The organism is Streptomyces violens (assembly GCF_000717745.1).
Taxonomy (GTDB): domain Bacteria; phylum Actinomycetota; class Actinomycetes; order Streptomycetales; family Streptomycetaceae; genus Streptomyces; species Streptomyces violens.
Map to the genome: position 1 here is coordinate 287,403 of NZ_JOBH01000007.1, position 56,209 is coordinate 343,611.

47 protein-coding genes (1 of these 47 running past the window's edge) are annotated in these 56,209 nt (G+C 71.8%); 18 read left to right on the forward strand and 29 right to left on the reverse strand.

From position 1 onward, the window contains the following. The 3 genes from IF04_RS0115920 to IF04_RS0115930 all read right to left on the reverse strand — a co-directional run. A protein-coding gene (locus tag IF04_RS0115920) for a sugar ABC transporter permease (protein ID WP_030256901.1) crosses the window boundary here: on the reverse strand, positions 1–767 show its 5' portion. The gene continues 64 nt to the left of window position 1, outside the view; 767 of the gene's 831 nt are visible here — the first part of the coding sequence; its start codon is at positions 765–767; its stop codon lies beyond the left edge, outside the window. A 2-nt stretch (positions 768–769) separates the two neighbouring features. Further along, positions 770–1,648, reverse strand: coding sequence for a carbohydrate ABC transporter permease (locus IF04_RS0115925; protein ID WP_051831285.1), 879 nt, complete (start codon positions 1,646–1,648; stop codon positions 770–772). A gap of 98 nt (positions 1,649–1,746) precedes the next feature. After that, positions 1,747–3,012: an extracellular solute-binding protein gene (locus IF04_RS0115930; protein WP_030256908.1), complete on the reverse strand. Its 1,266-nt coding sequence runs from the start codon at positions 3,010–3,012 to the stop codon at positions 1,747–1,749. Positions 3,013–3,243: 231 nt separating this feature from the next. On the opposite strand from IF04_RS0115930, the gene IF04_RS0115935 reads away from it, so the two are divergent. The 3 genes from IF04_RS0115935 to IF04_RS35715 are packed head-to-tail and all read left to right on the forward strand — an operon-like array spanning position 3,244 to position 6,895. Next, positions 3,244–4,878, forward strand: a complete 1,635-nt coding sequence (locus IF04_RS0115935) for a glycoside hydrolase family 13 protein (RefSeq protein ID WP_051831272.1) — start codon at positions 3,244–3,246, stop codon at positions 4,876–4,878. Continuing rightward, on the forward strand, positions 4,859–5,980 hold the full coding sequence (locus tag IF04_RS0115940; protein ID WP_037959591.1) for a LacI family DNA-binding transcriptional regulator: 1,122 nt from the start codon (positions 4,859–4,861) through the stop codon (positions 5,978–5,980). The genes IF04_RS0115935 and IF04_RS0115940 overlap by 20 nt, the downstream gene beginning before the upstream one ends. A gap of 36 nt (positions 5,981–6,016) precedes the next feature. Next, entirely contained in the window at positions 6,017–6,895 is an 879-nt protein-coding gene (locus IF04_RS35715) for a phosphatase PAP2 family protein (protein ID WP_051831273.1), read from the forward strand. Positions 6,896–6,950: 55 nt separating this feature from the next. Here IF04_RS35715 and IF04_RS0115950 read toward each other — a convergent pair whose 3' ends face one another. Next, positions 6,951–8,582, reverse strand: coding sequence for an amidohydrolase (locus IF04_RS0115950; RefSeq protein ID WP_030256919.1), 1,632 nt, complete (start codon positions 8,580–8,582; stop codon positions 6,951–6,953). A 57-nt stretch (positions 8,583–8,639) separates the two neighbouring features. After that, positions 8,640–10,118, reverse strand: a complete 1,479-nt coding sequence (locus IF04_RS0115955) for an APC family permease (RefSeq protein WP_030256923.1) — start codon at positions 10,116–10,118, stop codon at positions 8,640–8,642. A 161-nt stretch (positions 10,119–10,279) separates the two neighbouring features. Between IF04_RS0115955 and IF04_RS0115960 the strand changes: the two genes are divergently transcribed. Next, positions 10,280–10,963 carry a TetR/AcrR family transcriptional regulator gene (locus IF04_RS0115960; protein ID WP_078600353.1) on the forward strand — a complete coding sequence of 228 codons (684 nt, stop codon included), beginning with the start codon at positions 10,280–10,282 and terminating at the stop codon, positions 10,961–10,963. Between the two features lie 6 nt (positions 10,964–10,969). On the opposite strand, the gene IF04_RS0115965 is transcribed toward IF04_RS0115960, so the two are convergent. Together IF04_RS0115965 and glnA are read right to left on the reverse strand one after the other, a co-directional pair. Beyond that, positions 10,970–13,993, reverse strand: coding sequence for a bifunctional [glutamine synthetase] adenylyltransferase/[glutamine synthetase]-adenylyl-L-tyrosine phosphorylase (locus tag IF04_RS0115965; RefSeq protein WP_030256928.1), 3,024 nt, complete (start codon positions 13,991–13,993; stop codon positions 10,970–10,972). Between the two features lie 94 nt (positions 13,994–14,087). Next, complete coding sequence (gene glnA / locus IF04_RS0115970; RefSeq protein WP_030256929.1) at positions 14,088–15,449, reverse strand: type I glutamate--ammonia ligase; 1,362 nt, start codon at positions 15,447–15,449, stop codon at positions 14,088–14,090. Between the two features lie 383 nt (positions 15,450–15,832). Here glnA and IF04_RS0115975 point away from each other — a divergent pair, with 383 nt between their 5' ends. After that, positions 15,833–16,885 carry a trypsin-like serine peptidase gene (locus IF04_RS0115975; RefSeq protein ID WP_030256930.1) on the forward strand — a complete coding sequence of 351 codons (1,053 nt, stop codon included), beginning with the start codon at positions 15,833–15,835 and terminating at the stop codon, positions 16,883–16,885. Between the two features lie 115 nt (positions 16,886–17,000). Next, positions 17,001–18,755 (forward strand): NAD+ synthase, encoded by a 1,755-nt coding sequence (locus IF04_RS0115980; RefSeq protein ID WP_030256931.1) that lies wholly within the window; start codon positions 17,001–17,003, stop codon positions 18,753–18,755. A gap of 201 nt (positions 18,756–18,956) precedes the next feature. On the opposite strand, the gene IF04_RS0115985 is transcribed toward IF04_RS0115980, so the two are convergent. The 4 genes from IF04_RS0115985 to IF04_RS0116000 all read right to left on the reverse strand — a co-directional run bounded on the left by IF04_RS0115985 (position 18,957) and on the right by IF04_RS0116000 (position 24,094). Next, positions 18,957–20,168: an MFS transporter gene (locus IF04_RS0115985; RefSeq protein ID WP_030256932.1), complete on the reverse strand. Its 1,212-nt coding sequence runs from the start codon at positions 20,166–20,168 to the stop codon at positions 18,957–18,959. A gap of 251 nt (positions 20,169–20,419) precedes the next feature. After that, positions 20,420–21,343, reverse strand: coding sequence for an endonuclease/exonuclease/phosphatase family protein (locus IF04_RS0115990; protein ID WP_063829485.1), 924 nt, complete (start codon positions 21,341–21,343; stop codon positions 20,420–20,422). Between the two features lie 371 nt (positions 21,344–21,714). Next, on the reverse strand, positions 21,715–22,416 hold the full coding sequence (locus IF04_RS0115995) for a TetR/AcrR family transcriptional regulator (protein WP_051831274.1): 702 nt from the start codon (positions 22,414–22,416) through the stop codon (positions 21,715–21,717). A gap of 40 nt (positions 22,417–22,456) precedes the next feature. Next, a complete protein-coding gene (locus tag IF04_RS0116000) occupies positions 22,457–24,094 on the reverse strand; it encodes an MFS transporter (RefSeq protein WP_030256937.1) in 1,638 nt (545 codons plus the stop codon). 172 nt (positions 24,095–24,266) lie between these two features. Here IF04_RS0116000 and panB point away from each other — a divergent pair, with 172 nt between their 5' ends. The 3 genes from panB to IF04_RS0116015 all read left to right on the forward strand — a co-directional run bounded on the left by panB (position 24,267) and on the right by IF04_RS0116015 (position 27,197). Next, positions 24,267–25,163 carry a 3-methyl-2-oxobutanoate hydroxymethyltransferase gene (panB, locus tag IF04_RS0116005; protein ID WP_030256944.1) on the forward strand — a complete coding sequence of 299 codons (897 nt, stop codon included), beginning with the start codon at positions 24,267–24,269 and terminating at the stop codon, positions 25,161–25,163. 178 nt (positions 25,164–25,341) lie between these two features. Continuing rightward, positions 25,342–26,370, forward strand: coding sequence for an ATP-binding cassette domain-containing protein (locus tag IF04_RS0116010; protein ID WP_030256948.1), 1,029 nt, complete (start codon positions 25,342–25,344; stop codon positions 26,368–26,370). Beyond that, positions 26,367–27,197 carry an ABC transporter permease gene (locus tag IF04_RS0116015; protein WP_030256951.1) on the forward strand — a complete coding sequence of 277 codons (831 nt, stop codon included), beginning with the start codon at positions 26,367–26,369 and terminating at the stop codon, positions 27,195–27,197. Before IF04_RS0116010 ends, IF04_RS0116015 begins: the two co-directional genes overlap by 4 nt. 55 nt (positions 27,198–27,252) lie before the next feature. Here the strand turns inward: IF04_RS0116015 and IF04_RS0116020 are convergent, their stop codons facing one another. Together IF04_RS0116020 and IF04_RS35720 are read right to left on the reverse strand one after the other, a co-directional pair. Further along, the gene (locus tag IF04_RS0116020; protein ID WP_063829486.1) at positions 27,253–30,681 is read right to left on the reverse strand and encodes an ATP-binding protein; all 3,429 of its coding nucleotides are present in this window, start codon (positions 30,679–30,681) and stop codon (positions 27,253–27,255) included. 84 nt (positions 30,682–30,765) lie between these two features. Next, positions 30,766–31,245 carry a DUF6578 domain-containing protein gene (locus IF04_RS35720; RefSeq protein WP_037959596.1) on the reverse strand — a complete coding sequence of 160 codons (480 nt, stop codon included), beginning with the start codon at positions 31,243–31,245 and terminating at the stop codon, positions 30,766–30,768. A gap of 125 nt (positions 31,246–31,370) precedes the next feature. Here IF04_RS35720 and IF04_RS0116030 point away from each other — a divergent pair, with 125 nt between their 5' ends. Then, positions 31,371–32,159 (forward strand): site-2 protease family protein, encoded by a 789-nt coding sequence (locus IF04_RS0116030; RefSeq protein ID WP_030256959.1) that lies wholly within the window; start codon positions 31,371–31,373, stop codon positions 32,157–32,159. Here IF04_RS0116030 and IF04_RS0116035 read toward each other — a convergent pair. The 7 genes from IF04_RS0116035 to IF04_RS0116065 form a co-directional block, all read right to left on the reverse strand. Further along, the gene (locus tag IF04_RS0116035; protein WP_051831276.1) at positions 32,156–32,398 is read right to left on the reverse strand and encodes a hypothetical protein; all 243 of its coding nucleotides are present in this window, start codon (positions 32,396–32,398) and stop codon (positions 32,156–32,158) included. The two genes, IF04_RS0116030 and IF04_RS0116035, sit on opposite strands and share 4 nt — an antisense overlap. A gap of 85 nt (positions 32,399–32,483) precedes the next feature. After that, positions 32,484–33,224, reverse strand: coding sequence for an NADPH-dependent F420 reductase (gene npdG, locus IF04_RS0116040; RefSeq protein WP_030256966.1), 741 nt, complete (start codon positions 33,222–33,224; stop codon positions 32,484–32,486). A 58-nt stretch (positions 33,225–33,282) separates the two neighbouring features. After that, the gene (locus tag IF04_RS0116045; protein WP_030256969.1) at positions 33,283–34,128 is read right to left on the reverse strand and encodes a carbohydrate ABC transporter permease; all 846 of its coding nucleotides are present in this window, start codon (positions 34,126–34,128) and stop codon (positions 33,283–33,285) included. Continuing rightward, a complete protein-coding gene (locus IF04_RS0116050; RefSeq protein ID WP_030256970.1) occupies positions 34,125–35,042 on the reverse strand; it encodes a carbohydrate ABC transporter permease in 918 nt (305 codons plus the stop codon). The genes IF04_RS0116045 and IF04_RS0116050 overlap by 4 nt, the downstream gene beginning before the upstream one ends. After that, positions 35,039–36,391 carry an ABC transporter substrate-binding protein gene (locus tag IF04_RS0116055; protein WP_030256971.1) on the reverse strand — a complete coding sequence of 451 codons (1,353 nt, stop codon included), beginning with the start codon at positions 36,389–36,391 and terminating at the stop codon, positions 35,039–35,041. Before IF04_RS0116055 ends, IF04_RS0116050 begins: the two co-directional genes overlap by 4 nt. Further along, on the reverse strand, positions 36,388–37,491 hold the full coding sequence (locus IF04_RS0116060; RefSeq protein ID WP_030256972.1) for a sialidase family protein: 1,104 nt from the start codon (positions 37,489–37,491) through the stop codon (positions 36,388–36,390). The genes IF04_RS0116055 and IF04_RS0116060 overlap by 4 nt, the downstream gene beginning before the upstream one ends. A gap of 250 nt (positions 37,492–37,741) precedes the next feature. Continuing rightward, positions 37,742–38,431, reverse strand: coding sequence for a FadR/GntR family transcriptional regulator (locus tag IF04_RS0116065; RefSeq protein WP_030256975.1), 690 nt, complete (start codon positions 38,429–38,431; stop codon positions 37,742–37,744). A 144-nt stretch (positions 38,432–38,575) separates the two neighbouring features. Between IF04_RS0116065 and IF04_RS0116070 the strand changes: the two genes are divergently transcribed. From IF04_RS0116070 to IF04_RS0116090, 5 genes are all read left to right on the forward strand, one after another. Next, positions 38,576–39,535 (forward strand): dihydrodipicolinate synthase family protein, encoded by a 960-nt coding sequence (locus tag IF04_RS0116070; protein ID WP_030256979.1) that lies wholly within the window; start codon positions 38,576–38,578, stop codon positions 39,533–39,535. Continuing rightward, on the forward strand, positions 39,532–41,019 hold the full coding sequence (locus IF04_RS0116075) for a sialate:H+ symport family MFS transporter (protein ID WP_037959606.1): 1,488 nt from the start codon (positions 39,532–39,534) through the stop codon (positions 41,017–41,019). The genes IF04_RS0116070 and IF04_RS0116075 overlap by 4 nt, the downstream gene beginning before the upstream one ends. Positions 41,020–41,117: 98 nt before the next feature. After that, positions 41,118–41,768 carry a hypothetical protein gene (locus IF04_RS0116080; RefSeq protein ID WP_030256987.1) on the forward strand — a complete coding sequence of 217 codons (651 nt, stop codon included), beginning with the start codon at positions 41,118–41,120 and terminating at the stop codon, positions 41,766–41,768. Between the two features lie 74 nt (positions 41,769–41,842). Beyond that, positions 41,843–42,802 (forward strand): small ribosomal subunit Rsm22 family protein, encoded by a 960-nt coding sequence (locus tag IF04_RS0116085; protein ID WP_030256991.1) that lies wholly within the window; start codon positions 41,843–41,845, stop codon positions 42,800–42,802. 152 nt (positions 42,803–42,954) lie between these two features. Further along, a complete protein-coding gene (locus tag IF04_RS0116090; RefSeq protein ID WP_030256994.1) occupies positions 42,955–43,701 on the forward strand; it encodes a bifunctional DNA primase/polymerase in 747 nt (248 codons plus the stop codon). A 24-nt stretch (positions 43,702–43,725) separates the two neighbouring features. Here the strand turns inward: IF04_RS0116090 and IF04_RS36615 are convergent, their stop codons facing one another. From IF04_RS36615 to efeO, 4 genes are read right to left on the reverse strand one after another with little or no spacing between them, the layout of a single operon-like run. After that, entirely contained in the window at positions 43,726–44,661 is a 936-nt protein-coding gene (locus IF04_RS36615) for an SCO2278 family lipoprotein (RefSeq protein ID WP_483855318.1), read from the reverse strand. Beyond that, positions 44,570–45,565: an iron uptake transporter permease EfeU gene (gene efeU, locus IF04_RS0116100; protein ID WP_030257002.1), complete on the reverse strand. Its 996-nt coding sequence runs from the start codon at positions 45,563–45,565 to the stop codon at positions 44,570–44,572. Before efeU ends, IF04_RS36615 begins: the two co-directional genes overlap by 92 nt. Positions 45,566–45,603: 38 nt before the next feature. After that, positions 45,604–46,893, reverse strand: coding sequence for an iron uptake transporter deferrochelatase/peroxidase subunit (gene efeB, locus IF04_RS0116105; RefSeq protein ID WP_030257004.1), 1,290 nt, complete (start codon positions 46,891–46,893; stop codon positions 45,604–45,606). Between the two features lie 10 nt (positions 46,894–46,903). Further along, the gene (gene efeO, locus IF04_RS0116110) at positions 46,904–48,043 is read right to left on the reverse strand and encodes an iron uptake system protein EfeO (protein ID WP_030257006.1); all 1,140 of its coding nucleotides are present in this window, start codon (positions 48,041–48,043) and stop codon (positions 46,904–46,906) included. A 229-nt stretch (positions 48,044–48,272) separates the two neighbouring features. On the opposite strand from efeO, the gene IF04_RS0116115 reads away from it, so the two are divergent. After that, complete coding sequence (locus IF04_RS0116115) at positions 48,273–48,995, forward strand: PhzF family phenazine biosynthesis protein (protein ID WP_030257008.1); 723 nt, start codon at positions 48,273–48,275, stop codon at positions 48,993–48,995. A 3-nt stretch (positions 48,996–48,998) separates the two neighbouring features. On the opposite strand, the gene IF04_RS0116120 is transcribed toward IF04_RS0116115, so the two are convergent. Both IF04_RS0116120 and map read right to left on the reverse strand, forming a co-directional pair. Next, complete coding sequence (locus IF04_RS0116120) at positions 48,999–49,688, reverse strand: biliverdin-producing heme oxygenase (protein ID WP_030257012.1); 690 nt, start codon at positions 49,686–49,688, stop codon at positions 48,999–49,001. Between the two features lie 126 nt (positions 49,689–49,814). Beyond that, positions 49,815–50,672: a type I methionyl aminopeptidase gene (gene map, locus IF04_RS0116125; protein ID WP_030257015.1), complete on the reverse strand. Its 858-nt coding sequence runs from the start codon at positions 50,670–50,672 to the stop codon at positions 49,815–49,817. Between the two features lie 72 nt (positions 50,673–50,744). Between map and IF04_RS0116130 the strand changes: the two genes are divergently transcribed. Continuing rightward, complete coding sequence (locus IF04_RS0116130; protein WP_030257018.1) at positions 50,745–50,966, forward strand: hypothetical protein; 222 nt, start codon at positions 50,745–50,747, stop codon at positions 50,964–50,966. Here IF04_RS0116130 and IF04_RS0116135 read toward each other — a convergent pair. The 3 genes from IF04_RS0116135 to IF04_RS0116145 form a co-directional block, all read right to left on the reverse strand. Beyond that, positions 50,963–52,087 (reverse strand): serine hydrolase domain-containing protein, encoded by a 1,125-nt coding sequence (locus IF04_RS0116135; RefSeq protein ID WP_425428424.1) that lies wholly within the window; start codon positions 52,085–52,087, stop codon positions 50,963–50,965. The two genes, IF04_RS0116130 and IF04_RS0116135, sit on opposite strands and share 4 nt — an antisense overlap. Positions 52,088–52,101: 14 nt before the next feature. Continuing rightward, positions 52,102–53,439, reverse strand: coding sequence for a multidrug effflux MFS transporter (locus tag IF04_RS0116140; RefSeq protein ID WP_037959609.1), 1,338 nt, complete (start codon positions 53,437–53,439; stop codon positions 52,102–52,104). A gap of 87 nt (positions 53,440–53,526) precedes the next feature. Next, on the reverse strand, positions 53,527–55,158 hold the full coding sequence (locus tag IF04_RS0116145) for an alkaline phosphatase D family protein (protein ID WP_030257030.1): 1,632 nt from the start codon (positions 55,156–55,158) through the stop codon (positions 53,527–53,529). Between the two features lie 276 nt (positions 55,159–55,434). Between IF04_RS0116145 and IF04_RS0116150 the strand changes: the two genes are divergently transcribed. After that, positions 55,435–56,196, forward strand: coding sequence for an SDR family oxidoreductase (locus IF04_RS0116150; protein WP_030257033.1), 762 nt, complete (start codon positions 55,435–55,437; stop codon positions 56,194–56,196). Positions 56,197–56,209: the final 13 nt, after the last annotated feature.

Consider the following 56,209-nt stretch of genomic DNA (forward strand, 5'->3'; position numbering starts at 1 on the left):
GCGGCCGCGGGCACGGCGACGATCACGGCCGCGGCAGTCATCGATCCCCAGTCGTTGTTGTACTGGCTGACGAAGGTCTGCAGGCCGCCGGCGAGGGTGAGGTTCTCCTCGCCGGTCATGAAGGCGGACGCGTAGGCGACCTCGGCCCAGGCCGTGACGAAGGTGTAGAAGCCGGTGACGGCGAGGCCGGGGCGGGCGAGCGGCAGGACGAGCCGCCAGAAGGTGCCGAAGGGGTTGAGCCCGTCGACCCGGCCCGACTCGTCGATCTCCACCGGGATCGTGTCGAAGAACCCCTTCATCATCCAGGCGCAGAACGGCACGGCGATGGTGAGGTAGGTGATGACGAGGCCCGTGGGCTGATTGAGCAGGCCCAGGCTCGCCATCAGGTTGTACAGCGGCACGATCAGCACGGCCACCGGGAACATCTGCGTGATCAGCAGCAGCCACATCAGCGGGCGCATCCCGGGGAAGCGGAAGCGGCTGACGGCGTAGCCGGTGGTGGCAGCGAGGAAGACGCCGAGGACGGTGGTCACGCCGACGATCACCACGGAGTTCCCGAACCAGGTCAGGAACGCGGTGTCGGCCAGTACATGGGTGTAGTTGGCGAGCGTGAAGTCGGTGACCGGCTCGGTGGTGAAGGCGTCGTTCTTCGGCTTGAAGGAGGTGACCAGCAGCCACAGCGGCGGAAAGACCGCGACGACGGCGGCGGCAATGAGGGTCGCGTGCAGGCCGGTGGAGGCCAGGGGGCTTCTCTTCTTTTCGCGCATGGTCACCACACCTCGCCCTGCTTGCGCAGGCTGCGCCGGTAGACGACCGCGACGGCCGAGAGCAGCAGCAGGATCAGCACGCCCCAGGCGGCCGATTCGGAGAAGTTGCGCGGGCTGTCGATGAAGGAGAGTCGGTAGGCGTACGTCACGAGGATCTCGGTGGCGTCGCCGGGCCCGCCGCGCGTCAGCAGGAAGATCACCGGGAACATGTTGAAGGTCCAGATCGTGCTGAGCAGGATCACCGTGCTGGAGACGGAGCGCAGGGACGGCACGGTGATGTGGCGGAACCGCTGCCAGGCGCTCGCGCCGTCCATCTCGGCGGCCTCGTAGAGCTCACCGGGGATGGACTGCAGCCCGCCGAGCAGTGCGACGAGCATGAAGGGCACGCCGAGCCAGACGTTGACGGCGATGACGGAGAGCTTGGCCCAGGTCGGGTCGTTGAGCCAGGGGATCGCGTCGATGCCGCCGCCCTGGAGGAGCTTGTTGAGCAGCCCGTGCTTCTCGTTGTAGAGCATCCGCCAGGTGAAGACGGAGATGAAGGCCGGGATCGCCCAGGGCAGGATCAGCGCGAGCCGGTAGAAGGTGCGGCCCTTCAGCTTGCGGTTGAGGAGGTTGGCGAGGACCAGGCCGAGGGTGAAGGTGAGCCCGACGCAGGCGACGGTCCACACCACGGTCCAGCCCAGCCGGCTCCAGAAGACGCTGTCGCTCAGTACGGCCGTGTAGTTGTCCAGCCCGACGAACTCGTATGTCGCCGGGATGTGGTTCATGCCGATGTCGCGGGCGACATTGGCCTCGGTGGCGTCGGTGAGCGAGAGGTACAGGCCGCGGACCAGCGGGTAGCCGATGATGACCACGAGGACGAGCACCACCGGGGCGATCATGGTCCAGGCGTACCAGTGGGTGCTCAGGGCCCGGCGGAGGCGGCCGGGTGGCGCGGCGGGCGCCGCCTTGCCTTGGGTCTTTGTGGGGGCGAGCGTCGTCACTTGTAGTCCTTGAGCAGCTTCCGGTAGGCGTCTCCGGTGTTCTTGGCGGCCTGCTCGGGAGTGGCGCTGCCGGTGAGGACCTTGTTCATCTGGACCTTGATCGGCTCGAAGAGCGAGTTGCCCTCGGCGATCCAGGGGCGCTCGACGGCCTTCTCGACGGCGGGCCGGAAGAACTTGACCATCTCGTTGTCCTTGACGGACGGCACCTCGTAGACCGACTTGCGGGTCGGCAGCAGGCTCAGCTTCTCGGTGGTCTGCTGCTGGACCTTGGCGGAGCTCATGTACTTCACGAACTCGTAAGAGGCGTCGAGGTTGCCGGACCCGGCGTAGACGGAGAGGTTCCAGCCGCCCTGCGGGGAGCCCTGGGCCTTGCTGCCGCCGGGCACGGGCGCGACGCCGAGGTTGCTCTTGTCCTTGAACTCCTTGCCGGCCAGCGCGCCCTCGATGTCCCACGGCCCGTCGACCGCCATCGCGACGTCGCCGTCCTTGAGGGCCTTGAGCTGGTTCTCCTGGCCGTCGGTGGCATCGGTGACGGCGGCCTTGGAATCGACCAGGTCCTTGATCGTCTCGAAGGCCCGGACGCCGGCCGGGTCGTCGATGAGGACCTTCTTGCCCTTCGCCTGGACCATGTCGCCGCCCTCGCCGTAGAGGTAGGGCAGGAACCAGTACGGGTCGTCGCCGCGCAGGTAGAGCGCGGTCGCCCCGGTCTTCGACTTGATCTTCTTGGCGGCGGTCTTCAGCTCGTCGAAGGTCTTGGGGACCCCGACGCCCGCCTCCTTCAGCAGCTTCTTGTTGTAGAAGAGGCCAAGGGTGTCGATGACCTGGGGCGCGGCGTAGGTCTTGCCCTTGAAGCGGGTGCTGCCGGCCGCCTGCTCCAGGAAATCCTCGTTCTTCTCCAGCGCGGGGGTGTTGTCCAGCGGCGCGAGGTAGCCGAGGTTGGCGAAGTCGGCGACCCAGGCGACCTCGGTACGCATCACGTCCGGCGCGCCGGAGTTGCCGCCGGCCGCGTTCTTGAACTTGGCGTTGGCCTCGCCGAAGGAGAGGTTCACGTACTTGACGTCGACCTTGGGGTGCTGCTTCTCGAAGCCCTCGGCGAGCTCCTTGAAGGCCCCCTTCTCGGCGGCGTTGGAGACGTCCCAGTAGGTGACGGTGCCCGACAGCTCACCCCCGCTCTTCTGGTCGCTCCCGCCGTCACCGCCGCAAGCGGTCGCCGTCAGTGCCAGACCCGCGACCAGCGCGGTGGCCGCTATGCCACGTCGCATGTGAACTCCTTCTGGAAAAGCCCGAGATACGTACGAGATACGAACGAGGTACGTAGGAATCCGCCCGAGAGGGCGTCAGGAACGTAACAGCGGCGAAAAGAAACCGAAAGAGCTTGCGGCAAATTTCTGCAAGACCACCGGAAGATGTTGCAGCCCGGTTACCTCGACCCGTCACCCCGGCCCCTGCCGGGGCGTTGATCATCAGTAGCCCGATCGACCGAAGGACGGCCGATGACCGATGAGCTGACCTTTCCCTCGCCCGCCGCACCGCCGGCCCCGGACCGCCCCGGCACGGGCTGGTGGCGCGACGCCGTCATCTATCAGATCTACGTACGCTCCTTCGGGGACGGTGACGGTGACGGCGTCGGGGACCTGCCCGGCGCCCGCGCCCGGCTGCCGTATCTGAAGGAGCTGGGCGCCGACGCCGTCTGGCTGACGCCGTTCTACGCGTCACCGCAGGCCGACGGCGGTTACGACGTCGCCGACCACCGCGCCGTCGACCCGCTCTTCGGCACCCTCGCCGACGCCGAGGCGTTCCTGGACACCGCCCACGAGCTGGGCCTGCGCGTCATCGTGGACATCGTCCCGAACCACACCTCCGACCGGCACCCGTGGTTCCGCGACCCGGACCTGGCCCGCGAGCGGTACGTCTTCCGGCCGGGCCGCGGGACGCACGGCGAGCTGCCGCCCAACGACTGGGAGTCCGTCTTCGGCGGCCCCGCCTGGACCCGCACCGAGCGCGGCGACTGGTACCTCCATCTCTTCGCGCCCGAACAGCCCGACCTGGACTGGGAGCGCCCCGAAGTGCGGGCCGAGTTCGACGCGATCCTGCGGTTCTGGCTGGACCGCGGCGTCGACGGCTTCCGCATCGACGTCGCGCACGGCATGGTCAAGGCGCCGGGGCTGCCCAATGTCGGCCGCCGGCAGCAGGCCCGCCTCATCGGCACCGACGTCCTCCCCTTCTTCGACCAGGACGGCGTGCACGAGATCCACCGCCACTGGCGCCGGCTGCTGGACTCCTACCGTGGCGAGCGGATCGGCGTCGCCGAGGCCTGGGCCCCCGACGCCGGCCGCCTCGCCCGCTACGTACGCCCCGACGAGCTGCACCAGGCGTTCAACTTCCACTTCCTGCAAGCGGACTGGGACGCGGCCGCGCTCCGCCGCGTCATCGACGAGTCGCTGGCCGCCACTTCCCTGGTCGGCGCGCCCACCACCTGGGTGCTCTCCAACCACGACGTGGTCCGCCACACCACCCGGCTCGGCGGCCTCGCGCGCGCCCGCGCCGCCACCCTCCTCATGCTCGCCCTCCCCGGCTCCGCCTACCTCTACCAAGGGGAGGAGCTGGGGCTGCCGGAGGTCACCGAGCTGCCCGACGCGGTCCGCCAGGACCCGGCGTTCTTCCGCGGCGACGGCCAGGACGGCTTCCGCGACGGCTGCCGGGTGCCGCTCCCCTGGTCCGGTACGGAGGCGCCGTACGGCTTCGGGCCCGGCGGGAGCTGGCTGCCGCAGCCGCCGGGCTGGGCGGAGCTGACCGTCGAGGCACAGACCGGCACCCCCGGCTCCACGCTGGAGCTGTACCGTGCCGCGCTCGCCTGGCGCCGCGCGCTGCCCGGCCTCGGCGACGGGCGGATGAGCTGGCTGGACGCGCCGGAGGGGGTACTGGCGCTGCGCCGGCACGGCTTCGTGTGCGTACTGAACACCCGCACCCGGCCGGTGGAGGTGTCGGGCGCGGGCCGCCTGCTGCTCGCAAGCGCGCCGCTGCGCACCGAGGACGGCCGGGTGTGCCTGCCCGGCGAATCCTGCGCGTGGTGGGCAAGCCGGATCCCGACCGGTAAGGTCGGCTTCCATGACCGCGCGCCTGGCTGACATCGCAGTACAGGCGGGTGTCAGCGAGGCCACCGTCAGCCGGGTGCTCAACGGCAAGCCCGGCGTCTCCGCCACCACCCGCCAGTCCGTACTCGCCGCACTGGACGTCCTGGGCTATGAGCGCCCGGTACGCCTGCGGCAGCGCAGCGCCGGGCTGGTCGGGCTCATCACGCCCGAGCTGGAGAACCCGATCTTCCCGGCGTTCGCGCAGGTCATCGGCCAGGCCCTGACCCGCCAGGGGTACACCCCGGTGCTCGCCACGCAGACCCCCGGCGGCTCGACCGAGGACGAGCTGACCGAGATGCTGGTGGACCGCGGCGTGGCCGGCATCATCTTCGTCTCCGGGCTGCACGCCGACACCACGGCGGACATGGGCCGGTACGAGGCGCTGCGCGGCCAGGGCGTGCCGTTCGTCCTGATCAACGGTTACTCGGACAAGGTCCAGGCACCCTTCATCTCCCCGGACGACGGCGTGGCGATCTCCCTCGCGGTCACCCATCTCGCGGCCCTCGGCCACCAGCGGATCGGCCTCGCGCTCGGCCCGCGCCGCTTCGTGCCGGTACAGCGGAAGATCGAGGGGTTTCTGCGCGCCATGCGCGAGCAGCTCGGGATGGCCGCGGACGAGGCGGCGGAGCTGGTGCAGCACTCCCTCTACACGCTCGAAGGCGGGCAGGCCGCGGCCGGCGCTCTGCTGGAGCGCGGCTGCACGGCGGTGATCTGCGCGAGCGACATGATGGCGCTCGGCGCGATCCGGGCGGCCCGGCAGCGCGGCCTGGAGGTGCCCGACGACGTCTCGGTGGTGGGGTACGACGACTCCCCGCTGATCGCGTTCACCGACCCGCCGCTGACCACCATCCGGCAGCCGGTGCAGGCCATGGGCCAGGCGGCGGTTCGGGCCCTGCTGGAGGAGGTCGGCGCCGACCTGCCGGAGAGCCCGTCCGGGACCTCGCGGGCCCCGCTGCGTACGGAGTTCGTCTTCCATCCGGAGCTCGTCGTGCGCGGTTCGACGGCCTCGGCGCGGCGCACGGACCCCGATGGCGGTGGGGGTATAGCCTCCCCCTCCGGGGCGAGAAAGGGTGTCCAGGACCCGACTCCAGGATGATCGGGTCTACCCCGATTTCTGGCAGACTGTCGGGCTATGGGTGATGCCAACGCGAGGATCCTTGACGGCCGGACGAGCGCACCGACACCCCCTCCGCAGCGTTCCGGCCCGCCTCGCGGACGGGCGTCCGCCGCCCGGGCGCACGGCGTGGCAAGACCTCGCCTGTGGTTCGAGATCCTGCTGATCGCGGTCAGCTACTGGACGTACTCCCTGATCCGCAACGCCGTGCCGGAGCAGAAGACGCAGGCGCTGAGAAACGCCGACTGGGTCTGGCGGGCCGAGCACAGCATCGGCATCGCCGTCGAACACACCGTCAATCACGCGATGAACGCCGTGACCTGGCTGATCGTCGCGATGAACTACTACTACGCCACGCTGCACTTCATCGTCACCGTCGGCGTCCTGGTCTGGCTCTACCGCCGGCACCCCGGCCGCTACGCCGCCTCCCGGCTGGTCCTCTTCCTCACCACCGCGGTCGCCCTGCTGGGCTACTACTTCTTCCCCCTCGCGCCGCCCCGCCTGATGCCGGGTGGCCATTTCATCGACACGGTCATGGTGCACGACACCTGGGGCTCGATGGCCTCGGGGAACCTGGCGAGCATGTCGAACCAGTACGCGGCGATGCCCTCGATGCACATCGGCTGGTCGCTGTGGTGCGGCCTCACCCTCGCGCTGCTGGCGCGGCACACGTGGGTACGGGTGCTGGGCGTGCTGTATCCGGTGCTGACCCTGCTGGTGATCGTCTCCACCGCCAACCACTTCTGGCTGGACGCGGTGGGCGGCGTGCTCTGCCTGGCGTTCGCCTTCGCGGTGGCCCGCCTCTGGTACGGCACCACCCTCTCGCGCCTCCCCCGCCTGCCCCGACCGGGCCCGGCCCCGGCGCGTCCGTCGGAACCGAGCCCTTCGGGGGCGTGACAAACAAGCCCGTCCGGCGATTGAGGACAGCCCGGCGGCAGCCGGGCTCAGCGCGTCAGCCCACGCCGCGGTGCACGATGACACCACCAGTCATGGTGAGCGCCACGGGCGCCTCCCCGACCTCGTCCGCCGGCGCGGAAACGGGGTCCACGCCCAGCGCGGTGAGGTCTGCCCGGAAGCCGACCGCGACGCGCCCCGCATACGACTCCTCGCCCACCGCCAGCGCCGCATGCGACGTGAGACCCTCCAGTGCCATCTCCCCCGTCAGCGCCTGCTCGACGGTGACCGGCGCGGTCTCCGGCGAGCCGGCCGGGCGGCGCAGCCGGGCGGTCGCGAGCACGCCGCGCGGGTCGTAGTGCGCGATCGGCCAGTCGGAGCCGAGGACCAGTACGGCGCCCGCGTCCCGCAGATCGCGGCAGCGCCACGCCCGGGCCGCCCGCTCCTCGCCGACCCGCTTGGACCACTCGTCGGTGTGGTCGGCGCGGGTGTAGGCGGTGTGGGTGGGCTGCATCGAGGCGGCGACCCCGAGCGCGGCGAACCGCGGGAGCTGCTCGCTCGGCACGGTCTCGATGTGCTCGATGCGGTGCATCCCGCGCTGCGCCTGGTCGCCCAGCGCCTCGACGGTGTCCAGGACGTGCCGGACGGCCGCGTCCCCGATGGCGTGCGTGGCGGTCCGTACACCGGCCTTCGCGAGGTGGTGCACGGCGCGGGTGTACGCGGCGGGATCCGGCCAGAACGCCTCGGTGCCCTGGCCGTGGCAGTCGGCGTGCTCCAGCCAGGCGGTACCGCCCTCGACCGTGCCGTCCATGAAGAACTTCACGCCGCCCACCCGCCAGTGGCGCCCGGCCCGCTGCTGAAGCTCGATCAGGTGGTCCAGGGCCGCCTTGTCGGCGCCGGGCATGCACCAGGGTGCGATCCGCAGCCGTACCGGCAGTTCGCCGTCGGCCTCGATCCCGGTCAGCACGTCCAGTACGTCCTGGCCCTCCAGGTCCATGACGTGCGCGCCGGTCAGGCCGGTCGCGGCCATCTCGCCCAGCAGGGTGAGCAGCCGGGCGCGCCGCTCGGCGGCGCTGGGGCGCGGCAGCACGGGCAGCATGAGGTCCATCGCGGCATGCTCGACGAGGTACCCGGTGGGCCGGCCGTCCGGGTCGCAGACGATCTCGGCGCGCTGGTCGAAGGCGCGCGGCCCGTCGATGCCGGCGGCGGCCAGCGCGGGGCCCGTGGCCAGCGCGGAGTGTCCGTCGTAGAGGCGGAGGAAGGCGGGCACGCCGCCGAGGGCCGGTTCGATCAGGTCGCGGTGGACGGGCCGGCCGCCGAAGGTGTTGTGGTCCAGGCCGTACCCCATGACCCACTCGCCGCGGCCGGCCGCACGCGCCGCGCCGGCCAGCGCGTCCCGCAGCCCGTCCAGGTCCCGGCAGCCGGAGAGGTCCAGCCCGGTGGCCATCTCGCCGCCCCAGATCGGGTGGCTGTGGCCGTCGACCAGCCCGGGGGTGAGGGTGGCCCCGGCCAGGTCGATCACCTCGGTGTCCGGGCCGCGCCAGTCCCGTACCTCGTGCTCCTCGCCGACGGCGGCGATCCGGCCGTCCTTGACGGCGACGGCGCTCGCCCAGGGACGGGCGGGGTCGAGGGTGCGGACGCGGGCACCGGTCAGGACGGTGTCGGCGGCGGTGCTGCGGGACTCGGACACTGCTTCGGTTCTCCTTGCGAAACGGGTGCGGGGGGGGCGGCGGTACGGCCGTCGTGGTCAGTCGGCGGGCTCGGCGGCGAACTCCGCGTACACCGCGGGGCGGTCGCGGCGGAAGCGCACGGCGATCAGGACGCCGACGGCGAAGGCGGCGGGGACGGTGAGGACGAGGACGGTGTTGGTCGCGAGGGGGGCCGCGGTCATCAGCCCGATCTTGGCGGTGACCAGCCAGAGCGCGCCGGCCATCAGCACGGTGGCGGCGATCGGCGCGATCACCGTGCGCCAGCGGCCCTCCTGGTGCCGGATGCGGCGGAAGAAGAACGGGATGGCGACCGCGGTGATCCCCTGGAGGGTCAACAGGCCCAGCATTCCTGGGGTGTTCATCCACAGCAGCAGTTGCTGGTACGGGTCGGCACCGGCCAGCGCGAAGCCCGCGACGACGAGCAGCGCCAGCACGCTCTGGAGTACTCCGGCGACGTACGGGGAGCGGTGCTTGGGGTGCACCCTGCCGAGCGCCTTGGGCAGCACGCCCTCCTGCGCGAGCGCCAGCCCGTACCGGTTGATCGCGTTGTGGAAGGCCAGCTGCGAGGCGAGGATGCTGGTCACGATGAAGACGTGCATCAGGTCGGCGGCCCAGGCACCGACGTAGTGCGTGGTGGCGGTGAAGAAGAGCCCGGCCGGGTCGGTGGCGACCGCCTTGAGGACCTTCGTACCGCCGAACGCCTGGATGACGACCCAGACGCTGAAGGCGTAGAAGAGGCCGAGGAAGCCGACGGCGATGTAGGTGGCGCGCGGGATGGTGCGGCCGGGGTCGCGGGCCTCGCGGCGGTAGATGGCGGTGGACTCGAAGCCGGTGAAGGCGGCGAAGGCGAAGGCCAGGACCGCGCCGGTGCCGGGGACCAGCACATTGCCGGGCGTGAAGGAGTCCAGTGCCAGGCCCTCGGCTCCGCCGTCCAGCAGCACCCCGCCGGCCAGCAGCACGAGGATGCCGGTCTCGGCGACCAGCAGGACGCCGAGGACCTTGGCGCCGAAGTCGATGGAGCGGTACCCCAGGTACCAGATGACGAAGACGCCGCCGAGCGCGATCGGCGGCCACGGCACGTGGATGCCCCAGAGCGCCTCCAGCGCGTCCTGGGTGCCGGTGGCGAGCAGTCCGTACACGCCGATCTGCATGCCGTTGTACGCGAGCAGCGCCAGCGTGGCGGCGCCGAAGCCGGCCGGACGGCCGAGGCCCCGGGTGATGAACGCGTAGAAGCCGCCGCCGTGCTTCACGTGCCGGGTCATGGCGGTGAAGCCGACCGCGAAGAGGGCGAGGGTGGCGCCGGCGAGGAGGTAGCCGACGGGGGCGCCGATGCCGCCGATGCCGATGGCGAGCGGCGCGACGCCGGCCATGACGGTGAGCGGCGCCGCGGCGGAGACCACGAAGAAGGCGATGTCGGCGACGCCGAGGGTGCCCTTGCGGAGGGCGGGGGCACCCTCGCCGGGTGGTGCGGTGTCGTGCTGTGGCGACCCGTCGCGGGTCCCGGACTCTACGGCCATGCGCTCTTGCCCTTCTGCTGCGGAAGAGGGGTGGGGCGGCCTGAGACGTACACGGGTGGAACGGCAGCATGACCGCGGCGAAAACCTAAAGCCTTTCGGTTTTCGGCAATGTAGTCGCCGCCGTACGATTCGGGAAGACCTCACGGGCAGGAGAAACGAACATGGGGCGGCCGCGGAAGGCCCTGCTTGACCGGGAGCGCATCGGTGCGACGGCGCTCGAACTCGTCGACGAAAAGGGCGACTTCAGCGTGCCGGAGGTGGCTCGCAGGCTCGGCGTGCAGACCGCCTCGGTGTATCACCATGTGGACGGCCGGGCCGGCGTGATCGAACTGTTGCGGGAGCGGGTGACTGACGCGATAGACCCGGCCACGCTGAGCGACGTGCCCTGGGACACCGCCCTGGAGCGCTGGGCGCGCTCCTACCGGGCCGCCTTCGCGGCCCACCCGCGGACGATCCCGATGCTGATGACGTCACCGATCCGCGCACCGCGGGTGCTCGCCCAGTACGAGTTCGTGGCCGGGCTGCTCTCCGAGGCGGGCTTCGCCCCGTCCCTCGTCCTGCCGATCATCACCGGCCTGGACAACATCGTCCTGGGCTCGGCCCTGGACATGTCGGCCCCGGAAACGATGTGGGAGGTCACCGAGGGCACCGAGGCCCCCCGGCTGGCCGCCGCCCAGTCGGCGACGGGCTCTTCCCGCGCAGACCAGGCCTTCGATCTCACTCTGGCGGGCTTCCTGGAGTACTGCAGGGGCTTGCGCCCCGTCAGGGGCGCGGGGAACTGCGCGAGCAACCACAGCGCCGCCGCGGACGGCCACGGCGAGAGCGGGGCAGACGGGAACCCGTAAACGGGCTCAGCCCCCGTAAAACAACTCCTCCACCACACCCCGCGCCCGCCGCGTGATCCGCCGATAATCGTCGAGCATCTCCCCCACATGCCCCTCCTCGTACCCGAGGTAGCGCCCCACCGCGGCCAGCTCCCGGCCGTCGCCCGGGAAGGTATCTCCCGGGCGCCCCCGCACCAGCATCACGGCATTGCGCACCCGCGTCGCCAGCACCCACGCCTCGTCCAGCGTCTGCGCGTCCTCCGCGCCGATCAGCCCGGCCTCCCGCGCCGCGGAAAGCGCCGCGCGGGTCCGGGTCGTCCGCAGCGCCGGCTCCGCGTGGCCGTGCCGCATCTGGAGCAGTTGTACGGTCCACTCCACGTCGCTGAGGCCGCCGCGCCCCAGCTTCGTGTGCATCGTCGGGTCGGCCCCGCGCGGCAGCCGCTCGGACTCCATCCGCGCCTTGAGCCGGCGGATCTCGCGTACCGCGTCCTCGCCCAGCCCCTCGCGCGGATACCGCAGCGGGTCCGCCAGCTCGATGAACCGCCGCCCGACCTCCTCGTCGCCCGCGACCGGCTCGGCGCGCAGCAGCGCCTGTGCCTCCCAAGTCAGCGACCAGCGGCGGTAGTACGCGGCGTAGGAGCCGAGCGAGCGCACCAGCGGGCCGGTCTTCCCCTCGGGGCGCAGGTCCGCGTCGATCATCAACGGCGGGTCGGAGGAGGGCAGTTGGAGCAGCCGGCGCATCTCGTTGGCCACCGCGAACGCGGCCTTGGCGGCCTCCTGCTCGTCGGCGCCCTCGCGCGGCTCGTGGACGAAGAGCACGTCCGCGTCCGAGCCGTAGTTCAGTTCGTGGCCGCCGAAGCGGCCCATGCCGATCACCGCGAAACGGGTCGGCAGGGTGTCGCCCCACTGCTCGCGCACCGCGGCCCGCAGCGCGCCCGCGACCGTCGCGGCGTTCAGGTCGGACAGCGCCGAGCCCACCGCGTCCACGGCCTGCCCGTGGTCCTCCTCGGCGGGGCTGGCCTCCGTGCCGTACGCGCCGATCAGGTCGGCGGCCGCGGTGCGGAACAGCTCGCGGCGGCGCACCCCGCGGGCCGCCGCCACCGCCTGCTCCGCGCCGTCCGCGCGGCCGACCGCGGCCAGCACCTCCTGCTCCAGCGCCGCCCGGCCGCGCGGCTTCAGCCCGTCGGGCGCGCCGAGCAGCGCGACCGCCTCGGGGGCGCGCAGCAGCAGGTCGGGGGCGAGCCGGCCGGCGGACAGCACCCGGGCGAGGTTCTCGGCGGCCGCGCCCTCGTCGCGCAGCAGCCGCAGGTACCAGGGCGTCTTGCCGAGCGCGTCGGAGACCTTGCGGAAGCCCAGCAGCCCGGCGTCCGGGTCGGCGGAGTCGGCGAACCAGCCGAGCAGCACCGGCAGCAGGGTCCGCTGGATGGCGGCCTTGCGGGAGACGCCGGAGGCCAGCGCCTCCAGGTGGCGCAGCGCGCCGACCGGGTCCTCGTAGCCGAGCGCTTCCAGGCGCTGCCCGGCGGCCTTGGCGGAGAGCCGGATCTCGCCCGGTTCCAGGACGGCGACGGCGTCCAGCAGCGGGCGGTAGAACAGCTTCTCGTGGATCCGGCGCACCTCGCGCGCGTGCCACTTCCACTCCTTGCGGAGGGTGTCGACCGGCTCGGTGCGCATGCCGAGCGAGCGGGCGAGCCGCCGCAGGTCCTGCTCGTCCTCGGGCATCAGATGCGTGCGGCGCAGCTTGTAGAGCTGGATGCGGTGTTCGAGGGTGCGCAGGAAGCGGTACGCGGCGTCCAGCGCGGTGGCGTCCTGGCGGCCGACGTAGCCGCCGGCGGCGAGCGCCTTGAGCGCGTCGAGGGTGGTGGCGCTGCGCAGCGTGGCGTCGCTGCGGCCGTGCACCAACTGCAGGAGCTGGACGGCGAATTCGACGTCCCGCAGACCGCCGGGGCCGAGCTTGAGCTCGCGGTCGACCTGCCCCGCCGGGATGTTGGCGACGACCCGGCGGCGCATCTGGCGGACGTCGACGATGAAGTTCTCGCGCTCGGCGGCCTGCCAGACCAGCGGGGTGACGGCGTCGACGTACTCCTGCCCGAGCACGGGGTCGCCGGCCACCGTCCTGGCCTTCAGCAGCGCCTGGAACTCCCAGGTCTTGGCCCAGCGCTGGTAGTACGCGAGGTGGCTGCTCAGCGTCCGGACGAGGGGGCCGTTGCGGCCCTCGGGGCGGAGGTTGGCGTCGACGGGCCAGATCGTGCCCTCGGGGGTGACGTCGGAGCAGACGCGCATCATGCGGGCGGCGAGCCGGGTCGCGGCCTGCAGCGCCGCGGCCTCCTCGACGCCGTCCTTGGGCTCGGCGACGAAGATGACGTCCACGTCGGAGACGTAGTTCAGCTCGTGGCCGCCGCACTTGCCCATGCCGATGACGGCGAGCCGGCTGACGGCCGCGTCCCCGGGCTGCTCCTCGGAGGCGATCTCCAGCGCCGCCCGCAGCGTGGCGGTGGCCAGGTCCGCCAGCTCCGCCGCGGTCTGCGCCACGTCGATCGTGCCGCACACGTCACGCGCCGCGATGCCCAGCAGCGCGCGCCGGTACGCGGCCCGCAGCGCGTCCTCCCGGGACAGCTTCGCGCCCCGCTCGCCCCAGATGCCCTCGGCGAGCGCCTGCTCGAACTCCGGGGTGGTGGGGTGCAGATCGACCGACTCGTAAGTGGCCAGCGACTCCCAGTCCTTGGGGTGCCGTACGAGGTGGTCGCCGAGCGCCTCCGAGGCCCCCAGCACGCCCAGCAGCCGGTCCCGCAGCGGCTTGGCGGTGACCAGCGTGGACAGCAGCCGCTGCCGGTCCTCCTCCGACTGCGCCTCGGCCAGCCGGACCAGGCCCACGAGCGCCTGGTCCGGATCGGCGGTGCCCCCGAGCGCTTCGAGGAGCACCGAGTCGGACCGTACGGAGGACAGTGCGGGGGCGTCCAGCAGCTTCCCGGCAGCCTGCGGATCGGTGAAACCGTGCCGCAGCAGCCGGGTGAACGTGCTGCTCCGCCGTCCCTGCGGAGCGGGAAGTGCCATCGGGCGGGGGCCTCTCGGAGAACCTGCCGGATCGATTTTTCGGATTATTGAGTGTGACGTGCTGCGAGTGTGACGTGCTGAGTGTGTCGTGCCGCTAGAGCACCGGCAGCATCTTGCGCAGCTCGAAGGCGGTGACCTCGGAGCGGTACTCCTCCCACTCCTGCTTCTTGTTGCGCAGGAAGAAGTCGAAGACGTGCTCGCCCAGGGTCTCCGCGAGCAGTTCGCTGCGCTCCATGAGGGAGATGGCCTCGCCGAGGTTCTGCGGGAGCGGCTCGATGCCCATCGCGCGCCGCTCGGCATCCGACAGGGCCCACACGTCGTCGTCGGCGCCCGCGGGGAGTTCGTACCCCTCCTCGATGCCCTTGAGCCCGGCGGCCAGCAGCACCGCGTACGTCAGGTACGGGTTGGCGCCGGAGTCGATGGAGCGCACCTCGACCCGCGTCGAGCCCATCTTGCCGGGCTTGTACATGGGGACGCGGATCAGCGCGGAGCGGTTGTTGTGGCCCCAGCAGATGTACGAGGGGGCCTCGCCGCCGGCGCCCGCCGGGCGGTTGGCGCCGCCCCAGATCCGCTTGTAGGAATTCACCCACTGGTTGGTGATCGCGGAGGTCTCCGCGGCGTGCCGCAGCAGGCCCGCGATGAAGGACCGGCCGACCTTGGAGAGCTGGTACTCGGCGCCCGACTCGTGGAAGGCGTTGCGGTCGCCCTCGAAGAGCGAGAGGTGGGTGTGCATGCCGGAGCCGGGGAACTCCGAGAACGGCTTCGGCATGAAGGTCGCCTGCACGCCCTGCTCCAGCGCGACCTGCTTCATGACCAGCCGGAAGGTCATGATGTTGTCGGCCGTCGACAGCGCGTCGGCGTACCGCAGGTCGATCTCCTGCTGGCCCGGGGCGCCCTCGTGGTGGCTGAACTCCACCGAGATGCCCATCGACTCCAGCATCGTGATCGCCTGGCGCCGGAAGTCCATGCCCACGTTCTGCGGGGTGTGGTCGAAGTAGCCGGAGGAGTCGGCGGGGGTCGGCCGGCCGCCGTCCACCGGCTTGTCCTTGAGCAGGAAGAACTCGATCTCGGGGTGGGTGTAGAAGGTGAACCCGAGGTCGGAGGTCTTGGCCAGGATCCGCTTGAGGACGTAGCGCGGGTCGGCGTAGGACGGGGAGCCGTCCGGCATCAGGATGTCGCAGAACATCCGGGCGGTGCCGGGGGCCTCGGCGCGCCACGGCAGGATCTGGAACGTGCCGGGGTCGGGCTTGGCGATCATGTCGGACTCGTAGACCCGCGCGAAGCCCTCGATGGCCGAACCGTCGAAGCCGATGCCCTCGTCGAAGGCCTGCTCCAGCTCGGCGGGGGCCACCGCGACCGACTTCAGGAAACCGAGCACATCGGTGAACCACAGCCGTACGAAGCGGATGTCGCGCTCCTCCAGCGTGCGGAGCACGAACTCCTGCTGCTTGTCCATGTTCACCAATCCTTGCAGGTCGAACGGCCTGTCCACGCCCATCGCCCTTGACGGGGCGCGGCACGCCAGTATCGCGTGCGGGGGTTACCGTCACATTACGTTGTCACGGCCCCTTCGGGCAGGCCCGGGGGCCGTACGGGGTTTCGCGTTCCCCGGCGGTTCCGGCCAAACCCTTGACGCGCCCCTGACAGCGGTGTCGGGGCGGTGGGACGCTGCCTCTGCACATCGCTGTACGTCCACTCCGCTCCGGGCCGCCGGCCGGCGGTCCGTACGTCGTGGCCCGCGCACCCGCGGGACCACCGCACCAGGGGGTACGCGTGAGACAGACCGTCCAGGGCACCGGCACCGTCCGGCGCCACCGCTCCCGCACGTCCGGCACCGCGATATCCGGTATATCCGGCCGGACGTCCGCCCGTATCACCGCCGCGGCGCTGCTCGCCGCCGGCGCCCTCTGCGCCACGGCGCTGCAGGCCCCCGCGGCCGGCGCCGCCGAACCACCCGGCGCCGCGGCCTCCGCTCCCGCCTCCGCCGACGCCAAGCAGGACGCCAAGAAGGCGGCCGCCTTCTGGACGGCGAAGCGGATGCGCGCCGCGAAGCCGCTCGATCTGCTGTCCGTCGCCCGGAAGAAACTCGACGCCGCGGCCGCCCGCGCGGCGTCCGCCCCGGCCGCCCACGCCTTGCCGCGCGGCAAGGAAGCGGCCGTGCCGCCCACCCTGCCGTCCCTTCCGTCCCTGCCCTCGCCCGGTCTGAAGGCCTTCCCGCAGGCCGGCGGACCGTGGACCGGCGGCGGCAAGGTCACCGCCACCGCAGGCCGGGTCTTCTTCACCTACCAGAACCGCCAGGCGTCCTGCTCCGGCAACGCGGTGACCAGTGACAACCGCAGTACGGTCCTCACCGCGGGGCACTGCGTGAAGCTGGACGGCGCCTGGCACACCAACTGGATCTTCGTACCCGGCTACCACGACGGCCAGGCCCCGCACGGCAAGTGGGCCGCGAGCAAGACCCTCGCCACCCCGCAGTGGACCAAGAGCGAGGACATCAACTACGACGTCGGCGCGGCGGTCGTCCCCCCGCTGAACGGCAAGCACCTCACCGACGCAGTCGGCAGCCAGGGCGTCGCCTTCAACACCGGCTACACCCAGAAGATGTACGCCTTCGGCTACCCGGCGGCGTCCCCCTACGACGGCAGCAAACTCATCTACTGCAGCGGCACCACCATCAAGGACCCGCTGTTCTCCAAGGACCACGGGATGCCCTGCAACATGACCGGCGGCTCCAGCGGCGGGCCGTGGTTCACCAAGTTCGACGAGAAGACCGGCACCGGGCTGCAGTCCTCGGTGAACAGCTTCGGCTACACCTTCCTGCCCAACACGATGTTCGGCCCGTACTTCGGCGAGGACGCGAAGAACCTGTACAACAAGGCGCAGAGCAGCTGAGCCCTGCGCAACGGCGGGGCGGGTCCCGGACCCCGGGATCCGGGGCTCGCCCCCGCAACACCCCCGAAACTCAACCGCCCCACATAACGTCAGTACGACGATTAAACTCCCTCCCGTGCCTCAACTTCGCCTGGCTCTGCATCAGACCGATTTCTGTGTGGGCGACCTCGCCCGGAACGCCGAGACGATCGTGCGCCGCACCCGGGAGGCAGCCGGGCAGGGCGCCCACCTGGCGGCGTTCCCCGAGATGGCGCTGACCGGCTACCCCGTCGAGGACCTCGCGCTGCGGCCCTCCTTCGTCGAGGCGAGCCGCGGCGCCCTGCGCGCCCTGGCCGCCCGGCTGGCCGACGAGGGCCTCGGCGAGACCGCCGTCGTGGTCGGCTACCTGGACCGCTGCGAGCGGGCCCAGCCACGGTACGGACGGCCCGCGGGCGCCCCGCAGAACGCCGCGGCCGTGCTGCACCGCGGCCGGGTGGCCCTCACCTTCGCCAAGCACCACCTCCCCAACTACGGCGTCTTCGACGAATACCGCTACTTCGTACCCGGCGACACGCTCCCCGTCGTCCGGCTGCACGGCGTCGACATCGCCCTCGCCATCTGCGAGGACCTGTGGCAGGACGGCGGCCGGGTGCCCGCCGCCCGTACGGCCGGTGCCGGGCTGCTGCTGTCCGTCAACGCCTCCCCGTACGAGCGGGACAAGGACGACACCCGGCTGGAGCTGGTCCGCAAGCGCGCCCAGGAGGCGGGCTGCACGACGGCGTATCTGGCGATGACCGGCGGCCAGGACGACCTGGTCTTCGACGGCGACTCGATCGTGGTGGACGCGGCCGGCGAGGTGCTCACCCGCGCCCCGCAGTTCACCGAGCAGTGCCTCCTCCTCGACCTGGACCTGCCGGCCGCCGCGCCCGAGCCGCCTTCCGGCAACGTCGACGACGGCCTCCGCGTCGACCACGTCACGCTCTCCGCGGACCCGCTGCCGCCGTACGAGCCGCTGCCGATGCCCGCCCCCGCGCCCCGCCTGGACGCCTCCGAGGAAATCTACGGCGCACTGGTGATGGGCCTGCGGGCGTACATCACCAAGAACAACTTCCGCAGCGTGGTGATCGGCCTCTCCGGCGGCATCGACTCGGCACTGGTAGCCGCCCTGGCCGTCGACGCGCTCGGCCCGGACAACGTCCACGGCGTCTCCATGCCCTCCCGCTACTCCTCCTCCCACTCCAAGGACGACGCCGCCGAACTGGCCCGCCGTACCGGACTGCACTACCGCACGGTCCCCATCGGCCCCATGTTCGACGCGTACATGGGCTCACTGGACCTGACCGGCCTGGCGGAGGAGAACCTCCAGTCCCGTATCCGCGGCACGACGCTGATGGCGATCTCCAACCAGGAGGGCCACCTGGTCCTCGCCCCCGGCAACAAGTCCGAGCTGGCATGCGGCTATTCGACCCTCTACGGCGACTCCGTAGGGGCGTACGGTCCGATCAAGGACGTCTACAAAACGGTCGTCTTCCAGCTCGCGAAGTGGCGCAACCAGGCGGCCGCGGCCCGCGGCGAAACCCCGCCCATCCCGGAGAACTCGATCACCAAGCCCCCCAGCGCGGAGCTCCGCCCCGGCCAGGTCGACACCGACTCCCTCCCCGACTACCCCACCCTCGACGCGATCCTCGACCTCTACGTCGACCGCGACCTGGGACACGCCGAGATCATCGCCCGCGGCTTCGACCCGGAGCTGGTCACCCGCGTCCTCCGCCTGGTCGACACCGCCGAATACAAACGCCGCCAGTACCCCCCGGGCACCAAGACCTCAGCCAAGGGCTTCGGCAAGGACCGCCGCCTCCCGACGACGAACCGGTGGCGGGAGGGCGACTGACGGGACAGCGCGGGCGATTGAGCGAACCGTGCGGGCGGCCGAGTGGGCCGTGCGGGCAGTTGACCGGACCGAGCGGGCGGCCTCGTTGTCAGTGCCGCCCGCTACTGTGTTGAGCAGGGGACCTTTTCGCCCCCCGATGGGGGAAGTGGGGGGCGAAACGGTACGGCTGAGCGTGCGGCTCAGCCGTACCGTGTGTACGGCTCAGCCGGCGTGTGTCCGTTCGTGAGCCGTGGCACCCGCCTCGCTCGTCGCCACGATGCGGGAGCGGGTCGGCGTGCGGTCCATCAGGCCCGCGGTGATGGCGATCGCCAGGCCGACGACCGCCAGGACTGCGCCGACGAGGGTCGGGGAGGTCCAGCCCCAGTGGGCGGCGATCGCTACGCCGCCGAGCCAGGCGCCGCCCGCGTTCGCGAGGTTGAACGCGGAGTGGTTGGAGGCGGAGGCGAGCGTCGGGGCGTGCTCGGCCTTGCGCATGACCAGCATCTGCAGGGGCGTGGTGGTCATGAAGCCGACCGCGCCCAGGACGACGACGGTGGCCAGCGCCGCCCACTTCACGTGCACGGTGAAGTCGAAGACGACGAGCGTGACGGCCAGGGCGCCGAGCGAGCCGTACAGGGTCGGGCGGAGCGCCCGGTCGGTCAGCGGGCCCGCGGCGAGCGCGCCGAGGGTCATGCCGATGCCGAAGAGGGCGAGTACCACCGGGACGGTCGACTCGGTGAAGCCGGTGACCTCGGTCATCATCGACGCGAGGTAGCTGTAGACGGCGAAGACGCCCGCGAAACCGAAGACCGCGGTGAGCAGGCCGAGCAGCACCTGGCGGTTGCCCAGCGCCCGGATCTCCTGCTTGACGCCGCTCTGCTCGTCGCGCGGCACGTGCGGGACGAGCTTGGCCAGCGAGGCCATGGCGAGCAGGCCGATGGCGGCGACGACCAGGAAGGTCGCGCGCCAGCCGAGGTGCTGGCCGAGCAGGGTCGCGGCGGGCACGCCGACGATGTTGGCGACGGTCAGGCCGAGGAACATCGTGGCGACCGCGCGGGCCTGCCGGCCTTCCTTGACCAGCCGGGCGGCAACGACCGCGCCGACGCCGAAGAACGCGCCGTGCGGCAGGCCGGCCAGCAGCCGGCCCGCGATGAGCAGGCCGAAGTTCGGGGCGAGCGCGGACGCGAGGTTGCCGGCCGTGAAGACCGCCATCATCAGCAGCAGCATCCGCTTGCGGGGGATGCGCGAGCCGAGCGCGGTCAGCAGCGGAGCGCCGATGACGACGCCGAGAGCGTAGGCGGAGACGAGGTAGCCGGCGGTGGGCACGCTGGTGCCCAGGTCGTTCGCGACATTGGGCAGCAGGCCCATCATCACGAACTCAGTGGTGCCGATACCGAAGGCCGAGATCGCGAGCGCGAGCAGAGCCAAGGGCATGAGTGACCTTTCAGGATCAAAGGGGAGCGCGCCCGTAGCGGCGCGCGGTGACATGGACAGCCTTAAGTTCTCTACGGGAACAAAGTCTCTCAGGTAATTCATTCCGTCGCGCGAACAGGGCGTTACGGACGGAAGTCCTCGCCCCGTTGAGGGGAAAATGACGGAAACGGCGGTGGCCCGGGTCACAGAAAATGACCCGGGCCACCGCCGTACGCGCTGGTGGTCGCCGTACGCGCTGGAGCTTGTACGCGCTAGATCTTGAAGGACGCCGCCAGCGGGAGGTGGTCGCTGCCGGTCGACGGCAGGCTCCACGCCGAGGTCGGGTCCACGCCCTTGACCATGATCTGGTCGATCCGGGCCATCGGGAACGCGGCGGGCCAGCTGAAGCCGAAGCCGTCACCGGCCGCGCCCTGCGCCGACCGCATCTGCGCGGTGACCGGCGCCAGCGACCGGTCGTTCATCGTGCCGTTCAGATCGCCCAGCAGCACGACCTTGGACAGCGGCTCGTCCGCGATGGCCTCGCCCAGCGCCTCCGCGCTGTTGTCCCGCTGGTTCGCGGTGAACCCGGCCTTGACCTTCACCCGTACCGAGGGCAGGTGCGCCGCGTAGACCGCGACCCGCTGCCCGTCGGGGGCGGTCACCGTGGCGCGCAGCGCCCGCGTCCAGCCCATCTTGATGTCCACCGGGCGGGCGTCGGAGAGGGGGTACTTGCTCCACACGCCGACCGTGCCCTCCACCGTGCGGTACGGGTACTTCGCGGCGAGCGCCTCGCGGTACGCGGGCAGCGCCTGGGCGGTCAGCTCCTCCAGCGCGACCACGTCCGCGCCCGAGTCGGCGACCTTCTTCGCGGTGCCGGCCGGGTCGGGGTTCTCGGCGTTGACGTTGTGCGTGGCGACGGTGAGGTCGCCGCGGGCACCGGACTTGTCCGTGAGCTGCCCGCCGAAGAGGTTGGCCCAGACGACCGCCGGCAGCACCAGCGCGGCCAGCGCGATCGCCGACCTGCGCAGCAGCGCGCCGATGAGCAGCAGCGGGATGCCGATGATGCCCAGCCACGGCAGGAAGGTCTCCAGGAGGCTGCCGAGGTTGCCGATGGAGTTCGGTACGTCGGCGTGCAGGACCATCAGCAGGCCCAGCGCCACGGCCAGTACGGCGAGCACGAGGCCGCGCCGCCACATGCCCTCGCGCCGCCACCGCCCGGTCAGGCGGCCCGTACGGCGGCCGGTCCCGCCGGGGCCCGCGCCCCGCCCCGCCTCCGACATGTACGCCTGCGTCATCCCGATGCCCTCACTGCCGTGCTCGTGCGCCCCGCCTGGCCCCCGACCCTAGGGCCTTGACCATAGGCGATGCGCAGCCTGTGCTGTCCCCCCAGGGGACGAAGCGCGAATGGCCAGGGTTCCGCCGGTGCCCGCGCCGACAGGTGCTGTGACAGAACGGGCATGAATCGCTCATCGAGCGGTCGGAAATGGGCGGCCGGAAGCGGCGGCAAGATCATTCTGCCTGCCGTCCGGGAGCCCCGGCAAACGCCTCACGTACGGATCAGCGGCGCTCACGTACGCGGCCGGACCCCGTCCAGCACCGTGTCGACGATCTCCTCGGCGAGCCCCTCGGGCAGTTCCTTCCACTCGTGCAGCAGCGCCCGGGAGAGCATCGGCGCCACGAAGATGTCGGCGAGGACGTCGATGTCGCAGTCCCCGCGTATCTCGCCGCTCTCGACGCCGCGCCGCAGGACGGCCAGCAGCGCGTCGCGGCGCGCCTGGACGACCGTGTCGTGGTACTCGCGCCAGAGCTCGGGCTGCGCCTTGACCTGGGTGATCACCGTCCGCAGCAGGGCGGAGTTGCGCTTGGCCAGGCCGCGCCGGCGCAGGAACTCCAGCAGCAGTACCAGGTCGTCGCGGACCGACTCCCCGGGCAGCTCGGGGTTCTCCTCCTCCAGCGAGCGCATCACGTCGAGCATCAGGCCGGCCTTGCCGGACCAGCGCCGGTACACCGTGGCCTTGCCGACGCCCGCCTCCCTGGCGATGCGTTCCATCGACAGGTCGGCGAGCGGGACGTCGCGCTCCAGCAGGTCCAGGACGCTTTCGATGATCGTGGACTCCAGCGCTTCGTTGCGCGGCCGCCCGGGCCTGCGGGTGGCCGCGGCACAGGTTCGACTGGCCGCGGCACAGGGGGCCTCGGGCGCGGCGGCCGGCTGCGCCTCGGTCCGCCCCGCCTCATCGGCCGGTGTCCCGCCCCGTTTCGCGCCCGTCACGCCTGGTCCGCCTCTCGTTCCGTACGCCCCGGGGCCGCCGCTACGGCTTCCCCGCGGGAGCAGTCTCTCGCGGCGTCTCCCGACCCTGACCGGCAGCCCGGTCGGCCGACTTCCCCGGCAGGAAGAACCCGACGACCAGCGCGCCGACGACCGCGACCGTGGCGGAGCCGAGCGCGGTGACATGCATGGCGTGCACGAACGCGTCATTGGCCGCGGCTGCCAGCTCCCGCCCCGCGGGCCCCAGCTTCTCCGCGACCCCGAGCGTGGCCTCGATGGACTCGCCCGCCGCGTGCCGCGCGCCCGCCGGCAGACCCGGTACGGAGTTCAGCGTGGCCTGGATGCCGTCGCGGTAGCTCGCGGACAGCAGCGAGCCCAGTACGGCGACCCCCAGCGTGCCGCCGACCTGCCGGAACGTGTTGTTCAGCGCCGAGCCGGAGCCGGCCTTCTCGCGCGGCAGGGACTGCATGATCGAGACCGTGACCGGCGGCATGATGTGCGCCATGCCCGTGCCCTGGAGGAAGAAGAGCACCTCCAGCACCCAGATCGGGGTGTCGGTGTCCATGAGCAGGAAGCCGGACATCGTGACGGCGACCAGCAGCATGCCGACCGTACAGACGACGCGCGCACCGAAGCGGTCGACGACGAGCCGGGCCCGCGGCGCGAAGATCATCTGGGCGGCGGCCAGCGGCAGGATCAGCAGGCCCGCCTGGAGCGGGCTGTAGCCGCGCACGCTCTGGATGTAGAACACCATGAAGAACGTGACGCCCATCAGCGCGAAGAAGACCAGCGCGATCGCGGCCACGGCGGCGGAGAACGCGGGCTTGCGGAAGTAGCTGATGTCGATCGACGGATGATCGATGCGCTTCTCGTACAGAACGAAGCCGACCAGTACGAGCAGCCCGCCGAGGACCGTGCCGAGCACCTGCGGGTCCGTGAAGTCGGCGAGCTGGCCGCCCTTGATGATGCCGTACACGAGGAGCACGAGGCCGACGACGGACAGCAGCACGCCCACCGGGTCCAGCCTGCCGGGCCGGGGGTCCTTGCTGTCCGGGACCAGGAGCACCATCGCGGCCAGCGCGATCAGCACGATCGGCACGTTGACCAGGAAGACCGAGCCCCACCAGAAGTGATCGAGCAGCAGGCCGCCGGCGATCGGGCCGATGGCGATGGCCAGGCCGACGCCGCCGGCCCAGATGCCGATGGCCTTCGGCTGCTCGTCGCGCTCGAAGACGTTCATGAGGATGGCGAGGGTGGCCGGCATGACCAGCGCGCCGCCCAGGCCCATCACGGCGCGGAAGGCGATGAGCTCGCCGGGCGAGCCGGAGACGGCGGCCAGTACGGACCCGAGACCGAAGATCACCAGACCGGTCAGCAGGATCTTCTTCCGGCCCAGCCGGTCGCCGAGCAGGCCGGCGGTGAACAGCAGGCCCGCGAAGACCAGCGTGTACGAGTTGATCGCCCACTCCAGCTGGCTCTGGCTGGCGCCGAGGCCGGTGGGGGCCGGGGTGGCGATCGTCTTCATCGCCACGTTCAGGATGCTGTTGTCCAGGACGACGATCAGCAGGCTGAGCATCAGCACACCGAGGATCGCCCACCGGCGGCGGTGGATGTGCTCGGGGACGGCCGGAGCTGCGGCTATGCCACCCGCGCCGGGCGAGGAATCGGAAGAACGCGCCATACGGACCAGCGTACGCCCTTTTCGATACGGCACCGTTCCGTATTTTAGTTGCAGGTGGCAGCCATCCCTGCCCGCTCCTCTTCCGCCGTCGCGCGCGGGCGTGTCAGCATGGGTGGTGAGTCCGGGGACGCCGTCAGGGCGCCTCGAGATGACCTGAACAGGAGCCGTCGTCATGACGCAGATTTCGCCTGCCCAGACGCAGGACCCGAAGGCCGGCGCCGCACCCGACAAGACAGCAGCTGACAAGTCGCTGTACGGAGGTAAGCGGTCCCGCCGCGTCACCGTGCGCGACATCGCCGCCGCGAAGGCCCGCAGCGACAAGTGGCCCATGCTCACCGCGTACGACGCGATGACCGCCTCCGTCTTCGACGACGCGGGCATCCCCGTCCTGCTCGTCGGCGACTCGATGGGCAACTGCCACCTCGGGTACGAATCGACCGTCCCGGTCACGATGGACGAGATGACGCTGCTGTCCGCCGCTGTCGTGCGTGGCACGGAGCGCGCCCTGATCGTCGCCGACCTGCCCTTCGGCTCGTACCAGGAAGGCCCCGTCCAGGCGCTCCGCAACGCCACTCGGCTGGTCAAGGAGGCCGGCGTGGGCGCGGTGAAGCTGGAGGGCGGCGAGCGCTCGGCGGACCAGATCAAGCTGCTGGTCGACGCCGGCATCCCGGTCATGGCCCACATCGGGCTCACCCCGCAGTCCGTCAACGCCTTCGGCGGCTACCCCGTCCAGGGCCGCGGTGAGGAGGCGGCCCAGCAGCTGCTGCGGGATGCCAAGGCGGTGCAGGACGCGGGCGCGTTCTCGGTGGTACTGGAGGCGGTACCGGCCGGGCTGGCCGCCGAGGTCACCCGCTCGCTGCACATCCCCACCATCGGCATCGGCGCGGGTCTGGAGTGCGACGCGCAGGTCCTGGTCTGGACGGACATGGCCGGCCTGACCAAGGGCCGGGTGCCGCGCTTCGTGAAGCAGTACGCGCAGCTCCGCGAGGCGCTGGGCGGCGCGGCGAAGGCGTTCGCGGAGGATGTGGTGGGCGGCACGTTCCCGGCGGAGGAGCACACCTTCCACTGAGGGCCCTGCGGGCCCGGGTTCATGGGGCGCTGTCGGTGATCCGGCAGCGCCCCACGCATGTCTGCCGACGGGCCGCGGCGGTGGCCTGTCGGCGTTCTGTCGGTGGCCCATCGGTGCCTGACCTGCGCTGTCGGCGCTCTGTCGGGGCGTTGTCAGTGGTGCCTGTCACTGTGGACCCATGACGCAGAAGACACCCTCCGCCGACGGCCGCGCGGCCGTCCAAGTCCGTGGCCTGGTCAAGCACTTCGGCGATGTCAAGGCCGTCGACGGAGTGGACCTGGACGTGCGGGAAGGCACGGTCATGGGCGTGCTCGGGCCGAACGGCGCGGGCAAGACCACGCTCGTGCGCTGCCTTTCCACGCTGCTCGTCCCCGACGCCGGCACGGCGGTCGTGGCCGGGTACGACGTCGTGCGCCAGCCCCGCGCCCTGCGCCGCACGATCGGCCTGACGGGGCAGTACGCCTCCGTCGACGAGAAGCTCTCCGGCCGGGAGAACCTCTACATGATCGGGCGGCTGCTCGACCTCTCCCGCAAGGACGCCCGGGCGCGCGCGGACGAGCTGCTGGAGCGGTTCTCGCTCACCGAGGCCGCCAAGCGCCCCGCGGGCAAGTACTCGGGCGGTATGCGCCGCCGCCTCGACCTGGCCGCGTCGATGATCGGCAAGCCGGCCGTGCTGTATCTGGACGAGCCGACGACCGGCCTCGACCCGCGCACGCGCAACGAGGTCTGGGACGAGGTCAACAACATGGTCCGCGACGGCGCGACGGTGCTGCTGACCACGCAGTACATGGAAGAGGCCGAGCGGCTGGCCGACGAGCTGACCGTCGTCGACCGCGGCCGGGTCATCGCCGAGGGCCGGGTGGAAGAGCTGAAGACCAAGGTCGGCGGGCGCACGCTGCAGATCCGCCCGGCGGTCCGCGGCGAGCTGGACCGGATGGTCGGCGCGATCGCGCAGGCCGGCCTGGACGGCATAGCGGGCGCCACGGCGGACCCCGAGGAAGGCGTGGTGAACGTCCCGATCATCAGCGACGAGCAGCTCACCGCGGTGGTCAACGTCCTCGGCGAGCGCGGCTTCGCGCTCGCCGGTATCAACACCCATCTGCCCAGCCTGGACGAGGTCTTCCTGGCCATCACCGGCCAGAAGACGTCCGAGGCCGACGCGGCCGCCGAGCCGGCGGACGCCCAGTACGAGGAGGTCGCGGCATGAGCGCCGCAACGATCACGGCGCCGGTCGCGAAGCCCGGGGCCGCCGAGGGCCGGATCGGCCTGCGGGCCAATCTGCGCCACATCGGCGCGCTGGTCCGGCGGAACGCCCTGCAGATCAAGCAGGACCCGGAGTCGATGTTCGACGCCCTGCTGATGCCCATCGTCTTCATCCTGCTGTTCGTGTACGTCTTCGGCGGCGCCATCGCCGGCAAGGGCAATCAGCAGCAGTACGTCCAGTATCTGGTCCCCGGCATGATGGCGATGATGGGGATGAACATCGCCATGGCGGTCGGCTCGGGTGTCAACGAGGACTTCCGCAAGGGCGTGATGGACCGCTTCCGCACGATGCCCATCGCGCGCTCCTCGGTCCTGATAGCCAAGATCGTCGTCGAGGTCGGCCGGATGCTGGTCGCCACCGCGATCCTGCTCGGCATGGGCTTCCTGCTCGGCCTGGAGATCAAGGGCTCGCCGCTGGAGTTCGTCGGGGCCATCGCGCTGTCGACCGTCTTCGGCGCCGCCGTGATGTGGATCTTCATCCTGCTGGGCCTGGCCCTGAAGACCCCGCAGGCCGTCCAGGGCATGGCGTTCCTGGTGCTGATGCCGCTGCAGTTCGGCTCGTCCATCTTCGCGCCGACCGCGTCGATGCCGGGCTGGCTGGAGGGGTTCACAAAGATCAACCCCCTCTCGAACCTCGCCGACGCGGCCCGCCACCTCATCGCCGGTGAGGGCCCGATAGCCCACCCGGCCCTGATCACGCTGGCCTGGGCGATAGCCATCACGGCCGTCGCGATGCCGCTGGCGGTCAGGAAGTTCCGGTCGAAGACCTGAGGTCCCGGTCGGTTCGTCGGGAGCGGGGAGGTCGGATTCGGGCAGGGCGGGGACGTCAGATGAGGTCGAGGGCCTCGTCGAGGGGGAGGGCGGCGCCCTCGGCGTGGGCGGACTTGTAGTCCGCCGCGCCGAGGACGGCGCGTACGGCCGCTTCGGCCGCCTCGCGGGCGATGCGGAGGATGCGCGGTGTGTGCTGCCGGGGCGCGCGCAGGGCGTCGAAGGCGCCCAGCAGCCGGGCCCCGTCCGCCGCGCCGGCCGGGCCGCCGGTCAGGGCCATCACCCGGGCGGCGACGGGCAGTTGGGACAGCGGCAGGTCGGGGGTGACGGCATGGGTGAGCGGGGAGCGCATCTTCGCGACGGCGCCGCGCACGGCCTCGAGTACGCCGTCGTACCGCCCCTCGTCCACGTCCAGCGCGGCCAGCGCTCCCTCGACCATGCCGAGGAACATCTCCGGCGCCGACCGCTCGACGAACTCCTCCCGTACGAGCAGGAGGTGGTGCCGGGACTCCTCGGTCCGGCCGGCCGTCGCCAGCCAGGTGGCGAGCTGGATACGGGCGTACGGCACGGCGTCGCGGCTGTGCCGGCCTTCCTCCAGCACTTCGTGCAGCAGCCGCTCGCCCTGCTCGACGTCGCCCGACTCGATCAGTGCGCCGCCCAGCCGGGTTTTGAGCAGCGGGAGCTGGCCGTTTGCGCCGAGGTCGGCCGCGTACCGCATCGCGGCGCGGTAGTCGTCGGCGGCGGGACCGTACTCGCCGTGCCCCTCCCGGGCCTCGCCGCGGCCGGCCAGCGCCTCGGCGACTCCCCAGGCGTCGCCGATCCGGCGGAAGATCTCCAGCGCCTCGCCCGCGTCGCGGGACGCCTGGGGCAGGCCGCCGGGCCGGTCGTTCTGGATCTTCGCCCGCAGCTGGAGGATGAACGCCAGCTCCCAGTCGTAACCGAACTCGCGACAGCCGCGCACGGTGTCGTCGACCAGCTCGACCAGGTCCGCGAAGCGGCCGGTCAGCATGACGGCGTAGAACCACATCACGCCCGGCACCCGGCAGGTCTGCGGCAGCCCGCCGCGGTAGGCGCTGATGATGCCCCGCAGCTCCTCCTGCTGCTCGAAGCGGCGCAGCGCCTCCATGTCGCTGTCCACGCTGGCCAGCGCGACCAGCCGGACCTCCCGGCGGGCCTCGAGGAACTGCTCGGGCGGCATCGGGGGCGGGGCGTCGATCGGCCGGGCGGCCAGCGGCGGGGCCGGGGTGACCGGCGGCAGGAAGGGGTTCGGGCCGAGCGCGGCGGCCGCCGTCGACCAGGTACGGGCGTCGCCGCGGTGGTCGCGCAGCGTCCAGAACCACTGCAGGGACAGTACGAGGCAGAGCGCCTCGTGCTCGTCGCGCGCGGCGATGGCGCGGCGCAGGGCGGTGCGGAGGTTGTCGTGCTCCTGCTCCAGCCGGTCCAGCCAGTGGCGCTGCTCGGGGCCGCGCAGCAGGGGGTCGGCGGCGCGGGCGAGTTCGCGGTACGCGACGAGGTGGCGGCGCTCGGCAGCGGCCCGCTCCCCCGCCTCGTCCAGCCGCTCCCCGGCGTACTCCCCGACGGTCTCCAGCAGCCGGTACCGCATCTCGCCGCCGGCCGAGGGCACGGCCACGACGAGCGACTTGTCGACAAGCGAACCGAGCAGCGGCGCGATGTCGCCTGCGGCGACGGGGGCGGAGGCACCGGGTCTGGAGGCTCTGGGGCCCGAGGCGCCGAGTCCGGCGGCAGGCGCGCCCGGCGTATCCGGTGCGTCCGGCGTGTCCTCCGGTGCATCCGCACAGACCGCTTCCGCCGCGGCGAGGTCCGTGCCGCCGGAGAAGACGGAGAGGCGGCGGAGGACCGCGCGTTCGGGCACGTCGAGCAGGTCCCAGGACCAGTCGACGACCGCGCGGAGGGTCTGCTGGCGCGGCAGTACGGTACGGCTGCCGCTGGTCAGCAGCCGGAAGCGGTCGTCCAGGCGGTCCGCGAGCTGGCGCGGGGCGAGCGACCGCAGCCTGGCGGCGGCCAGTTCGACGGCGAGCGGCAGGCCGTCCAGGCGGCGGCAGATCTCGGCGCACGCCTCCGGGTCGTCCTCGATGCGGAAGCCGGGCCGGGCCGCGGCACCCCGGTCGGCGAGCAGCCGCAGCGCGACGGGGTCGGGCAGCGGCTCCACCGGCCGGACCAGCTCGCCCGGTACGGCGAGCGGCTCCCGGCTGGTGGCCAGCACGCTCACGCCCGGGCACTCGGCCAGCAGCCGTTCCGCGAGCAGGGCCGCCGCGTCGACGACGTGCTCGCAGTTGTCCAGTACGAGCAGCATGCGGCGGCCCGCGCAGTGCTCGGCGAGCTGCGCAAGCGGGTCGAAGGCGAGCGGGTCGGCGGCCGCCCGCAGCCCCTCGGCGGCGCTGCCGCGGACCACGGTCTCGCGGGCGCCGAGCGCGGTGAGCACGGCTTCCGGCACCGTGCCGGGGTCCGCGACGGGGGCCAGCTCCGCGAACCACACACCGTCCGGCCAGGCCCCGGGCGCGCCGGCCGCCGCGGTCTCCGCGCCCTCCTGCGACAGCCGCGTCTTCCCGGCGCCGCCGGGCCCGAGCAGCGTCACGAGGCGGTGCGCAGCGAGATCGGCGCGGAGCGCGTCCAGCTCCGCCTCCCGCCCGACGAACGAGGTCAGCCGCGCCCGCAGATTCCCGGGGAGCCGCGGCACCGGTCCGGGGGCCGGAGCCGGTCCGGGGGCCGGACCAGGCCCGGCCCCCAGACCAGGCCCGGCCGCCCCCGTCTCCAGCAGCTCCGCGTGCAGAGCGCGCAACGGTGGCGACGGGTCCGTGCCGAGGCGGTCGGCGAGGTCGGCGCTGAGGGACGCGTATGCGGCCAGCGCCTCGGCCGTGCGGTCCGTGGCGCGCAGGGCGCGCAGCCGCAGGAGCTGGAGCGGCTCGTCGAGGGGATGGCTGCGGCACAGTGCGGTGAGGGCCGGCAGCGCCTCGTCCGCGCGTCCGAGCGCGAGTTCCGCGGCGAGGCGGGTGCGCCGCGCGTCCAGGTGCAGCCGTTCGATCCCGGCCGCCTCCGCGACCGCGTCCGGGAGGTCGGCGAGGGCGGGCCCGCGCCACAGCGCGAGCGCGTCGTCCAGCAGCGCGGCGGCCTTCGCCGGGTCGCCGTCCGCCAGCGCCCGCTCGCCCTCGCCCGCCAGCCGCTCGAAGCGGTGCAGGTCGACGTCGTCGGGGTCGGCGGCCAGGTAGTAACCGCCGGTCACGGAGACGACCGCGGCACGGCCGAGGGCCCGCCGCAGCCGCCCGACCAGCGCCTGCAGCGCGGCTCCCGCGTCCCGCGGCTCCGAGTCCGGCCCCCAGACCTCCGCGATCAGCGTGTCGGGCGTACGGGGGCGCCCCGGCGTGCGCGCGAGCGCGGCGAGGAGTGCGCGCAGGCGGGCGCCGCCGAGGGCGACGGCACTCCCGTCGTCCCGGCATGCCTGGGTCGTCCCGAGGATTCCGTAACGCACCGGCCCATTGTCCTCCACAGCCCGTACGGCCTGGCCGTCCCCCATCACCGCCCGCTTCCCCTCGTCCCCCGTTGTCCCCGTCCGTCACCTGCCCCGCCCCGACGGCTCAGGTCCCCTCGGGCGCCCCTGGGCGGTGCGGTCCGCCGGCAGTACCTCCAGCTCCACCAGGGCGCCGCACTCCGCCACGTAGTGGTGCCGGTCGTCGTCCGGGCCGTCGGCGAACCACTTCGGGCAGGTGCGGACGGGACGCAGGCTGCGCTCGCCGGGCACCGGCTCGTATGTACGGGAGCCCGGGAGGCGACGGTAGCCCTGGCTGACGATGTGGATCGCGCGCACCCGGCCGGTGACCGGCACCGGGTCGTCGGGGTCCGGGCCGTGGTTGTTCCGCTCCCAGTCCCACATCTCGTCCACCGTGCGCTCCACCGTCCAGCTGACCTCGTCGCCGACCGAGAAGGGGGTGCCGCAGCAGCCCATCTCCCAGTCCGCGTAGAACACCCGGCGGACGCCGGCGGCGGCGTTGTCGGCGGCGTTCTGGGAAGAGACGTTCGGGCCGGGTCCGGTCATGGGTCCAGACTGCCTGGAACCACCGGCATACCGCTCCTCGTTTTCCGTTGTACGATCCGCCGCCCGCCCCCAAGACAGCCGGACCCCGCCCGCAGGACCCGCCCACCCCTCAGGAGCACCGCACGATGACCACCGCAGTACAGCGCGCGGACCGGCGCGTCAGTCCCGTCTTTCTCGCGCTCGTCGCCGTCATGGCGGCGTCGGGCTGGTACGTGTGGACGGACAAGCTCGCCACGAACACGGGCGTCGCCGTGTTCCTGTTCGTGGTCTCGGGGTGGATCGTCTCGCTCTGCCTGCACGAGTACGCACACGCCCGTACGGCGCTGCACAGCGGCGACATCTCGATCGGCGCGAAGGGCTATCTGACGCTCAACCCGCTGAAGTACACCCACGCGCTGCTCAGCATCGTGCTGCCGGTGATCTTCGTGATCATGGGCGGGATCGGGCTGCCGGGCGGCGCGGTGTTCATCGAGCGCGGCCGGATCCGGGGCCGCTGGCGGCACAGCCTGATCTCGGCGGCGGGCCCGCTGACGAACATCCTGTTCGCGGCCGTGGTCACCGCGCCGTTCTGGCTGGGCGCGATGGACGGCGTGCCGCAGCCGTTCCGGTACGCGCTCGCGTTCCTGGCATTGCTGCAGGTCACGGCCGCGATCCTGAACTTCGTCCCGGTGCCGGGGCTGGACGGGTACGGCGTGCTCGAGCCGTGGCTGCCGTACAAGCTGCGGCGGCAGGTGGAGCCGTTCGCGCCGTTCGGCCTGCTCGCGGTCTTCGGGCTGCTGTGGGCGCCGGGCGTGAACCAGGCGTTCTTCGAGGCGGTGGACGCCATCCTGCGGGTGCTGGGCGTCTCCCAGCTCGACACCTACCTCGGCCAGGAGTTCTTCCGCTTCTGGCAGGGCGAGCCGCAGATGTTCTAGCGGGCCGAGCCCTCGGGGGCCTGGGCCTGCTCCTCCGCGGCCGCCGCCCGCTCCAGCTTGGCCCGGCGCAGGTAGAACCACGCCATGTTGCTGGAGACGCCGGCCACCAGGACCCATGCGATGCCGATGAGGTTGCCCGCCGCGAAGGAGACGACGGCCGCGACGACCGCCAGGACGCAGACGACGAGGGCGAAGACGGCGAGGCGCCGGGCCGGGCCGGACGGGGGCAGGGCGGGCATGGGACGGGGCTCCTGTCGGGGTACTGCGTACGCGGTCCCCTCCAGTGTCCCCCATGCCCGGCTCCGCCCGCCCCCGGCCCGCCACTCACACGTCCGTGACGCGCAGCCCCGCGTGTGCCTTGTACCGCCGGTTGGTGGAGATCAGGTTGGCGACCAGGGACTCGACCTGGTGGGCATTGCGCAGCCGGCCGGCGAAGACGCCCCGCATGCCGGAGATGCGGCCGGCCAGCGCCTGGACCACGTCCGTGTCGGCCCGCTTCTCGCCCAGCACCATCACGTCCGTGTCGATCTTCTCGACCGCCGGGTCCTGGAGGAGCACCGCCGAGAGGTGGTGGAAGGCGGCCGTGACGCGCGACTCCGGGAGCAGCGCGGCGGCCTGCTCGGCCGCGCTGCCCTCCTCGGGCTTCAGCGCGTACGCGCCCTTCTTGTCGAAGCCGAGCGGGTTCACGCAGTCGATGACGAGCTTGCCAGCCAGCTCGGTACGGAGCGACTCCAGCGTCTTGGCGTGGCCTTCCCACGGGACGGCCACGATCACCACGTCCGAGCGGCGTGCGCACTCGGCGTTGTCCGCGCCCTCGACACCGTGGCCGAGCTCGTCCGCCGCGGCCTGCGCCCGCTCGGCCGCGCGCGAGCCGATGATCACCTTCTGGCCCGCCCGGGCGAACCGGTACGCCAGGCCGCGGCCCTGGTCACCGGTGCCGCCGAGCACGCCGACGACCAGGCCGGCCACATCCGGGAGGTCCCAAGGGTCCCGCTTGAGCGCCTTCTTGGCTTCGGTCGCGACGTTCACGGGAGTGGTGGGCTGCGCATCGTCAGGAGTAGTCATGCCAGCGATACTGGCACGCCGCGCCCGGCCCGGGCAGTCGGGCGCGACGTGCCGGTGATCACGCCTTCACGCTGCCCTCGGTGAGGCCGGTGCGCCAGTACCGCTGGAGCACGGTCATCAGGATCATCAGCGGCAGGACGGAGAGGAACGCGCCGCCGACGGTGTACTGGTACAGCTCCGGCTGCCGGTCCGCGTAACCGGTCCAGGACGTCAGGCCGAGCTGGATCGGGTACAGGTCGGAGTCGGAGAGCATCACCAGCGGCAGGAAATAGTTGTTCCAGATGTGCACGAACTGGAAGAGGAAGACGGTGACCAGCGCGGGGATCATCAGCCGCAGCCCGAGCCCGGAGAAGATCCGCCACTCCCCCGCGCCGTCGATCCGCGCCGCCTCCAGCAGCGAGTCGGGCACGGCGGCGGCCGCGTAGATCCGGCAGAGGTAGACGCCGAAGGGGCTGACCACGCTGGGGATCAGCACGGACCAGTAGGTGTTGGACATCCCGAAGCCGCTGAAGAGGAAGTACAGCGGCAGCGCGAGGGCCGTGCCGGGGATCAGCACCCCGGCCAGGATGACGTTGAAGATCCCTTCCCGGCCCGGGAAGGGGAACTTCGCGAGCGCGTAGCCGGCCGCCGCGGAGAGCAGCGTCGCGGCGAGCGCGCCGATGCCCGCGTACAACAGGGAGTTGGCGAACCAGCGGACGTAGATGCCGTTGTCGTACGTCAGCACGTCGCCGAGGTACTCGATCGGGCGCGGGTTCGCGAACCAGAAGCCGAAGCTGCCGAAGAGGTCGCCGCTGCTCTTCGTGGCGGAGACCACCAGCCAGTACACCGGCACGAGGAAGTAGACGGCGGCGACGGTCAGCAGGGTGCAGGTGATGATGCGGTAACGGAGCCGAACGGGGGTCACCGGCCGTCCTCCTTCCCTCGCTGCCCGACCAGCCGCAGGAAGCCGAACGACAGGACGCAGGCGACCAGCGCCAGCAGGACCGCCTCGGCGGCCGCGAGGTGCTGGTTGTTGCCGACGAACGCCTCGCTGTAGGCGTGCAGGTTGGGCGTGTAGCCGGAGTCGATGGAGGAGGCGAGCGGCCGCAGCACCATTGGCTCGGCGAACAGCTGGAGCGTGCCGATGATGGAGAAGACGCAGGTCAGGACCAGAGCCGGACGGATGAGCGGGATCTTGATGTGCAGGGCGACCTGGCGTGCGTTCGCGCCGTCGATGCGCGCCGCCTCGTACAGCTCCTGCGGTACGGCCTTGAGCTGGGAGATCAGGACGAGCATGTTGTAGCCGGTGAACTGCCAGGTGACGATGTTGGCGATGGACCACAGGACGGTGCCGCGGGAGAGGAAGTCCACGTCCCAGCCGACCTCCTGGGCCATCTTCACCAGCGGGCTGATCCCGGGGACGTAGAGGAAGCCCCACAGGATCGAGGCGATCACGCCGGGCACGCCGTACGGCAGGAAGAAAGCGCTGCGGAAGAACGTCACCCAGCGGGCGCTCGCGCTCTCCAGGAGCAGCGCGAGGACGGTCGCCAGGATGATCATGAGTGGGATCTGCACGGCACCGAAGAGCAGCACCCGGCCGAAGCCGGAGAGGAAACGGTCGTCCGCGAGCGCCTGCGCGTAGTTGGCCAGCCCGGCGAAGACCTCGCGCTCCGCGCCGCCGAGGCCGAGCGGCCCGGTGCGCTCGGTCTTGTGCAGGCTCTGCCAGATCGCGTAGACGATGGGCGCGATGAAGCAGAGCAGGAACAGGGCGAGGAAGGGCAGCAGGAAGCCCGCGGCGGCGCGCGCGTTACGGGCTTCCGTACGGGTCGGCCGTCTCACCCGCCGCTCTCCACCTTCAGGCCCTTGCCCTTGAGGTCGCTCACCGTCTGCGCCTGCACCTTCTTCAGCACCGAGCGGAAGGATTCGCCGCTGCTCAGCGCCTCGGTGAAGGCGTCGCCCAGGCGCTGGTAGAGGGTGTCGACGCCGGGTCCCCACTGCCAGCTGGTGTCCACGTGGTCACCGGCCTTCCGGAAGACCTCGCTGTACGCCTGCCCGCCGAAGAAGTCCTTGTGGACGTCCAGATCGCTGGTCTCGTAGCCGGTCTTCGCGCTGGGGAACCCGTAACCGCCCTCGATGAGCAGCTTGATCGCTTCGGGGTCGGTGTTGAGCCAGACGGCGAAGTCCAGGGCGTCCTTGGGGTAGGTGGCCCCGGCGAACACCGCGGTGGTCGAGCCGCCCCAGTTGGCCTGCGCGTTCGCGCCCTTCGTCCACTGCGGCAGCGGCACGGCGCGCCACTTCCCCTTGGTGCCCGGCGCGTTGCCGACCAGCAGCGCGTCGCCCCAGCTCGCACCGAGCCAAGCGGGGATGGCGCCGGTCTGGAGGTCCTTGTACCAGGCGTTCTGCCGGTCCGGGATGGTCTTGACCAGCTTCTGCTTGACCAGCGCCTCCCAGTAGTCGGCGACCTTGCGGGTGGGCTCGTCGTCGATGGCGACGGTCCAGCTGTCGCCCTCGGCGGCGTACCACTTGGCGCCGGCCTGCCAGGCGTACCCCGCGAAGCGGTTGCCGTTGGTGGGCGCGAAGGTCTCGATCCAGGCGCCCTTCTTGCGGATCTTCCTGGCCGCGGCCTCGTACTCGTCCCAGGTGGCGGGCGGCTCGATGTCCCACTTGTCGAAGAGGTCCTGGCGCACGAAGAGACCCATCGGCCCGGACGCTTGCGGGACGGCGTACACGCCCTTCCCGAAGACGGACTGCTGCCACTGCCAGCCGACGAACTTGCCCTTGTACCGCTCGCCGCCGACGGTCGTCAGGTCCAGCAGCCCGTTGTCCAGCAGGAAGCTGGGCACGACGGGGAACTCGATCTGCGCGAGGTCCGGCGGATTGCCCGCCTTGATCGCGGCGTGCATCTTGGCGTACTGGGCGCCGTTGACCGCCGACACCTTCTCGACCTTGACCTGGACCTCGGGGTGCTTGCTGTTCCACAGGTCGACGGGCTTGTCGATGCCGGGCACCCAGGACCAGAAGGTCAGCGTGACCTTCTGCCCTTCCTTGCGCTCCTTGGGCGCGGCCTTCTTGTCGTCGCCGCCGTCACCGCACCCGGCCAGCGCGAAGCCGGCGGCCACGGCCGCGGCCCCGCCCAGCACGGATCTGCGGCGCGCGCCGCCCGGAAAACTCGTGTCGTACGTCCTCATGCCAGCTCCTCCACGGGGATGCGGCGGAAGGTGATCGTCGAGTAGGCGCTGAAGTCGCCGGTTTCGTAGAGCAGTCCGACGGTGTCGGGGTCGGTCCGTACGAGGTCGGAGTAGGCGGCCGGGAGGCCGCTGACGGTGTGTGCGTCCTGCCAGGTCAGGCCGTGGTCGCGGCTGGCGCGTACGGTCATCAGGGCGCGGGACTCGCGGTCGGCGGGGGCGGAGAAGAGCAGTACGTCCGGGGTGCCGAGGTGGAGCACGCTGCCCTGGACGACCGGCGCGGCGAGGCCGGCCTGGGAGCGGAAGGGCTTTTCCAGGCGGGCGCCGCCGTCGGCGGAGTAGGCGTCGACGCGGGTGCCGGGCGCGTCGGAGTCGTTGCGGGCATTGAAGTAGAGGCGGCCGCCGGGGAGTTCGGCGGCGGTGGTCTCGTTGGTGTTGATGTAGCCGTTGGGGTTGGAGTCGGTGTAGCCGATCCGCCAGGTCGCGCCGGAGTCGTCGCTGAGGAGGGCGTGCCCGCCGTCGTAGCGGCCCTCGCTCCCGGTGTCGCCGGGGACGGTGGGGGCGATCGAGTGGTTGGCGGGGACGACGAGCCGGCCGGCGTACGGTCCGTCGCGGAGCTGGAGGGCGTGGCCGGGGGTGGTGGCGTACCACCGCCAGTTCGCGCGTTTGGTCTGTGAGGTGATCTCGCGGGGCGCGCTCCAGGTCAGGCCGTCGTCGTCACTGTGCTGGATCCAGACGCGGCGGCCGTCGGCGGCGGAGACCTCGCCGCGCCGGATGGCGCGTTCGGTGGCGGTGCCCGCGTTGCGTACGTGGACCACCACCGTGCGGCCGGCGTGCGGGCCGCTGTGCAGGACCACGGGGGCCGGGTTGCCGGCCGTGCCGGTGCCGTTGCGGTCGACGACGGTCAGCGGGCCCCAGGTACGGCCACCGTCGGTGGAGCGCCGCAGGACCAGGTCGATGTCGCCGGTGTCGGACGCCGAGGCAACGCGGCCCTCGGCGAAGGCCAGCAGGGTGCCGGCCCGGGTCACGACCGCGGCCGGGATGCGGTAACTGGCGTAGCCGCCGGTCCCGGCGCGGAAGGGTTGCGAGGTCTCGTACGCCACGGGCAGCCCCTAACGACCAGACGTAGGACGTCCCTTGTCCTGCGGCGACCATAGGGAGCGCCCAACGGGGCGTCAAGGCACCCGACATGACCCGTGTCGCCCGCCTCGCGCGAATGCCACAGGCGGCGGAACTGTGGGTGAACTGCGGCTGTACGCAAGGGGTACGGGCGCGGCGGGCTTCCGGGAGACCGCCACCCTCTGGCCCGTTACCCGTCCGCCCCGCCAGCCGTCACGGCCGCCTCGCCGTCCGTCACGCGAGGCTCTTCAGCCGCTCCCGGATGCCGTCGAAGTGCCGGTGCATCGCCTCGACCGCGCGGTCGCCGTCGCCCGCCTCCAGCGCGGTGACGATCTCCGCGTGCTGACGCCAGGTCACCTCCGGGTCGCTGCTACTGTCGTCCAGGTCCTTGCGGACCCGGCGCAGCGCGTCCCAGAAGGCGTCCAGTACCTCGCTGAGCAGGTGGTTGCCGAGCGAGCGGTACAGCGCGAGGTGGAAGGCGCGGTCGGTGCCGCTCTCCACCCGGCCGGCCGCCGCCTCCTTCTCCATCCGGTCGACCAGACCGCGCAGTACGGTCAGGTCCTCCGGCGGCAGGCTGCGCGCGACCGACCCGACGAGCCCGGCCTCCAGCGCCTCGCGGACCTCCATCAGCTCGTACAGGCTGGCCTCGCCCTGGTGGTGGCGGACCGCGGCCCGGAAGGCGACGCCCTCCACGAAGGGGTCGAGGGTCAGCTTGCCGACGTAGGTGCCGAAGCCGTGCCGGATCTCGACGATGCGCATGGCCTGCAGCGCCTTGAGCGCCTCGCGGACGGAGTTGCGGCTGACGTCGAGCAGCTCGACCAGCTCGGCCTCGGTGGGCAGGGGGTCGCCGGGCACCAGCTTCCGCCGCAGGATGAGCTGCTTGATCTGCGCCTGGACGTCCTCGGACATCGTGCCGCGCGCCATGTGTCTGCCTCTCCGTCTCGCCGGGGTGAATCCGGATGATCCGGCCGGCGACCTCTTGACCGACCGCTCCGGGCCGGGTCTATTGTGACCCAGACATAGGACATCCCATGTCCTACATCCGACCTCTGGCCGCTGGAGCCCGTCATGGCACTGCCCACCCCGCTGACCGGCGTCGTCCCGCCGGTCTGCACTCCTCTCGACCCGCACGGCGAGGTCGACACCGGCTCGCTCGGGCGGCTGGTGGAGCACCTGGTCGGCGGCGGGGTGCACGGCCTCTTCGCGCTCGGCTCCACCAGCGAGGTCGCCTACCTCACGGACGCGCAGCGGGCCACCGCGCTGGAGGCCGTGATCAAGGCGGCGGACGGCCGGGTGCCGGTGCTGGCGGGCGTCATCGACACCACCACCGCCCGGGTGCTCGACCAGGCACGCACCGCGCGGAAGCTGGGCGCCGACGCGCTCGTGGCCACCGCGCCCTTCTACACCCGTACGCACCCGAAGGAGATCGCCGGGCACTTCCGCGCGATCCGGGCCGCCGTCGACCTGCCGCTCTTCGCGTACGACATCCCGGTCTCGGTGCACAGCAAGCTCAGCCCCGGGCTGGTGCGGGAGCTGGCCGCGGACGGCACGCTGGCCGGGCTCAAGGACAGCAGCGGCGACGAGGGCGGGCTGCGCCGGCTCCTCGTCGAGCTGGGCGGCAGGGACGGCCGGCGCACCGGCCCCGCGCCGGACTTCGCGGTCCTCACCGGCTCCGAGCTGACCGTGGACGCCGCGCTGCTCGCCGGTGTGGACGGCGTGGTCCCGGGCATCGGCAATGTCGACCCGGCCGCGTACGTCCGGCTGTACGCCGCCTGCCGCGCGGGCGACTGGGCGGGCGCCGCGGCCGAGCAGGAGCGGCTGGTCGCGCTCTTCGGCATGGTCGACGCGGGCCCGGAGGCGGAGATGGGCCGCAGCTCCTCGGCGCTGGGCTCCTTCAAGGCCGCGCTGCACCTGCTCGGCGTCATCGCCCACCCGGCCACCGCGGCACCGCAGCTCCCGCTGGGCCCGGAGTCCGTGGCCGAGGTCGCCCGGCACCTGTCCGCGGCGGGCCTGGAGCCGGTCCGTTGACCGGCACCGCGCGCCCGGCGCGCAAGGCCGCCCTCCCCTGGTACCGGGAGGTGAGCCCGACCCAGTGGAAGTCGTTCTTCGCCGCCTGGATCGGCTACGTCCTCGACGGCTTCGATTTCGTACTGATCACCCTGGTTCTGACGGAGATCAGCGCCGAGTTCGAGCTGAGCACGGTGCAGGGCGCGAGCCTGATCTCGGGCGCGTTCATCACCCGCTGGCTCGGCGGCGCGGTCCTCGGCGCGCTCGGCGACCGCTTCGGCCGCAAGGCGTCGATGGTGGCGAGCATCCTGCTGTACTCCCTCGGCACCTTCGCCTGCGGCTTCGCCTGGGACTTCACCAGCCTCTTCGTGGCCCGGCTGCTGATCGGCATGGGCATGGCCGGCGAGTACAGCGCCAGCGCCACGTATGTGCTGGAGAGCTGGCCGGCCCGGGTCCGCGGCCGGGCCAGCGGCTTCCTGATCTCCGGCTTCTCGATGGGCTCGGTGCTGGCCGCCGAGTGCTACAAGTGGGTCGTGCCCGCGCTCGGCTGGCGCTGGATGTTCTACATCGGCCTGCTGCCGATCGTGGTCGCGCTGTGGGTGCGGCGAGCACTGCCGGAGGCCGAGGAGTGGAGCGCGACGGTCGCCGAGCGGGAGACGCGCCCCAATCCCTTCCGGCCACTGTTCGCCACCCCGATGCGCGCGGTGGTCAACACCGTGCTGACGGTCGTCGCGACGCTCGCCCTCTTCGGCGTCTTCACGCCGGTCGGCGCGGGCGCCGTCCCGGTCCTCTCCGTCCTCTCCGGCGTCGCCCTGGCCGCGCTCGCCGTCCAGCTCGGCGGCCGCCGCGGCTGGCTGCTGTACCTCGCGCTGATCGTGACGGTCTTCGTCGCCTTCCTGTACACCTGGCCGATCCAGGCGCTGCTGCCGACGTATCTGAAGACCGAGCTGCACTACTCCCCCGGCCAGGTCACGAACGTCCTGTTCTTCGCCGGCTTCGGCACCATGGCCGGCTGCTGGCTGGCGGGCTTCGTCGGCGACTGGATCGGCGCGCAGAAGGCGTACGCGTTCACCCTGCTCGCCTCGCTGGTCTTCGTCTTCCCGGTCTTCGCCGCGGGCGACAGCCTGCTGGTCCTCGGCGTCCTGCTCTTCGTCCTGCAGGCCCTCAGCTTCGGCATCTCCGGGCTGCTGCCGCGGTACATCGGCGGCCACTTCCCCACCGAGAGCCGGGCCGCGAGCCTGGGCTTCACGTACAACGTGGGGGCGCTGGGCGGCGCGGTGGCGCCGGTACTGGGCGCGAGCCTGGCCGAGGGCCGGTCGCTGGGCAGCTCGCTGGCGCTGCTCACCTTCGCCGGTACCGTCCTGGTCGTGCTGCTGGTCGGCTTCGACGTGCCGGCCCGGCTGAACCGGCTGCTCGACCCGGACGCGCCCCGCGACCACCTGGCCGCCGAGCAGTCCGCGGTGGCGGGCGCGGGGCCGGCCGCGCGCGTGCAGCAGGAGGCGTAGGCGGTCCGCGACACCCCGCCGAACAGCCATTACTCGTACGAGTGACGGCGTTCGAAGGACGCTCCGGCGGCGCGTGTGCCGCGGCAGGATGCGGAGCCATGGATGCCGTACGCGTCGCGCTGCTGCGCGAAGTCCTCGCCGGTACCGAATGGATCCAGGCCACCCGCCGCTTCGCCGGGTCGCTGCGCGCGTCCGTGGCGCCGCACGGCGGCGGGCTGCTGCTGGTCGGCAGCGCGGAGTACGAACCGTGGCACCTGGCGGCGCACCTCGACGACGAGGCCGCGTGGTCGGGTCTGCCGGAGCTCTCCCCGACGCTGGTGCGGCACCGCGTCCCGCTGGGCGTCCCGGCGCACCTCTCGGTGGGCCTCGGGCGGTTGGAGACGGCGCGGCGGGGCGAGACGCTGCTGGTCGTGGCGCCGGACGCGCCGGGGGCCGGGCTGCTGGAGCGGGTGCACGACGCCCGGCGGAACGGCGCGACGGTGCTGGCGCTGGACGCGGGCGACCGGGATCTGGGGGCGCTGGCGCACGATGCGCTCACGGTGCCGGGGCCGACGGGGCCGGCGGAGGTTCCGGTGCCCGAGCCGCCCGGGGCCGGCGCCGCCGACCTGGACCTTGACACCGTCCAGCACCTGGTCAGCGCGGCGGCGGGCGAGAACAGCCTGCCCGCGCCGCGCCGCCACCGCCGCTTCCGCGACCGCCTCTCCCGCCTCGCCGACCAGCTCACGGCGCCCCCGCCGCCGCGCTGGTGACGCCTGCCACGGCGGGGTGGCCGCCGGTCCCGGACGCGGCCGGACTCCCGGCACCGCCCCGTAGAATTGCTCGAATGCACGAAGAACTGCGCGGGGCCCTGGCCGGGGTCCTCGACGGGCTGCCGCCCAAGCAGGCCGCGGCCGCCGTCGAGCGGCTGATCGCCAATTACCGCGGGCGCACGCCGACGGACGCTCCGGTGCTCAGGGACCGCGCCGACGTCGCCGCGTACGCCGCGTACAGAATGCCCGCGACGTTCGAAGCCGTACGGTCCGCGCTGGCCGCGGCCGGCGAGCGGCTGCCGGACTGGGCGCCGGCCACGCACCTCGACATCGGCGGCGGCACGGGCGCGGCCGCCTGGGCGGCGGCCGACGTCTGGCCGGAGCTGCGCACGACCGTGCTGGACTGGGCGGAGCCGGCCCTCGCGCTCGGCCGCGAGCTGGCCGCCGGCACGCTCCCCGGCACCCGCTGGCAGCGCCAGGTGATCGGCGAGGGGCTGACCGTCCCCGAGGACACCGACCTGGTCACCGTCTCGTACGTGCTCGGCGAGCTGACCGGCGCCGACCGGGAGGCGGTCGTCACGGCGGCGGCCCGGGCACGGACGGCCGTACTGATCGAGCCCGGTACCCCGGACGGGTACGCGCGCATCCGTGCGGCCCGCGACCAGCTCGTGGCGGCGGGGCTGCGGGTCGTCGCGCCGTGCCCGCACAGCGCGGCCTGCCCGATCGTCCCGGGCGAGGACTGGTGCCATTTCGCGGCCCGGGTGAACCGCTCCTCGCTGCACCGCCAGGTGAAGGGCGGCTCGCTGCCGTACGAGGACGAGAAGTACGCGTACGTCGCGGCGACCCGCGTCGACGCCCGCCCGGCCCCGGCCCGCATCGTGCGCAAGCCGCTGCTGCGCAAGGGCCAGGTGCTGCTGGACGTGTGCACGGCGGAGGACGGCCTGCAGCGCCGTACGGTCACCAAGCGGCAGGGAGCCGTCTACCGGGCAGCGCGGGACGCCTCCTGGGGCGGCACGGTGCCGGGCGAGGAGTAGGGCGCTCGCGGGCCCCCGCCTGCGCCCCCTGTGCGCCGCCGATGCGCCCCCGTACATCGCGTCCCGTACACCCCGAATCTCCGCTCCGGTCACCCAAGGAGGAGGATGGTGGCAGCATTGATCCCAGACCACCGCTCGAAGTGAGGGGATAGATGGAACGCAAGAGCAGGTTCTCCCAGTGGCTGCGCCGGCCGAGGAGCGGTTCGGACGGCGTCGATACGGACACGGGATCATCGGCGGCCCAGGGCGGCCGCGAGGACCTGCTGCTGGCAGCGGCCGACGCGGGTTTCCCGCTGGCCCCGGCGGCGCATCCCTCCGGCTACGGCTGTTCCTGTGAGCGCATCGGCTGTCCGACGCCCGGCCGGCACCCCGTCTCGTTCGGCTGGCAGACCGTCGCCACGACCGACCGCGAGAAGGTCACCCAGTGGCTGCGAAAACATCCGCAGGCCAATTTCGTCACCGCCACCGGCATCGCCCACGACGTGCTGGACGTGCCCCTCGAAGCGGGCCGCAGCGCACTGGCGCGGCTGGAGGACGAGGGCGTGGAGGTCGGCCCGGTCGTGCTGAGCGGCGCCGGGCCCCGCGAGGGCCGGATGCTGTTCTTCACGGCCACCCGCGGCACCCCGGACGACGAGGACGAGTGGTGGCCCTGCGAGCTGGACTGCCACCCCGAGACCATGGACGAGCACCCGGGGCTGCGCTGGCACTGCCGCGGCAGCTACGTCCTGCTGCCGCCCTCCCGGCTGCCCGGCGAGCAGCCCCCGGTGACCTGGCTGCGCGGCCCGGAGCGCCCGCTGCCGGACCCGCTCTCCCTCCTGGAGGCGCTGACCGACGCCTGCGCCGCGTACGCCCGCGAGGACCACGAGCACGAGTCGGCGGCCTGGCCGATCGGCCGCTGACCCGGCTGGTCCCGAAGGCGCGCCCTAGTCGGCCTTCGCCTCCGTCGTCCGGCCCTGCCGGTCGAGGAAGACAATGCTGCCGCCGGCGTCCTTGGCCGGTACCTTCACGACCTGCTCGGACACGGTCGTGAAGGTCATCTTGTTGGCCTTCTTCAGCGGCCCCTTGCGCACCGCCTCCAGGGCCGGCTTGAGCGAGAAGGTGTGGCCGGCGGGCAGCGTCCGGTGCTGGAAGTGGTACGTCGCGAAGAAGGCCAGCGCGCCGCCGTCCTTCGTGCGCAGCGCCATCGCCGGGGCCTTGTACGGCTCGTCCACGGTCTCGGTGTGCTGTCCCGGCCGGTCGGCCGCGGCCTGCCGCTGCGCGCGCCAGCGGTCGGTGTCCGGGCCCGGCGCGAAGGTGTTGCCCTCGCCGGTCTTGAGGTACTCGGCGTACGCCTTCCCCAGCCGGCCCGGGTCGACCGTCAGGTCGGATCCCTTGGCCGGTACCGGCTTGGCGTAGCCGTCCTTGTCGGTGGCGAACTCCGGTACCTCGTCCTCGTCCAGCAGCAGGAGGTAGGCGGCCTTCCACTTCTCGGTGGGGCCGTTGCGGGTGAAGGCGAGGAACCAGTGGCCGTTCTTGCGGTTGCTGACCGTGTCGGCGACGAAGAACTTCGGCCAGCCCGCCTGCTTGGGTATCGCGAACCGCGCGTCGCGCAGCTCCAGGGGGTCCCAGTCCGGGTTGCCGTTCGGGCTGACCTGGCGGCCGCCCTTGGTGATGGCCTCGTCGATGTCGTGCAGCGCGCCGGTCTCGTACGTGGCGTTCACCGCCGGGTCCAGGGTCGTGTTGGCCTTGTTGTACCCGGCGACGAACTGCTTCAGGACCTTGCCGGCCTCAGCCTTGGACAGTGCCGGGATCTTCTCCCGTTCGCCGTGCACCGTCATGCACCCGCTCAGGGTCAGCAGTGCCGCGCTCGCGGTCATCATCGCGACGGGCACCCGGAACGGCGACCTGCGTGTCATGGGGCTCGGGCTCCTTCTGGGCGACCGGGGCGGACTCTGCGGCCGCCGGGGTGGCTCGATTCTGCGCCACCCTACCGGGGGCAAAGAAGAAGAGGAGCGTGGGGATCAGGTAGAGGCACCAGACCACGACCTGGACAACTGTGGGATCGGGCTGGAAGTTGAAGACGCCCTTCAGCAGCGTGCCGTACCAACTGTCCGCGGGGACCTGCTCGCTGATGTCGAACGCCTTGCTGCCCAGGCCCGGGAGGAAGCGGGCCTCCTGCAGGTCGTGGACACCGTACGCGAGGACGCCGGCGGCGACCACGACGAGCATCCCGCCGGTCCAGGTGAAGAACTTCGCCAGGTTGATCTTCACCGCGCCGCGGTAGAACAGCCAGCCCAGCAGTACGGCGGTGAGCAGGCCGAGGACGACGCCGATGAGCGGCCGGGGCGTACCGTCCGAACTCGCCTGTACGGCCGCCCAGACGAACAGCGCGGTCTCCAGGCCCTCGCGGCCCACCGCGAGGAAGGCGGTGAGGACGAGTGCGGTGGTGCCCATCGCGAGCGCCGCGTCCAGCTTGCCGTGCAGCTCGGCCTTCATGTGCCGCGCGGTGCGCCGCATCCAGAAGACCATCCAGGTCACCAGCCCCACCGCGATGATCGACAGGGAGCCGCCGAGCGCCTCCTGCGCCTCGAACGTCAGCGTCTGCGAGCCGAATTGGAGCACGCAGCCGAAGCCGAGCGCGAGCAGCACGGCGACGGAGACGCCGAGCCAGATGGGCTTGAGCGCGTCCCGGCGGTCGGTCTTGACCAGGTACGCGATGAGGATGCAGACGACGAGACTGGCTTCGAGCCCTTCGCGCAGGCCGATCAGATAGTTACCGAACACGTCGGTTCCCTCTCATTTCCGAGCATTTCCGACGGAAGTCAGGCGAACAGCGTCCGGCCCCACCAGTCGTCCTCGTCCCGGACGCCCGGCGGGACGGCGAACACGGCCGAACCCACGTGCTGGATGTATTCGTTGAGCGCGTCCTGGCGCGCCAGGTTCTTCTGCAGCGGCACGAAGCCGTCCCGTACGTCCCGCTGGTACGCGAGGAAGAACAGCCCCGCGTCCAGCCGGCCCAGGCCGTCCGTGCCGTCGGTGAAGGAGTAGCCGCGGCGCAGGATGCGGATGCCGCCGTTGGCGTCGGGGTGCGCGAGCCGTACGTGCGCGGTCGGCAGCATCGACTTCAGGTGCGGCGCGTCGAACTCCTTCTGACGGCCGGCCGGGGCGCCCTCGCCCTTGCTGCGCCCGAAGACGTCCTCCTGCTCCTTGAGCGAGGTGCGGTCCCAGGTCTCGATGTGCATCCGGATGCGGCGCGCGACGAGGTACGAGCCGCCGGCCATCCAGCCCCCGGCCCCCTTCTCGTCCCGCTCCCCCGCCCACACGTGCTTGTCGAGCGCGGCGGAATCGCTGCCGGCGATGTTCCGGGTGCCGTCCTTGAAGCCGAACATGTTGCGCGGGGTGTGCGCGTCCGGCGTCGTGGAGGAGGTCTTCCCGAAGCCCAGCTGCGACCAGCGCACGGCGACCTTGCCGAAGCCGATGCGGGCGAGGTTGCGGATCGCGTGCACAGCGACCTGCGGGTCGTCGGCGCACGCCTGGACGCACAGGTCGCCGCCGCTGCGGGCGGCTTCGAGGTTGTCGCCGGGGAACCTGGGCAGGTCGATCAGCGCCTCGGGCCGCCGGTCCTTGAGCCCGAAGCGGTCCGCGCCCTTCTTCTCGAAGAGCGTGGGGCCGACGCCGAAGGTCAGGGTGAGCCGGGAGGGCTTGAGGTCCAGCGCCTCGCCGGTGTCGTCCGGCGGCGCCTCGGCGAGCCCGCCGACCGCCCCCTCGCCGACCGGCCGCCCCGCCGTCATCTTCGCGGCGGCGGCCGTCCACTCCTTCAGCAGGCCGATCAGCTCTTCCCGGTCCTCCGTCGTGACGTCGAACGCGGCGAAGTGCAGCCGGTCCTGGACGGCGGTGGCGATGCCGGCCTGGTGCGCGCCGTGGAAGGGGACGGCGGCACCGGACTCGCCGGCCGGCGCGGGGTCGTCACCGGCCAGCGCCGCCGCGGTGCCGCCGGCCGCGACCGCGCCGAGCGCGAGCCCGGCACCGCCCCAGCCGATCAGCGCGCGGCGGGAGGGGGCGTTCGCTGCTCCCGCTTCAGCGGTCCCGGTGCCTTCGGTCTCGACTGCCATGCGGTCCCTCCTACTCGGCCACGGCGGCGGCGAGCTTCGACAGCGGCTCGGCCAGCGCGCTCACGCCGTCGGACAGGTCCTTGCGGTCGCCCTTGGAGACGGTGTCGTACGCGACGAAGCCGTCCCCCTCGCGGTACTCGTCGAGCTGCTTCCCGATGGCCTCGAACTGCTTGTCCAGCTCCTCGACCAGCGCCGGGTCGTTCTTCTTCGCGACCGGCTTCAGCAGCTCGTACGCCTTCTCCGCGCCCTCGACGTTGGCCTGGAAGTCGACCAGGTCGGTGTGGCTGTAGCGCTCCTCCTCACCGGTGACCTTGCCGGTGTAGACCTCGTCCAGCAGCTCCTTGGCGCCGTTGGCCATGCTGGTCGGGGTGATCTCGGCCTTGCCGACCCGCTGCTGCCAGTCCTCGAGGTCCTTGATCAGCCGGTCCGCGAGCTTCTTGTCGTCCCCGGAGATCTTCTTGGTCTGCCACAGGGACTGCTCCAGCTTGTGCCAGCCGGTCCACTTCTGGCCGTCCTCCAGGCCGTCCTCGCGCACATCGACCTTGGGGTCGATGTCACCGAAGGACTCCGCGACCGGCTCGGTGCGCTCCCAGCCGATGCGGGAGGGCGCGTACGCCTGCTTCGCGGCCTCCAGGTCACCGCCCTTGACGGCCTCGGCGAACTCCTTCGCCTTCGGCAGCGTCCCGTCGGCCTGTTGCTGGACGTACTTGCGGTACTCGGCCACCGCCGCGTCCAGCTTCGGGTTCCGCTGCACCGCGGCGCCCTTGCCGGTCACGGTGACCTTCTGCCGGATGCCGTCGCCCTTCATGCCGGGCTTGCAGGCGATCTCGTACGAACCGGCCTTCACCTCGGCGGTGATGGCGGCCTTGGTGCCCGGGCCGATGTTCTCCCGCTCGGTGACGATGCGGTCGCCGGGCGCGTAGACGTACACCTCGGTGACCTTGCTGCCCTTGTTCTCGACGGCGAGCTGCACGTGCCCGGCCGGGAACTCCTTCTTCGACACCTCACACGCGTCGTCGGACGCGGTCACCTGCACGGCACCGGCCTTCCCGGCGCCACCCGCCAGTTCACTCTTGGCCGTGCACGCGGTTGCGGTCAGTGCGGCGGCCACGGTGATCGCGGCGGCGGTTGCGGAGCGGAGGGCTCGCATACGGGCTCCAGGCTTCTTCGGACAACGGCGGCGGACGGCCTGCCTCGAACTAAGGCAGGCCTAACTTATCCGAGGCTTACCTGATTCCCTCTCGCCCGTCCAGTGATCCCCCTCTCACCGGCTACGACCCCATAACGGACCGCCAAATGTCCGGCAATGACATGGCAATGCCCCGGCCAAGGTAAGACCCTGTGACCCTGTTGATCTATCACCGGTGTTCAATGCCGTCATGACGGAACTTCACGTACTGCGGGTGTTCTGCGGCCCGGCCGACGACAGCGGAAACCCCCTCGGGGTCGTACCGGACGGCTCCGCGTTCTCCGGGCAGCAGGAACGACAGGCGCTCGCCCGCGAACTGGGCTTCAGCGAGACGGTGTTCATCGACGACGCCGGACGCGGCGCGGTCGACATCTACACGCCCACGGCGCGCCTGGCGTTCGCCGGGCACCCGCTGGTCGGCACGGCGTGGCTGCTGCGGCACCTCGGGGAGCCGGTGAAGGTGCTGCGGCCGGCGGCCGGTGAGGTGCCGGTACGCCACGACGGAGAGTTCACCTGGGTACAAGGGCGCCCCGAGTGGGCGACGGGCCGCACGCCGCACCAGTACGCCTCTGTCGCGGAGGTGGACGCCCTGCCCGCGCCGCCGCCGGGCGAGGGCTGGCTGTACGCGTGGGCGTGGGAGGACGAGACCGCGGGGCGGGTGCGGGCGCGAGGCTTCCCGCGCCGTATCGATGAGCGCGGCGCCAGCCGCTCCGGTGGAGCCGGTGCTTGCACCGGGAACATCACCGAGGACGAGGCGACCGGGGCGGCGGCCCTGCAGCTCACGCACGCACTGGGCCGCGCGCTGGACATCCGGCAGGGGCGCGGCTCGCAGATCCTCACGCGGCCGCACCCCGGAGGTCGGATCGACCTCGGGGGGCGGGTCGCGATGAGCGAGGTGCGGCAGCTCAGCTAGGCGTTACGCGCTCAAGGGGCTGCGACCGTCCCCGCCGAACTCTTCCGTCAGTTCACCCAGCACCGCGACGTTCAGCGCGTAGGCGCGCCTGCACTCCTCGACCACCCGCTGCTTCTCCAGGTCGTCCACGGGCAGCGCGTCCAGCAGCGCGCGGTACTCGCGCTTGAAGGCGGCGGGATTGCCGATGTCCTCGAAGACGTAGAAGCGGACGCCGTCGCCCTTGCGCGCGAAGCCCCACGCCTTCTCGGCCGTGCCGCGGACGATCTGGCCGCCGGAGAGGTCGCCGAGATAGCGGGTGTAGTGGTGGGCGACGTACCCCGCCGGCCACTCGCGGGCGCACTCGGCGATCCGTGCCGCGTACGCCTCCGTGGCGGGCAGCGGCCGGATCGCGTCGCGCCATTCCGCCCCGGCCAGATGCGCGAGGTCACGCTCCAGCTCGGGAAGGCGGGTCAGCTCGGGCCGTATGAAGGGGCCCGCGACCGGGTCCTGGGCGAGGGCTTCGGCGCTGCCCTCCAGGGCGCGGTAGACGAACCAGAGCTGCTCGGTATAGCGGCGATAGGCGGCGACGCCGAGGCGGCCGCCGAGCATGTCGTCCATGAAGGAGGTGTGCTGCACCTCGGTGTGCGCTTCGCTGGACGCCGTACGGATCAGTGCGGAGAACGGCGTGGAGAGAGCGGGGCTGTGCGCGTCCAAGGCGGGCCTCCAGGGACCGAGCGGTAGCGGCCGGGAACCGATTGTGGCAACTTAGGCTTACCTAAGTCAATCGGTTCCCGACAGCATGTCGGTAAAAGCCTACCCGCGCACGCGCCCGGGAAGCGCTCAGGGAAGCGTCAGGATCTCCGCACCGGTCTCCGTGACGACGAGGGTGTGCTCGAACTGCGCGGTGCGCTTGCGGTCCTTCGTCACCACCGTCCAGCCGTCCTCCCACATGTCGTACTCGTACGTCCCCAGCGTGAGCATCGGCTCGATCGTGAAGGTCATGCCGGGCTTGATCTCGGTCGTGTGGTGCGGGCTGTCGTAGTGCGGCACGATCAGGCCGGAGTGGAAGGACGTGTTCACGCCGTGCCCGGTGAAGTCGCGGACGACGCCGTAGCCGAAGCGCTTGGCGTAGGACTCGATGACCCGGCCGATGATGTTGATCTGCCGGCCCGGCTTCACGGCCTTGATGGCGCGGTTCAGCGACTCGCGGGTCCGCTCGACCAGGAGCTTGGACTCCTCGTCGACGTTGCCGCAGAGGTAGGTGGCGTTGTTGTCGCCGTGCACGCCGTGGATGTACGCGGTGACGTCGAGGTTCACGATGTCGCCGTCCTGCAGGACGGTGGAGTCCGGGATCCCGTGGCAGATGACCTCGTTGAGCGAGGAGCACAGCGACTTGGGGAAGCCGCGGTAGCCGAGCGTGGAGGGGTAGGCGCCGTGGTCGCACATGTACTCGTGCGCGACCCGGTCCAGCTCATCGGTGGTCACGCCCGGCTCGATGAGCTTGGCCGCCTCCTCCATCGCCTGGGCCGCGATCCGGCCCGCGATGCGCATCCGCTCGATGGTGTCGGCGTCCTGCACCTCTGGGCCCGTATACGGGGTCGGCGCGTCCTTGCCGACGTACTCGGGGCGCGGGATGGAGGCGGGGACGGGGCGCTGCGGGGAGATGGTCCCCGGGACAAGGAGAGACTGGCCAGACATGCCAGCGAGTGTATCCGCGAGCCATCGGGCAGGATGGCGTCAGGCAAGGCGCCCAAGGCGGAGGAGGCCGGGATGGCACTGTTCAAGCGGGGCACGGCGGGAAAGCCCGGCGAGTGGTACTACTGCCTCAAGCACGCCAGGGTCGAGGAGGGCCCGGAGTGCCGGGCGGCGGACCGGATGGGTCCGTACGGCAGCCGTGAAGAGGCCGCACACGCCATGGAGACCGCCCGCGAACGGAACGTGGAGTGGGAGAACGACTCCCGCTGGACCGACAAGGGGAGCAGCAGCTCCTAGGCCGCCGGGGGCCGGGCCGTGGTCGCCCGCGCCAGATACGTCGCCAGCCGTGCCCGTGGCACCGGCTCGCCGCCCCGGCGCGGGTGCACCGCGTTCGTGAGCAGTACGAAGAAGGCGTCCGTACGAGGGTCGAGCACCAGGCTCGTCCCCGTGAAGCCGGTGTGCCCGGCGGCGCCGTTTGCGGCCAGCTCGCCCATGAAGCCGGGCTGTGCGACGCGGAAGCCCAGGCCGGGCGGGGTGAGCATCAGCGCGACGGTCTCCGGGCGCAGCACCGGCCCGCCCCCGGTGAGCAGCGCCCGGCACAGCACCGCGAGGTCCTGTGCCGTGGCGAAGAGCCCCGCCTGCCCGGCGACGCCGCCCAGCGCGTAGGCGTTCTCGTCGTGCACCTCGCCGCGGACCACGCCGCCCGCGCAGGACCGCCGCCGGGCCTTGAGGAGTACCTCGGCCTCGGTGGCTGCCACCCCGGCCGGGGCCAGCGGCCCGTACGAGGTGCTGATCATGCCGAGCGGGCCGGTGATGCCGTCCCGGACGAGGACGTCGAGCCGCTCGCCCTCGACCGTCTCCAGCAGCCGCTGAAGGGCGATGAAGCCCAGGTCGGAGTAGCAGAAGGGGCCCGGCACGGCGGCCGCGGCGGCGGACCGCAGCGGCCCGAGCAAGTCGCTCCCCGCACCGGCGGCGGAACCGTCGTACAGCGGCAGCTCGGCGGCCAGCCCCGAGGTGTGGGTGAGCAGATGGCGAATCGTTACGGCGGGTGCGAAGTCCGGCAGGTGGCCGGCCACCGGATCGTCCAGCCCGAGCGTTCCGCGCTCCACCCGCTGCAGCACCGCGATCGCCGTGAACAGCTTCGACAGCGACGCGAGGTCGAAGACCGTGCCGGCCCGCACGGGCTCCCAGCGCTCCCGGGCCAGCGGGATCCCGCGGCCGCGCGCCACGTCGTACGACCCGTACCGCAGCGCCCACCCCGCGGCCTCCTCGACCGCGACGACCGGCCCGCGCCCGGCCACCGCCACGACGCCCGCGCAGCAGGGCGCGGGCCCTTCGGGCAGCGCGCGGATCTCCGCGACGAGCCGCCGGGTCCATGCCGGATCGAGCCCCGCCTGGGCGGGGGTGCCGTGGCGCAGTGGTGCGGGTGCGTTCAGAGCCGGTTCCCTTCGCCGGTCGTGCCGTCCTCCGTGGACTCCTCCCTACGCTGCCACGGACGGCACAGTCCCAGGAAGCACGCGAGCGCCAGAAGTGCACAGGAACCCTGTACGACAGCCATCGGCACGGCCGTCCGCTCGCCCGCGATACCCACCAGCGGCGAAGCCACGGCGCCCATCAGGAACGTGGAGGTGCCGAGCAGCGCCGAGGCGGAGCCGGCCGCGTGCGAGGTGCGCAGCAGCGCCTGGGTGTTGGTGCTCGGCATGACCAGGCCCATGGAGGCCATCAGGACGAACAGCCCGGCGGCCATCGGCGCGAGCCCGACGTGCCCGAAGACGCCGGTGGACATCAGCAGCAGCGCGGCGGCCGCGAGCGTGATCAGGCCCAGCCCGACCGCCAGCACCTTGTCCAGCGAGACCCGGCCGACCAGCACCTTTCCGTTGAGCTGGCCGAGCGCGACCAGCCCGATGGAGTTGACCCCGAAGAGCAGGCTGTAGGTCTGCGCGGAGGCGCCGTAGATCTCCTGGATCACGAACGGCGAGGCGCTGATGTACGCGAAGAGCGCGGCGAAGGCGAAGGCGCTGACGAGCAGGTATCCGGTGAAGACCCGGTCGGCGACCAGTGCGCGCATGGTGCGCAGCGCGGCGCCGAGGCCGCCCGCCTGCCGGCGCTCGGGCGGCAGGGTCTCGTGCAGCTTTCGCCAGACGACGAGGGTGAGCAGCACGCCGATGACGGTGAGCACGACGAAGACGCCGCGCCAGTCGGTGACCTGGAGGATCTGCCCGCCGATCAGCGGGGCGACGACCGGCGCGACGCCGGATATCAGCATCAGGGTGGAGAAGAAGCGGGCCATCGCCACGCCGTCGTACATGTCGCGGACGACGGCCCGCGCGATGACGATGCCGGCCGCGCCCGCGAGGCCCTGGACGAGCCGCGCCGCGATCAGGAACTCGGCGTTGGTGGCGACCGCACACAGGGCGGTCGCCAGTACGTAGATCACCATCCCGATGAGGAGCGGGCGGCGGCGCCCCCACTTGTCGCTCATCGGCCCGACCACCATCTGCCCGAGCGCCATGCCGGCGAGGCAAGTGGTCAGGGTCAGCTGGACGGTGGCGGCGGGGCTGTTCAGGGACCGGGTGACCGCCGGCAGGGCCGGGAGGTACATGTCCATGGAGAGCGGCGGGACCGCGGTCAGGCCGCCCAGGATGAGGGTGACGAGGAGGCTCGTGCGGCGGGCCGCGGGGGTCGGCGCGGGGCCGGCGGCCGGGGCGGATATTCGGGGACTCGGGCGGCTCTGATGGCTCTCGGCCGTGGCGGGGCCGGGGTCCGACATGAGTGTCTCCATGGTTTGTAGATGTACGCACCATGGTGTCATGTCCTGGCGGACCCCGGCCTGTTTTCGTCCCCCCGGGCGGCTGGATCAGGCGGGCTTCAGACCCGGGTTGCCCGCCTCGGACACGAAGGACGCGACGGTGGCGATGGGCGCGCCCTGCGTGGTCACCGCGGACACGGTCCGGTAGTCGGCGCGCGCCTTCTCCTGGTCCAGCTCGACCGTCACATAGCCGCGGCGGCCGTTGTAGAACTTCATGTGCGGATTGGCCGCCATGTACGCGTCCCAGTTCGGCGGCTTGTCGGCACCGTCCTTGCCACTGGCAATGGACGTCGTCACGAACTCCACGCCCTGCGTGCGCGACCCGGGGTCCCCGAAGTCCTTCTTGATGTCGAAGGCATAGTGCACATGCACATCCCCCGTGAGGACCACGAGGTTGTCCACACCCGCCGCCTCCGCGCCCGCCAGCACGCGGTCCCGGGAGGCGCTGTAGCCGTCCCAGGAGTCCATGCTGACCTTGTAGTCCGGGGCGGTGGTGGAGCGCCGCTCGGAGAAGGTGACCTGCTGCGGTACGACGTTCCACAGCGCGCTGGAGCCGCGCCAGCCGTCGATCAGCCAGCGCTCCTGCGTCGCGCCGGTCAGCGTCCGGCTCTTGTCCCGGGACTCCGGGCCCGGCACGTCCCAGCCGTCGCCGTACGCCTGGTCGGAGCGGTACTGACGGGTGTCGAGGATGTCGAACTGGGCGAGCGTGCCGTACTGCACCCGGCGGTAGAGCTGCATGTCGGAGCCGCGCGGCTGCTGCGGGCGGCGTAGCGGCTGGTTCTCCCAGTACGCGCGGTAACCGGCGGCGCGACGGGCCAGGAATTCGGCCGCCGGCAGATTGTTCTCGCTGATGTCCGACGCGTAGTTGTTCTCCACCTCATGGTCGTCCCAGGTGACGACGAAGGGATGCGCCGCGTGGGCGGCCTGCAGGTCCGGGTCGGACTTGTACAGCGCGTACCGCAGCCGGTAGTCCTCCAGCGTGACCGTCTCCTTGTTGAAGAGCGCGGGCAGCGTGCGGTCGGTGTAATTACGGGCGCCGCCAACCGCATTCACCGGGTACTCGTACAGGTAATCCCCGAGGTGGAAGACAACATCCAGGTCCTCCTCCGCCAGGTGCCGGTGGGCGGTGAAGTAACCGTCGTGGTACGCCTGGCAGGAGACGGCCCCCAGCCGCAGGCTCTGGAGACGCGCGCCGCGGGCCGGGGCGGTACGGGTACGGCCGACCGGGCTGATCCAGTCACCGGCGCGGAACCGGTAGTAATACACCCGGTCCGGACCGAGCCCGGTCGCCTCAATATGTATCGAGTGGTTGAACTCCGGATGCGCCTCGGCCTTCCCCTGCCCTGCAATACGGGCGAACTTCTCATCGTGCGCGATCTCCCAGCGGACGGAGACCCGCGCCTCGGGCATTCCATTCCCCGGCTCGTACGGGCGGGGCGCCAGCCGGGTCCACAGGACGACCGAGCCCGGGAGCGGATCGCCGGAGGCGACACCGAGCGTGAAAGGGTTCTCGGAAAGGCTCTTCCCGTCCACCTCGGCAGCGTAGGCCGCACCGGTGCCCGGCAGATTGGTCGCGAAGGCGAGCGTCGCGGCGGCCCCGGCGACGGTGAGGAAGCGGCGCCGCCCGAGGTGCTCGGCGGCGGCCCGCAACTGCTGATCGTGCTGGGAGTGCTGAGTCATCTGCCCCTGCCCCTGCCTGAAGTGGTCCCGGAGTTCTGGTTGTCTGCAGCGATTGCAGAGGCCGGGGGCGGCGACGTGCTGTCGGATGTACGACGCAACGATGACGGCGGGATGAGGACTGGGGCCGCAACGGGCACAGCGGGGCAAACCCGCGCGGGGCGGCTTCGGGCGGGGCGCGGCGACGTCGGCGGCGCGGTTCAGTGCCGCCGACCACGGCCTGTGACGTGACTTACGCTGCCGCCACCAAGGACGCACCATGTCACTTACGCTGCCGCCATGAGTGACATGAACAATCCGAAGGTTGCCGTGGTCACAGGCGCCGGCTCCGGCATCGGCCGCGCGGTCGCGCTGACACTGGCCGCCGCGGGCTGGTCGGTGACACTGGCGGGACGGCGCGCGAAGGCTCTGGAGGAGACGGCGGGGCTGGCGGGTGAGGGTGCAGAGCTCCTCCCCATCCCCACCGACGTCACCGACCCCGCCGACGTCGCGGCGCTCTTCTCCGCCGCCCGCGACCGCTTCGGCCGGGTAGACCTGCTCTTCAACAACGCCGGTACATTCGGCGCGCCGGGTCCGCTGGAAGACCTCTCCTACGAGGACTGGCGCACGGTCGTCGACGTCAACCTCAACGGCGCCTTCCTCTGCGCCCAAGCGGCCTTCCGGGCGATGAAGGACCAGTCACCGCAGGGCGGCCGCATCATCAACAACGGCTCCATCTCCGCGCACGTCCCGCGCCCGCACTCCATCGCGTACACCGCGACCAAGCACGCCATGACGGGCCTCACCAAGTCCCTCTCCCTGGACGGCCGTCCGTACAACATCGCCTGCGGCCAGATCGACATCGGCAACGCGGCAACGGAGATGACCGGCCGCATGCAGACCGGCATCCTCCAGGCCAACGGCGAACTGGCGGTGGAGCCGGTGATGGACGCAGCCGACGTCGCCCGCACGGTCCTCCACATGGCCGCACTCCCACTGGAGGCGAACGTACAGTTCGCCACGGTCATGGCTACGGGGATGCCGTACATCGGGCGGGGGTGAGGGGGGCGGGAAG

What these genes read in the sequence shown, in the direction of transcription:
- IF04_RS0115925 (WP_051831285.1), bottom strand. Translation starts at nt 1,648, where the DNA reads ATGATCGCCCCGGTGGTGCTCGTCCTCGTGGTCATCATCGGCTACCCG.
- IF04_RS0115930 (WP_030256908.1), bottom strand. Translation starts at nt 3,012, where the DNA reads ATGCGACGTGGCATAGCGGCCACCGCGCTGGTCGCGGGTCTGGCACTG.
- IF04_RS0115935 (WP_051831272.1), top strand. Translation starts at nt 3,244, where the DNA reads ATGACCGATGAGCTGACCTTTCCCTCGCCCGCCGCACCGCCGGCCCCG.
- IF04_RS0115940 (WP_037959591.1), top strand. Translation starts at nt 4,859, where the DNA reads ATGACCGCGCGCCTGGCTGACATCGCAGTACAGGCGGGTGTCAGCGAG.
- IF04_RS35715 (WP_051831273.1), top strand. Translation starts at nt 6,017, where the DNA reads ATGGGTGATGCCAACGCGAGGATCCTTGACGGCCGGACGAGCGCACCG.
- IF04_RS0115955 (WP_030256923.1), bottom strand. Translation starts at nt 10,118, where the DNA reads ATGGCCGTAGAGTCCGGGACCCGCGACGGGTCGCCACAGCACGACACC.
- IF04_RS0115960 (WP_078600353.1), top strand. Translation starts at nt 10,280, where the DNA reads ATGGGGCGGCCGCGGAAGGCCCTGCTTGACCGGGAGCGCATCGGTGCG.
- IF04_RS0115965 (WP_030256928.1), bottom strand. Translation starts at nt 13,993, where the DNA reads ATGGCACTTCCCGCTCCGCAGGGACGGCGGAGCAGCACGTTCACCCGG.
- glnA (WP_030256929.1), bottom strand. Translation starts at nt 15,449, where the DNA reads ATGGACAAGCAGCAGGAGTTCGTGCTCCGCACGCTGGAGGAGCGCGAC.
- IF04_RS0115985 (WP_030256932.1), bottom strand. Translation starts at nt 20,168, where the DNA reads ATGCCCTTGGCTCTGCTCGCGCTCGCGATCTCGGCCTTCGGTATCGGC.
- IF04_RS0115990 (WP_063829485.1), bottom strand. Translation starts at nt 21,343, where the DNA reads ATGTGGCGGCGCGGCCTCGTGCTCGCCGTACTGGCCGTGGCGCTGGGC.
- IF04_RS0116000 (WP_030256937.1), bottom strand. Translation starts at nt 24,094, where the DNA reads ATGGCGCGTTCTTCCGATTCCTCGCCCGGCGCGGGTGGCATAGCCGCA.
- panB (WP_030256944.1), top strand. Translation starts at nt 24,267, where the DNA reads ATGACGCAGATTTCGCCTGCCCAGACGCAGGACCCGAAGGCCGGCGCC.
- IF04_RS0116010 (WP_030256948.1), top strand. Translation starts at nt 25,342, where the DNA reads ATGACGCAGAAGACACCCTCCGCCGACGGCCGCGCGGCCGTCCAAGTC.
- IF04_RS0116015 (WP_030256951.1), top strand. Translation starts at nt 26,367, where the DNA reads ATGAGCGCCGCAACGATCACGGCGCCGGTCGCGAAGCCCGGGGCCGCC.
- IF04_RS35720 (WP_037959596.1), bottom strand. Translation starts at nt 31,245, where the DNA reads ATGACCGGACCCGGCCCGAACGTCTCTTCCCAGAACGCCGCCGACAAC.
- IF04_RS0116030 (WP_030256959.1), top strand. Translation starts at nt 31,371, where the DNA reads ATGACCACCGCAGTACAGCGCGCGGACCGGCGCGTCAGTCCCGTCTTT.
- IF04_RS0116035 (WP_051831276.1), bottom strand. Translation starts at nt 32,398, where the DNA reads ATGCCCGCCCTGCCCCCGTCCGGCCCGGCCCGGCGCCTCGCCGTCTTC.
- npdG (WP_030256966.1), bottom strand. Translation starts at nt 33,224, where the DNA reads ATGACTACTCCTGACGATGCGCAGCCCACCACTCCCGTGAACGTCGCG.
- IF04_RS0116055 (WP_030256971.1), bottom strand. Translation starts at nt 36,391, where the DNA reads ATGAGGACGTACGACACGAGTTTTCCGGGCGGCGCGCGCCGCAGATCC.
- IF04_RS0116065 (WP_030256975.1), bottom strand. Translation starts at nt 38,431, where the DNA reads ATGGCGCGCGGCACGATGTCCGAGGACGTCCAGGCGCAGATCAAGCAG.
- IF04_RS0116070 (WP_030256979.1), top strand. Translation starts at nt 38,576, where the DNA reads ATGGCACTGCCCACCCCGCTGACCGGCGTCGTCCCGCCGGTCTGCACT.
- IF04_RS0116080 (WP_030256987.1), top strand. Translation starts at nt 41,118, where the DNA reads ATGGATGCCGTACGCGTCGCGCTGCTGCGCGAAGTCCTCGCCGGTACC.
- IF04_RS0116085 (WP_030256991.1), top strand. Translation starts at nt 41,843, where the DNA reads ATGCACGAAGAACTGCGCGGGGCCCTGGCCGGGGTCCTCGACGGGCTG.
- IF04_RS0116090 (WP_030256994.1), top strand. Translation starts at nt 42,955, where the DNA reads ATGGAACGCAAGAGCAGGTTCTCCCAGTGGCTGCGCCGGCCGAGGAGC.
- IF04_RS36615 (WP_483855318.1), bottom strand. Translation starts at nt 44,661, where the DNA reads ATGATGACCGCGAGCGCGGCACTGCTGACCCTGAGCGGGTGCATGACG.
- efeB (WP_030257004.1), bottom strand. Translation starts at nt 46,893, where the DNA reads ATGGCAGTCGAGACCGAAGGCACCGGGACCGCTGAAGCGGGAGCAGCG.
- efeO (WP_030257006.1), bottom strand. Translation starts at nt 48,043, where the DNA reads ATGCGAGCCCTCCGCTCCGCAACCGCCGCCGCGATCACCGTGGCCGCC.
- IF04_RS0116115 (WP_030257008.1), top strand. Translation starts at nt 48,273, where the DNA reads ATGACGGAACTTCACGTACTGCGGGTGTTCTGCGGCCCGGCCGACGAC.
- map (WP_030257015.1), bottom strand. Translation starts at nt 50,672, where the DNA reads ATGTCTGGCCAGTCTCTCCTTGTCCCGGGGACCATCTCCCCGCAGCGC.
- IF04_RS0116130 (WP_030257018.1), top strand. Translation starts at nt 50,745, where the DNA reads ATGGCACTGTTCAAGCGGGGCACGGCGGGAAAGCCCGGCGAGTGGTAC.
- IF04_RS0116140 (WP_037959609.1), bottom strand. Translation starts at nt 53,439, where the DNA reads ATGTCGGACCCCGGCCCCGCCACGGCCGAGAGCCATCAGAGCCGCCCG.
- IF04_RS0116145 (WP_030257030.1), bottom strand. Translation starts at nt 55,158, where the DNA reads ATGACTCAGCACTCCCAGCACGATCAGCAGTTGCGGGCCGCCGCCGAG.
- IF04_RS0116150 (WP_030257033.1), top strand. Translation starts at nt 55,435, where the DNA reads ATGAGTGACATGAACAATCCGAAGGTTGCCGTGGTCACAGGCGCCGGC.